Raw genomic sequence first — 57,671 nt, 5'->3', positions numbered from 1 at the left:
GTCCACCGCGCCGGCCTTCATCGCTCGAACGGTCATGGCGATATCGCCATGGCCGGTCATGAACACGATCGGTAGTTGAACGTTGGCGGCAACCAGCTCGCGCTGGCAATCCAGGCCGCTGGTGCCCTGCAGGCGTACGTCCAGTACCAGGCAACTGGGCAGATCGGGCCTGGGATGCTGCATGAACCCTGCGACCGAGCTGAACAGTTGAACCTGCAGGCCAATGGAGCGCAGCAGGCTGCCGAGGGATTCGCGCAGAGGGGCATCGTCGTCGACGATGTAGACGAGGGGGGCGGTGCAGGTGGCTGGATGCTTGTGGGAATAAGGGCTCATTGGGGCTCCCCGGACAACGATGCGCACGTTAACAACGGCAGTGCGAACCTGAATGATGTGCCTTGGCCAACCTCGCTGGTTGCCCAGATCCTGCCCTCATGAAAGTCGATGATGGACCGGCAGATGGACAGGCCCATGCCCAGGCCATTTTCCTTGGTGGTGAAAAAGGCATTGAACAAGGAGGGCAGCATGTCGGCGGCGATGCCGGTTCCTTGGTCGGTCACCTCCAGCACAGCCTCATTGGCTTGCAGCCAGGTGCGGATCTGCAGAATGGGCTCGCGCACTTTGATCCCATCCATGGCGTGGCAGGCATTGATGATCAGGTTGATGATCACTTGCTGCAGTTGCACCCGGTCTGCGCTGACCTGCACGCCGCTCGTCGCCAGATCCACTTGCACCCTGACTTTGTGATGAGCCAGTTGCTGCTGGACCAGGTAGAGCGTCTCGCTGACGATATCGTCCAGCGGCTCGGGGCGACGCAACGGATCACACTTGCGTGACAGCGCCCGGATGCGGCTGATGACCTCACTGGCGCGACACCCGTTGGCGATGATCCGGTCGAGGGAGTCGAGGGCCTCTTTAAGGTCGGGTTCGGGGCGTTGAAGCCATCGGCGGCAGGCTTCGCCGCTGCTGGTAATGGCCGTCAATGGCTGGTTGACTTCGTGGGCAATGGAGGCGGCCATTTCCCCCAGCGAAGTCAGACGGGTGACGTGGGCCAGTTGGGTCTGAGCGCGGAACAACGCTTCTTCGGCCTGCTTGCTGGCGGTGATGTCCATGAGCGCGCCGAGGTACTGGAAATGGCCGTGTTGCAACAGCGTGGGACTGGCGATCATGTGGATATGCTTGATACGCCCGTCAGGCATCAGCAGGCGCAGCTTGACCTCAATCTGCGGTTCGCGGCGGGCGGCCTGTTGGAAAACCCCGCGTGCCAGTTCAAGGTCTTCGGGGTGCGTGCGTTCGAGCATCATCGAAACCGTCGGCGCCTTGCTGGGTGGGTATTCGAAGATCCGTGCAGATTCCTCCGACCAGGATATGTTTTGCCGATCACCGCGAAAGCCCACGCTGCCCGTCTGGCTCAAGCGCTGGGCACCGATCAGGTAGGCCTCGTTATGCCGCAAGCTGTCTGAAGCCTGCTTGCTGCGCAGCGCCAGGAAGGCAATGGCCGACAGCGCTGTCAGGCAGCGGAAAAAACCGGTGGTCGAATCCCAGCGATGGTAGCCGCCGTTGTACAGGAACATCGCGGTGAGCAAGAGCATGCACATTAATGCGACGGTGATTACCAGGTTGATCGAGAACAGATTGGCCGCCATCAACAGCAAGGTGATGTACAGCAGGGTGGGGGCCAGGTCGGAGTGGGTTTCTGAATTGATGATGACAATCCCACAGGCCACTACCAATCCCACCGCCCAACCGAGGGCGTTGACCAGCGGGTGGGTACTGATTCCCATCGACAGTCGTGGCCCCTTCTGGCATGGGGTGTATCGCAGGCTGTCATAGACGTTCTTGAGCATCGCGGAGGGTAGGGGCACGCTGGCAGACCTTTTGTTATTACGTGGTCTCGCTCTGGGATGTCGGGGGACAGAGCATCGGTTCGTATCTTAGAAGCGCCGCTTGGGCTGAGGTAGGACATAAAACCCTGAAATTCCGCCAGGCCGTGCCCACACCGCCCTTGTGGCGAGGGGATTTATCCCCGTTGCGCTGCGAAGCGGGGATAAATCCCCTCGCCACAAGGGCGGTGTTCGCCAGGGGGGGTATATACCGAAGTATCGATGATGTTGCCCAAAGGGTGGGCTGAGTGTCCCCACGTACGACAGACACGGGGCCGGTAGGGGAATAGTCTCGTAACACCCCTTCGCCGCAGTGTCTTGATGGTGGCGCAGGGGATGAACTTCTCTACCCTGACTCAATGGCCTGGCGCCTGAGGCGACGACTATGATGAACAGAAATGACCTGCGTCGTGCTGACATCAATCTGCTGGTTGTCTTCGAAACCATGATGCATGAGCAAAATGTCACGCGCGTCAGCGAAAAGCTGTTCCTCGGACAGCCCACCATAAGCAACGCTTTGGCGCGCTTGCGGGTGATGTTCGATGACCCCTTGTTCATCCGGTCCGGGCGACTGATGGAGCCGACCTTCAGAGCGCGGGAGATTTTTTCTAATCTTTCTCCGGCATTGGACTGTATCGCCGCAGCTTTGAGCCGCTGCCAGACATTCGAACCGGGCACCAGCGAGGCCACTTTCCATATCGGGCTCTGCGACGACGTCGAATATGCGTTATTGCCGGACCTGCTGCGACGGCTGAGAGGCGAGGCGCCGGGTATGACGCTGGTGGTGCGCCGGACTGATCAATGGCAAATGTCGCAGCTCTTGGCCAGCGGAGAGATTTCCTTGGGGATCAGCCCGACCCTGGAGCTGCCGGCCAACGCCCGGCGCAAGATGCTACGTGCGGTCCGGCCGATGCTGTTGCGGGCCGATTCTCACCCCGACAAGCTGACCCTGGACCAATTCTGCTGTCGGCCCCATGCCGTGGTGTCGTCCATGGGCAATGTCACTGACGATTCGGACCGAGCGTTATGCCAGATGGGCCGCCAGCGTCGGGTGGTGCTGACGGTGCCGCAGTTCAGTGCCTTGCCGGTGTTGCTGGCGCAAAGTGACATGATCGCCATCGTGCCGGATTATGTCGCCCGAGCGATGACGTTGGCGCCAGGTTTACGGACCGAACCGGCCCCGATTCGCTTGCCCGAGCATGAACTGTCCATGGTCTGGCGCGCCGCCTCCCACAATGATCCGGCGGAACGTTGGTTACGCTCCCGCTGCAGCGCGCTCTTGGCCGAGCAGGCCGATCCGCAGGCGCCATCCAGAAAAGTCGCCTGACAGCCGCGAGGGTGGCGCCGTCAGCGGGAAAACCGGTTGCGATATTCTCGGGGGGAAATCGACAGGTGGCGCTGAAAGGAGTGGCGCATTCGCTCCTCGTCACCGAAACCGCATGAGCGCGCAATCTGGTCGATGTTGCGCTGGGAGTCTTCCAGCAGCCGTCGCGCGGCTTCCAGGCGGAACATCTCGACCGCTTTGGCCGGGGTTCGTCCAGTCTGGCGTTTGTAGACCCGGGCAAAATTGCGCGGGCTCATCCGCGCCTGCCGGGCGAGCCGCTCGACGGTCAGGTCATCGTCGGCCAGATGGTCGGCAATCCATAGGTGCAATGCCTCGAACCCGGCGCTGTCCTGCATCTGTGATTGCAGCAACTGGCTGAACTGCGCCTGCCCACCGGGCCGCTTGAGGAATACCACCAGCTCCCGGGCCACCTGCAAGGCCACGTCGCGACCGCAATCGGCTTCGACCAAGGCCAGTGCCATATCAATACCGGCGCTGACGCCCGCCGAGGTCCATACGCTGTCCTGCTGGACGAAAATCGCGTCCAGGTCCACTTCGATCAATGGAAAACCCGTCTTGAGCATCTCGCACATGGCCCAGTGCGTGGCGGCCCGTCGTCCGTCCAACAACCCGGCCTGAGCCAGCAGAAACGTTCCGCTGCATACCGACGCGGTGCGCCTGGCCTTGACTGCGGCCTTTTGCAGCCATTGCACCAGGTCGACACAGTCGATCATCGCCTGACGTATGTTGGGTGCTCCAGGCACAATCAGCGTGTCGATGACAGCCGCGTCGAACTGGCGGAGAGCGGCGGTATCCACGGCCAGGCCTTCGGCGGTTTGCATCAGCCCACCGTCCAGGCTGGCGGTGTGCATCCGGTAGCCGGGCCGGTTGCGTTCGAGCATGGCTTTGGTCGCGGCCCAAAAGACCGTCTGCGCGCCGGTCAGGTCCAACAGACCCATTTGCGGATAGGCCAGGAACACAAGCGTGCGCGGTTGGCCAATCGATTCGGCGGCGACGCCGATGTCACTGATGATTTCGTTCATGGTCGTTTTGTGGGGCTGCCATTGGAAGGTCGAGCGGGCACCGGAATGCAAGTGTGAGGTTCCATGGAGCCTTGATCAACTGCTGAAGCGCTATCACAGCTGCTCGCCATTCACCGCGTAGTTCAATGCCACCCGGCAGCCGGCGACGTCCGTGCCGTTGGCCTGGAGCAGCAACAGTCTGCCGATGGGTGGCCGATCTTAATGTCCGAGATCAGGCCCGCTTCCCCCCTCAGCCGTGCCCGTCCCGAAAACGCTGATCAAAATCCTCGGCCAGCTGCGCCAGGGTGATGCTGCCCAAACGCTTGAGCAGCAACGCTTGGGCCTCATCGAATGCGTCCGTCAGCGCCGCATTCACCGCTTGCTCCACCAGGCACTGCGGGTGATCGGTGGACAGGCCGATGGCAAAAATCGACGTACTGCCCAAGGCTTGATGGATGTCGAGCAGGGTCATTTCTGCCAGGGACTTGCTCAACGTCCAGCCGCCGCGGTGGCCTTTTTCCGACGTGACGTAGCCCTGTTCCTTGAGCAGCGCCATGGTCCGGCGCACCACCACAGGGTTGGTGCCGAGCATCTGCGCGAGGGTGTCGGAGGTGGCGGATTGCTGGTGACGATCCATGTGGATGAGCACATGAAGCATGCGGGATAGGCGCGTGTCGTTTCTCATGATAACGGCGTTGTTCGGTGGTTGAGACGGGCTGAGTATCGCCTGTAATTGCAAAAGTTACGAGATCGTTGACAGGCGCTTTTCAAGGAACTTACGATGTGTCGAGACTTTAGCGGTCCTTCGAACACCACCCTTGGAGAAAGATCATGGGTTACGACGTCATCATTACAGGCGGCAGTTACGCGGGTATGTCGGCAGGTTTGCAACTGGCACGGGCCCGGCGAAAGGTGTTGGTGATCGATGGGGGGCTACGCCGTAATCGGTTTGCTGCGACTTCCCATGGTTTTCTTGGACAGGATGGCCGTGCGCCCGCTGACATCGCCGAGGATGCCCGCGCCCAGCTCATGGCTTATCCGACGGTGGAGTGGCTGTCGGACACCGTGGTCCAGGCTCGCAGGGAGGAGGGCGGCTTCACTCTGGAAACCGCTGGTGGGCAACGGCTCAATGCCCAACGCCTGCTGTTGGCCACCGGAGTGGTCGATGAGTTGCCGGCGGTGCAAGGGCTGGCCGAGCGCTGGGGCAAAAGCGTGTTCCACTGCCCTTACTGCCACGGTTATGAGTTGGACCAGGGGCCGATCGGCGTGCTGGCAACGTCGCCCATGTCGCTGCACCACGCCATGATGCTTCCCGACTGGGGGCCGACGACGTTCTTCACCAATGGCGTATTCGAGCCGGACCCGGAGCAACGGGCCAGCCTCGAGCTACGTGGGGTGACGCTGGTGGCCGAACCGGTCGAACGCATTGAAGGCGAGCGGGCGAATGTGGTGCTGGAAGGGGGGCGCGTGGTCGCCATTGAGGGGCTGTTCGTCTTACCGCGTACCCGCGTGGGCAGCTCGTTGGCCGCCTCTCTGGGGTGTGAGTTCGAAGATGGCCCGCTCGGCGCCTTCATCCAGACCGACCTGACCGGTGAAACCAGCGTGCCGGGGGTGTTTGCCTGTGGTGATGCGGCCATGCCCTTCGGCTCGGTGGCACTGTCCGTGGGCGATGGCGTGCGGGCGGGATCGGGCGTGCACCGATCGTTGATCTTCGGCGCACACTGAAAATCCGTTCCCCGCCCGGAAACCTAGACCTGTACCGCCCCGGTCGCCACGGCGAAGGTGAGCATCACCAGGCTGACGCCCCAGGCCCAGAAAAAGGTGTAGGCGATGTGTTTGCGCAACTCCACGCCGGACAACGCCAGGGCCAGGTACACGCTGGGCACCACCGGGCTGATGGAGAAACCGGTGTTTTCACCGATCAGCATGGCCCGGGCCACCGCATCCAGGGGCACGCCCGCGGCGGCGGCCACGTCCCTGATTACCGGCAACAGGGCAAAGTAGTAGGCGTCCGGCGAAAAGATCATCCCCAGGGGGACGCCAAAAAAACCGACGATTACATGCAGGTACTGAGCGGAGCCGGCCGGTAGAAAGTCGATCAGTGCCAAGGCCATGCCATCGGACATTTTTGCCCCGGAGAGCACACCCAACAACACGGCGGCGGCCATCATCACCAGGACCATTTGCAGGGCGTCGGACGCATGGGCCTTGAGGCGTTCGGCCTGGGCGTCCAGGGAGGGGAAGTTCAGCGGCAGGGCAATGCCCAATCCCACCATGAAACAGGCATAGAGCGGAAAGATACCGGTGAACAGGCACGCCAGGATCGCACCGGTCAGCGCCACGTTCAGCCAGTACCGCAGGTCGCGGGGCGAGAGGCCGAACTCGCGACCTTCGCTGGCCAGGCTGTCCAGATCGACGCTGGCGGCCGCTCCCAAGGACATCGGCCGACGACGCTGGGCGCGCGAGCCCAGTACCGTCGCCACCAGCAACATGCAAACCAGGCCCACCAGTTGCACTGGCAGCAAGCCCAGCCAAAGCTCGGTGGCGTCCAGCCCTGAAACCGCGGCGGCCCGGGCCGTGGTGCCGCCCCAAGGCACCATGTTGATCACCCCGGCGGTGGTGCCCACCAGGCACAACAGCATGGCCGGGTTCATGTTCAGGCGCTTGTACAACGGCAACAGTGCCGGAATGGTCAGCAAAAATGTCGCGGCACCTACCCCGTCCAGATGCACCACCGACGTCACCAGCACCGTGACCACTGCCACGGCCAGCGGCTTGCCACCGGTGCTGCGGATCAGCAGATTGACCAGCGGGTCGAACAGCCCACGATCACGCATGATCCCGAAAAACAGAATGGCAAACAGAAACAGCGCGGCGGTGGGCGCCACGGTGATCAATCCGGCCTTGATGAACTCGCCAATTTGTCCGGGGTTGAAACCGGCCAGCAGGCAGGCGGCGACGGGGAGGGTGGTGAAGGCGACGACGGGGCTGATCCTGCGCAGCAAGATCAGCCCGATGATGACCAGCATCATCAAAAAACCCAACGTTGTAATCATGGTGCAGCCTCTCTTTTTATTGTTGTCGACGGGACGGGCGCGTGAGTCCTTCAGCCCTGTGGTCTGGGCAGGCGCAGGGCCAGGAGCAGATAACTCAAACTCTTGCCATGCCGATCAAGGCCGCAACTGAGGTTGACGCCGCCTTCCAGGGCGTCTTCGAGGACGAAATTCAGCGCGTGCAGATTCGGCAGTTCATAGCGATGCACTTTGGACGGCTGGCGCGTGGCAAATTGTTCGGCGACTCGTTCGCAGGTCAATTCGCGCAGCAACCAGGGGTAGTGCGCCGGATCGAGGGGCAATACCGCAATGCTGAGGATGTTGCCTTTGTCTCCGGCACGAGCGTGGGCGAAGTCGGCGAGGGTGACCAGATTCATCAGTACCACTCCAGGGTCGTGTGGATTTCGCTGCGTGGCAGCAGGAAACTGCGGGTGGTGACGGCTTCAGCGAGGTGCCGGCGAACGCCGCCACCGCCGGCCGGACCGTTGGTGTAAAGCGACTCCACTTCGGCCAACAGGGTCTGGACCATTGCCTGGTCGGTGTGGGTGAGGCCGACGCGCACACGCACATCGTCGAGGGCCGGCGCCAGAGCCAGTCTTTGTTCCAGATAGCGGCCTCCGTGGTCATTGAACAGGCTGGCGACACCCGACAAATCGATCCAGGGCTGTACGCCCGGCGCCAGCCGCTCAAAACGTTGCAGCAGAATCTCTCGGGCCAAGGCGGCGCGGGCTACGGCACCGGGGCCGGCATAGGAAATTTCCGCCTCGCCGAACCATAGCCCGCGCACACCGGCCAAGCCCTTGAGCGTATCGGGGCGCGGATGGCCCAGCAGGCCGCTGACCTCAACGCGGTCATCACCCAGGTCGTGGACGCGGGCTTGTCCCAGGTCCAGCACCACATCCGGGGTCAGGTAGCGGCGCGGATCATGCACCTCGTATAGCAATTGCTCCTTGACCGTCTGTTCGCTGACGCGCCCCCCGCTGCCCAGGGTTTTGCCAATGATCAAGCGTCCATCCTCATGGATTTCGGCAATTGGGCAACCGAGGTTCGCCGGGTCCGGGATCTCTTTGACCCCAGGGTGGGCAAAGTACCCGCCGGTGACCTGGGTGCAGCATTCCAGCAAATGCCCGGTCGCGGTGGCGATGGCCATTTTCTGCCAGTCGTCGGCGGCCCAGCCCAGCCCATGGCGAATCGCGCCCACCGCCAGCGAGGGATCGGCCACGCGCCCGCACAGTACGATGCCGGCACCTTCTTGCAGCGCCGTATGAATGCCGTCGGCCCCGGTGTAGACATTGACCGATACCACGTCTGCCAGATCCTGGGGCAGCCATTGCTCGAAGCGCGGCGGGGTTTCTTCCAGCAGGTCATCGCCCAGAACGCAGGCAATTTTCAATGTCGGATAGCGTCCTGCCAGTGTTGCTCGCAGGCGCTGCGCGGCGGCTCTGGGATTGGCTGCGCCACCATTGGTAATGATGGGGATCCCGGCTTCGATACACACATCCAGCATCGGTTCGAGGAAATCGAACAGGCGAGAGGCGTATCCGGCTTGAGGATCGAGCCCCCTGCGCAACTGTGCTTCGGCCAGCGTCCGTTCGGCCAGCAGTTCCAGCATGATGTAGCGCTGGCCGTTTCGTTGCGCCAGATCCTGGGCCAGGCGCAAGGCGGCGTCCGGGCGATCATTGGCAAAACCGGCGCCGCATCCGACGAGAATTGTTTTGGTCATGTCCGTTTCCACTGAGGGGATGGCCCATAGTGGCGGGCATGGATTGTTCTGTGAATTTTAAAGGTAGAATCAATTGATCCATTATCTTTATAAGTGCCGCCATGAACGTTTCTTTCCGACAGCTGCGTGCCTTTATCCTGATCGCGGAAACCTCAAGCTTCACGCGCACCGCTGAACAGCTTCACCTGTCCCAACCGGCGCTGAGCTACAGCATCCGCAAACTGGAAGAGACCATGGGATTGCAGTTGCTGGCGCGTAACACCCGCAGTGTCGAGTTGACGCTGGCCGGCGAGCACTTCCTGCCCCAGGCCCGGCGCATGCTCAGGGACATGGACGATGCCGTACGCGACGCTCGCGACACCCTCAGCCTGAGTCGCGGCTCCCTGCGCCTGGCGGCACTGCCCACGGCTGCGGCTTCGTTCCTGCCTGTCGTCATCGCCGCGTTCCAGCGCCAACACCCCGGTGTGCGGGTGAGCGTACTGGATGGTCGGGCCGGGGAGATCATGGGCTGGGTGCAGCGCGGCGAGGTAGACGCGGGCATTACCTCGTTACCCGACGACCTGTCCGGGCTCAGCTTTGTGCGCCTGCTGGATGACAATCTCGTGTTGCTGACCCACAAGGACCATCAGCGTGACAGTCTGGACGACTGGAAGCGCAGGCCCTATATCGCCTTGACCCCCGACACCAGTATCCGGCCCTTGGCCGACGCAGCGTTGCGCTACCTGAATGTCGAGCCTGAGCCGGCCTGGGAGGTGGCGCACATGAGCACCGCCACTGCGCTGGTACGCGAAGGGTTGGGATTTTCCCTGCTGCCGGCCAGTTGCACGGCAGTGTTCAATATGGGTGAGCAGTGCGCTGTGATCGCCATCGACCAGCCCGGCAAACGTTCGATCGGCTTGTTACAACGCAAACCAGTGGCCCAGTCACCGTCGTTGAGCCAATTCATGCAGCATTTGCGGCAAACGCTGCGCCAGCAATGACAGTGTCATCGTCATCGCGAGCAAGCTCGCTCCCACAAGAATCGGCTATTGGGTGCCAAACATCGCGGTCCAATAAATCCCGGCATCGCTCTTTGGGTCCATGGCATAGCCGGCGCCCAGCTCTTTGAACTGCGGGTTCATCAGATTGGCGCAATGCCCGGGGCTTGCCAGCCAGCCGTCCACCACCTTGAGGGCTGTATCCTGTCCAGCGGCAATGTTCTCGCCAATCAATTGGCCGAGGTAACCGGCCAGCTCGGCGCGGTCGCCGGGCATACGGTTGTCGCGATCCTTGTGGTCAAAGAAGTTGTTGTTGGCCATGGCGCGGCTGTGGCTCACGGCGGCCAGAGCCAGCGTGGCGTTCCAGGTCAGCGGCGTGGTGGCCGTGAAGGCTTCGGTGCCGCAGCGCCGCGGCTGGGCACGAGCCGTGTTGATCAGCTTCAGCAGCTTCTGGCCTTCGGCCTGCCAGTCTCCCAGGCGCGCCGACAACAGTGGGCGCGCCAACACGATTCGCCATTCGCGATCCAGGCGACTGACGCCGATGTCGACGAACTGTGGATCCAGCACCACCTGGCAGAAGCTCTCCCGCACCGCTTTCATCGCAGCTTGCGCGTCTCGCGGCCCGGACAGGCTGATGGCCTGCACGTTGACCATGGGATAGGCCGTGCGGGCCAACGCCTGCTGCAGGTCGCCAATGCCGTTGGCCGACAGGATCAGCCGCGAGTCCATGGCCAGCGGCGGCAACTCCAGAGAAGCTTGATCCGCGCAGCTTTGCGACTGGCTGCGGTAAAGGTTGATGGACTCGACCAGTTGCGTCTCTTCGTTGGCCAGGACACTGGTGGCGAAGGCCAGGCCCAGCGACAGCCCGATAAGACGCATGACGGATGAAATGGCACGCATGTAAATCTCCCCTGAGCGGACGGCGCCTATGATGCGCAATTTTTGCCCGGCTGGGGCAACGGTATTCACGCTCTCTTGAAATCCCTTGCAACGGCACCGCTGGGTACCGTTTGGGACAATCTCAAGTAGTGGGATCAATTTTCAGGCGAATAAGTCCATTTGCGTCGATTCAAGGCCAAAAACCGCCGAATGATCAGCTCATCCAGTTCCCTCCATCGACGTTACAAGTCTGTGCTACCCCATGTTCGCCCGGGCGAGGAAACACGCGCTAGACCCTGAACTGCTTCAGCAACCCGTTCAATTGTTCACTCAGCGACTTGAGGCGGGTGCTCGCCAGGCTCGATTGCTCGGCCGCCAGGGCGGTGCTGTGGGACAGACCCGCAGCCTGGGTGACGTTCTGGTTGATGTCTTCCACCACATGGGCCTGTTGCAGCGTGGCGCTGGCGATGGAGGCGTTCAGGCTGTTGAGGTTGCGCAGGGCCTGACCGATAGCATTGAGACTGGCACCTGCCAGCCCGGCTTGTTCAATGGTCAATTGCGAAGCACGGCTGCTGTCGCTGATGACTTTCACCGCCGCCTCGGAATGGTTCTGCAAGCGTTCGATCATCGCCTGGATCTCGGCGGTGGACTTCTGCGTGCGCTGGGCCAGCAGCCGCACTTCATCGGCCACCACGGCAAAGCCGCGACCTTGTTCACCGGCGCGGGCCGCTTCGATCGCGGCGTTGAGGGCCAGCAGGTTGGTTTGCTCGGCAATGGAGCGGATCACCTCCAGCACGCTGCCGATCTGGGTGCTTTCGCTGGCCAGGGTGCGGATCACTTCCACCGCCTGGTCGATGGTCTGGGAGAGTCGGTCGATCTGCTGCAGGCTGCCGTCGATGTTGACCTGGCCTTGCTGGGCCTGGGATTCGGCATCGCGCATTTCGCTGGCGGCGTGTTCGGCGTTCTTGGCGACATCTTGCACGCCGTAGGTCACTTCGTTGATTGCAGTGGCCACCAGTTCCATCTGTTGCGATTGCTGCTGGCTGCGCTCCTGGGCCTGGGCGGCGTCGTTACCCAGTTCGTTGGACGATTGCCCCAGCGCACGGGCCGAGTCCTGCAACTGGCTGACGACTTCGCGCAATTTGGCGGTAAAGGCATTGAAATGCCGGGCCAGTTGCGTCACTTCATCCTGGCCATGGGTGTCGAGGGTGCGAGTCAGGTCGCTTTCGCCGCTGGCAATGTTGGCCATGGCATTGACCGTTTCCTGCAACGGCCGAACGATGCTGCGCACGATCAGGGTCAGGAGCAAGCCCATGAGCAGGGTGATCGCCAGGCCGATCAGCGAGGCCTTGATCACTTGAGACTGGAATTCTGCCTGCACGTCATCCACGTACACGCCCGAACCGATGATCCAGCCCCAGGGCTCGAACAATTTGACGTAAGAGGTTTTCGCCACTGGCGCCTCAGCGCCCGGTTTCGGCCAGAGGTAATCCACCATGCCCGCGCCCTTGGCCTTGGCAATGGCGACCATCTCGTTGAACAGCGCAAAACCATTCGGGTCGCGAATTGCCGAGAGGTTCTGGCCTTCGAGTTTCGGGTTGGTCGGGTGCATGACCATTACGGGGGTCAGGTCATTGATCCAGAAGTAATCACTCTGGTCATAGCGCAAGCCGCGCACCGCACTAAGCGCCTGCTTCTGCGCGACCTCGCGGGTCAGGGTGCCCGCTGTTTCCAGGCCATGGTAGTAGCTCAGTACACCACTGGCAGTCTGGACCACATGCTGGGTTTTCTGCACCTTGGCCTGATACAGGTCGGTGTGGATCTGCTTAAGCATGAACGCGCCCAAGGTGAACAACATCACGATGGACACGACCAGGATGAGCCACAAGCGTCGGCTGATCGACACATTGCGCAAGCTATTCATACGCTGTCACTCCGGTTTCTTATTCTTGTCATCTGACCGCCTGAATCCGGCGCGGGCAGGTAGGACCTGGTGCCCAAGAGCCATAACGCGGCAGCGTTATCAGGGCTTGTCTGATAGGATTTCGGCCCCGCGGCGCAAAACCTGAGCCTGTTCCAGTTTTTTCATTGGTTTTTTTGAGAAATCGCAGTCACCGTGCGCCTGCTGTTTACACCTGCATAACGCTTAAATTTTGATGAGACGTGCGCAAGCATAGTCTTTTGGGGGATGAATGGATTTGTGGACCGCCTTTCAGGCACTGATTCTTGGCGTGGTAGAAGGCTTGACGGAGTTCCTGCCGATCTCCAGCACGGGGCACCAGATCATTGTCGCGGACTTGCTCGAGTTCGGCGGCGAGCGCGCGATGGCGTTCAACATCATTATCCAGCTGGGGGCGATCCTGGCGGTGGTGTGGGAGTTTCGGCGCAAGATCTTCGACGTGGTACTGGGCTTGCGTACCCAGCCCAGCGCTCGCCGGTTTACGGCCAACCTGCTGATTGCCTTCATGCCCGCCGTGGTCTTGGGCGTGCTGTTTGCAGACCTGATCCACGAATACCTGTTCAACCCGATCACCGTGGCCACGGCGTTGGTGCTGGGTGGTTTCGTGATGCTCTGGGCCGAGAAGCGCCAGCATACAGTGCATGCCGAAACGGTAGACGACATCACCTGGAAGGATGCACTGAAAGTCGGCTTCGCCCAGTGCCTTGCGATGATTCCCGGCACCTCCCGTTCAGGCTCGACCATCATCGGCGGCTTGCTGTTCGGGCTGTCGCGCAAGACCGCGACCGAGTTTTCGTTCTTCCTGGCGATGCCAACCATGGTCGGCGCAGCCGTCTACTCAGGCTATAAATATCGCGAGCTGTTCGTGCCGGCGGATTTTCCGGTGTTCGCCATCGGCTTCGTCACGGCGTTCATTTTCGCCATGATCGCGGTCAGGGGCTTGTTGCTGTTCATCGCCAGCCACAGCTACGCGGTATTCGCCTGGTACCGGATCGCGTTCGGCCTGTTGATTCTGGCCACCTGGCAATTCGGTTGGGTGGACTGGACGGCGGCCCAGCCATGAGCCGCCCGGACCGCGAGCCGGGCCCGGCAGTGCAGCGTTTGCGGCTCAAGCTCGTGGTATTTGCGCTGGTGTGCGCCTTACCGCTATTTGGGGCGCTTTTGCTCGGGTTGCGCGCGGTGTCCTGGGTGCCGCTGACGGCCTACGGCCTCGTCAGCATGGTGACGTTTTTGCTGTACTGGAGCGACAAGCGCAAGGCCCGCGCTGACGCCTGGCGCATCCCGGAAAACGTATTGCATGCCGTGGAACTGGCCGGTGGCTGGCCCGGGGCGCTGCTGGCCCAGCAGGTGTTTCGGCACAAGACCCGCAAGGTGCCGTTTCAGGTGGTGTTCTGGTTCATCGTGTTGCTGCATCAGGTGTTCTGGATCGACCAATTGTTCCTGGGACACCTGCTGATGCTGTTCTGAGTGTCACGGCAGCAGCAAGCTAACCTGCGTGCGCTTGGGCAGTTTGCTCACCACCAATTGATGGGAGCGCTGCAGCAGGCCACGCAGCTCATCGGCGCCCAGCGGGTAGGGCGTCTGCATGATGATCCACTGGGCTCGCGCCAGGTACGGCGCCGGGCCAATCCCGGGGCGGTCGCAATGCCCCAGGAACAGATCCTTGTCGACCTTGAACGCCAGTGATTCGCCCCGCAGGTTCTGCAGGGCAAACATCTTGTTGCCGGCAATGGAAAATACCCGCACGCCGCCCCATTTGTAATCTTCCCTGGCGCCCGGCAAACCCAGGCAGAAGTGCGCGACATCCGCTTCGCTCAAGCTCATATTTTCCTATCCCCACAGCTTTCGAATGCGTCTACCAGATGGTCGATCCAGGCGCGTACCGCCGGCAGCATGCCGCGTCGGTGCGGGTAAACCGCCTGCAGCCAACCGTCCGGCAGCGACCATTCGGGCAACAATTCCACCAGTGTGCCGTCCTGCAGTTCCTCCTCGCAATACATGCTCGGCAACAAGGTGAAACCCAGGCCGGCAAGGGCGCAGGCACGGCGCACAATGAAGTCGTCAATACCCAGCCGGGCTTCCAGGGCCAGTTCGACGGGCTCTGCGTTGGCCTTGAGCAGACGCAGGTGGACCAGGCGATCGGCGTCCAGTGCTCCGAGTATCGGCAGCTTCTTGAGATCCTCCGGGGTATTGATCTGTCGTCCTTCGACGAACGCCGGGCTGGCGACCATGATCAGTCGCGCCTGACGCAGCCGTCGCGTCATCAGCAGCGGGTCTTCGTCCCCCAGATCGCGCACGCGCAATGCCACGTCGATGCCTTCGCTCACCAGGTCTACCCGCCGATTGACCAGCATCATTTCCAGCTGCACTTGAGGGAATTTTTCCAGGAAACTGGCGATCACCCCGCCCAGCATCTGGTGAGCCAAGCCCACCGGACTGGAAACCCGCAGGCGCCCACGCGGCTCAGTGGACATGCTTGCCACGGCTTCATCGGCCATCTCGGCTTCCAGCAGCATGGCTTGGCAATGACGCAGATAAGGCTCGCCCACAGCCGTGAGCTTCAACTGGCGGGTGGTTCGTTGCAGCAGTCGGGCGCCAAGGCGTTCTTCCAGTTCAGCGATACGCCGTGACAGCCGCGACTTGGGAATACCCAACAGGCGCCCGGCGGCGGCGAAACCACCGGCTTCGACCACTTTGGCGAAGTAGTACAGATCGTTAAGGTCTTGCATATCGAGCTCTATTGTCCTGTCAGTGGAACGAACTATCGCATTAATGCTGACTTATCGGCTATTGGCTTCATCGATAGGATTGTCCTCAATTGATCGCCTGGTCGCGATCCTCACTTGGAGAGCACTGACATGAAACTGCTGCACATCGATTCGAGCATCCTGGGCGACAATTCCGCGTCCCGCCAATTGAGCCATGACGTGGTTGAGGCCTGGAAAGCTGCCGAAGCGGACGTCGTCGTGACCTACCGCGACCTGGCCGCCGATGCCATCAGCCACTTTTCCGCGCAGACCCTGATCGCCGCCGGTACCAGCGCTGAACTGCGCGACGCCGCCCAGAAGCACGAGACTGACCTCAGCGCCTCGACCATGGCCGAGTTCCTGGCGGCGGACGCGGTGGTCATCGCAGCACCGATGTATAACTTCACCATTCCGACCCAGCTCAAGGCCTGGATCGACCGTATCGCCGTGGCCGGCCAAACCTTCCGCTACACCGAAGCCGGCCCCGAAGGCCTGTGTGGTGGCAAGAAACTGGTGATCGTTTCCACCTCAGGCGGCTTGCATGCTGGCCAGCCAAGCGGCGTGGCGCATGAGGAGTATCTGAAGCTACTGTTCGGCTTCCTCGGCATTACCGACATCGAGTTCGTTCGCGCCGAGGGCCTCGCTTACGGTGACGAGATGCGCACTAAGGCCATGAGCGAAGCCAAGCTGCAGATCAGCGAGCAATTCGCCGCAGCTTAAAGACCGTGCAAAAAACACCAGGCCTGGGCGTACCGGCCTGGTTGGTTTGCAGAAGGTCGATCAATACGCGGCTTTTTCGGTACGGCGACGCAGCAGTAAAGTCAGCCCCAGTCCGATGATCGACAGCAGTGCCGCACTGAAAAAGATCGAGGAATATCCCAGATTCAACGCCACCGCGCCCATCAAGGGCCCGGCAATCGCCAGCGCCAGGTCGAAGAACACCGCATAGGCGCTCAGTCCTGCGCCACGGCTGGTATTCGGTACTTGCTTGATGGCCTCCACACCCAACGCCGGATACACCAGCGACAGCCCGAACCCGGCCAGCCCCGCGCCGATCAGTGCGAACGCGGTGGAAGGTGCCAGCCACAGCAACACCAGCCCCAGGGTTTCTATACACATGCAGGCAATGGCTGTTCTGAAGCCTCCGAAGCGGGCGATGCTGGAAATGAACAATAGGCGCGCCAGGATGAAACAGATGCCAAACACCGTCAGGCACCAGGCCGCCCCCGTCCAGCCGCGACTGACATAAAACAATGTGATGAACGTGGTGAGCGTACCGTAGCCGATCGAGGCCAGGCACAGGCTCGTTCCGAACGGTGCAATACGCCCGAACACCGCCCAAAAGGGCAGCCGCTCGCCGCGAATGACCGGCACCGACGGCTTGTTGCGGATCAGCAGCAGCGCCGTGCCGGCCAGCAGCGACAATGCGATCCCCAGGCTGACAAAGCCCAGCTCACCCACCATCACCACCCCCAGCGGCGCGCCGATGGCAATGGCGCCATAGGACGCGATGCCGTTCCACGAGATTGAGCGGGCCGTGTGTTCCACACCCACCTGGCCCATGCACCAACTGATAGTGCCCACGCCAATCATTCCCTGGGCCACGCCAAGCAGCAAACGCCCGGCAATCAGAATCAGCAGGCTGAGCATTGGAAAGCTTTGCAGCAGCGTCGAGAGCAACGTCAATAACCCACTGAGCAAAATGCCGTACAGCCCATAAACGATCGCCCGTTTGGTGCCAATGCTGTCCGACAGCCTCCCGGCCATAGGCCGACTGAGCAGCGTCGCCAGATACTGCGAGCCGATGGTCAGCCCGGCCACCACGGCACTGAAGCCCAACTGGTCGTGGACATAGCCCGGTATCACAGCAATCGGTAGGCCGATGCAGAGGAAGGCGATGAAGGTATAGAAAACGATGGAGATGATCTGCAAGGTGATCGACAGGGAACTGGAGGCGGGTGGGTGTGCTGACATGGGGCTCGTTCGCGGGCGGCGGTAAGAGGGCTTCATCATGGCGCGCGCCGGGAATAAAAGAAAGCAGGCTAACGGTTTGCCCGGCCGGTGAGGGGGCGACGCTATCGCGAGCAGGCTTGCCCCCACACTGGATCTTGGGTGTACGCAGCATCTGCTTACACCAATGAATCCTGTGGGAGCGGGCTTGCCCGCGAAGACGCCGGCACATCCAGCATAGAAGTGACTGATCCACCGCTTTCGCGAGCAAGCTCGCTCCCACACTGGATCTCGGGTGTATGCAGCATTTGCTTACACCAATTAATCCTGTGGGAGCGGGTGTACGCAGCATCTGCTTACACCAATGGATCCTGTGGGAGCGAGCTTGCTCGCGATGCTTTTCCAGCCATCACACCAGGTAGTGTTTCAACTCCCGGGCGATAACCATCCGCTGGATCTCGCTCGACCCTTCATAGATCTGGGTAATCCGCGCATCGCGGTAGTAGCGCTCCACCGGATAGTCCTCGAGATAGCCGTACCCACCATGAATCTGTATCGCCGAAGAGCAGACTTTTTCGGCCATTTCCGAGGCGAACAGCTTGGCCTGGGAGGCCTCCGACAGGCATGGTTTGCCGGCGCTACGCAGGCGGGCGGCATGAAGGATCAGCAAGCGGGTGGCGTTCAGGCGGGTGTGCATGTCGGCCAGCAGGTTGGCGATGCTCTGGTGTTCGATGATCGGCTTGTCGAACTGCACCCGGTCCCGCGAGTAAGCCAGGGCCGCTTCGAACGCCGCACGGGCGATGCCCAGGGCCTGCGCCGCGATGCCGATGCGGCCGCCTTCGAGGTTGGACAGGGCGATCGCCAGGCCTTTGCCTCGTGCTCCCAACAGGTTGGCTTCAGGGACGCTGCAGTTGCTCAAGGTGACGGCGCAGGTGTCCGAGGCGCGAATGCCCATCTTGTGTTCGGTGCGATCAACGATGAAGCCCGGCGTGTCGGTGGGCACCAGAAACGCTGAAATGCCTTTCTTGCCCAGCTCAGGGTCGGTCACCGCAAAAACAATCGCCAGTTTCGCGCGCTTGCCGTTGCTGACGAATTGCTTGGCGCCGTTGATGACCCATTGGCCGTCCCGCAGTTCGGCGCGGGTGCGCAGGTTGTGGGCTTCGGACCCGGCCTGGGGTTCGGTGAGGCAGAAGCAGCCGATGGCCTGGCCGCTGGCCAGATCGGCCAGCCAGGTCTGTTTCTGCTCTTCAGAGCCGTAATTGAGTACCGGCCCACACCCCACCGAGTTGTGAATGCTCATCAGCGCCCCGGTGGCGCCATCGCCGGCGGAGATTTCTTCCACCGCGAGGGCATAGGCCACGTAATCGACGTAGGTACCGCCCCATTCCTCGGGCACCACCATGCCCAGCAAACCCAGTTCACCCATTTTCGCCACCAGGGCGTCGTCGATCCAGCCGGCTTTTTCCCAGGCCTGGGCATGAGGGGCGATCTCGCCGCGGGCAAAATCCCGAGCCATGTCGCGGATCATCACTTGCTCTTCGGTCAGCTCAAGGTCGTGCATGGTTCAGTTCCCGTGGTCGTCGAAGCCGTCGAAGAAACTCGCCACGTGGCGCTTGTCCAGCGCCTCCAGGGTCGGCGGGTTCCAGCGCGGGTTCTTGTCTTTGTCGATGAGCAAGGCGCGCACGCCTTCGATCAGGTCGCCGCGCTCGAACCATTGACGGTCCAGGTGCAGTTCCAGGGCAAAACAGTCTTCCAGGCTCAAATGCCGGCCGCGCCGCAGCATTTCCAGGGTCACGGCCATGGCCAAGGGCGAGCGGGTCGCCAGCAGGTCGGCGGTTTTCAGCGCCCACTCATGGCTGTTGGCGACGGTGACCTGACGCAACTGCTCCACCATGCTTGCCACGTCCGCAAGGGCAAAGAAGTGATCGATGGCCGGGCGCAGGTCGGCCAGAGGCGGGGCAGGCAACTGCTGCATGCCGAGTTTCGCCAGCAGGCCTTGCAGGTCTTTGAGGGGGGCGTCGTGCCATTCCAGGCGATCGAGACGCTCATCGAGCGAAGCGAGCTTGTCGCTGTCCAGGTACCAGTCGGCCAACCCGCAATACAGCGCGTCGGCAGCCTGGATCTGTACGCCACTGACCCCCAGGTAGATGCCCAGTTCGCCAGGAATGCGCGGCAGGAAATAGCTGCCCCCGACGTCGGGAAAGTAACCGATGGCGACTTCCGGCATGCCCAGGCGGCTACGTTCGGTCACCACCCGCAGGTCGGCGCCTTGTGCCAGCCCCATGCCGCCGCCCAGGACGAAACCATCCATCAAGGCGAGGATCGGTTTGCGGTAGTGATGAATCGTCAGGTCGAGGGCGTATTCCTCGACGAAAAAATCTTGGTGCAGGTTGTCGCCTTGCTTGTGGCTGTCGTACAGCGAGCGGATATCGCCGCCGGCGCAAAACGCCTTGTCGCCGGCACCGCGCAGTACCACCGCGCGGATCTGTGGGGCCAGAGCCCAGGTATCGAGCTGTCGCTGCAAGCTGCGCACCATGCCCAGCGTCAGGGCGTTGAGGCCGGCGGGGCGGTTCAGGGTCAAGTGGCCGATATGGTTGCGCACTTCGACCAGCACTTCATGAGCCACGGCTTCGATGGGTCCCGAGGCTTGTGATGAAACCTGAGCTGTCATCGCTAACTCCCTGCTTTTATTGTTCTTTATGAATTGTGTCGCGCGTACCCGGTCAGGATCGTACCAGTGCAAATTTGCCTTGCACAACCGGGATACGTGCAGGTCCTGTCTGCATATTTATAGCAGTCACAGGTTCAGCCGCGACCCGAGAGCACTTCCGTGATGCTGCGACGCCTGGCATTGCGTTCGCTGGCGTGGATCAATTGCTCGAGATCTTCGGGGGTTACGTCAAAGAATGCTTCCATTTGCTCAAGAGCGAGCTTCAAGTCCTCAGCGGTAATGGCCTGACGGTCGACGGGCGAATGGTCGACGGGAATGACGGGCGTCGGCTCGCTGGCTCGCTTGGGGTAGCGCACGCGCGTCAGGTTGTTGTAGGCCAACGCACTCAAGAGCAGGGTGGAACCGGCCAGCATGGCGGCACCAACGGCCTGCCAGTCCAGGGCGATGATCGAAGGATCGGCCAACACCATCGTCGCCGCCAGGGCGCCTGCCGGAGGGTGCAGGCAACGCAACCAGCACATCAACACCAGCGCCATGCCGGCCGCCAGACAGGCGCTCCCCAGGGTGCGGCCCAGGACATGGGCCACCAGCAATGCCATCACCGAGGCGCACAGGTAACCACCAAAAATCGACCAGGGCTGGGCGAGGGCGCCTGAAGAGACGGCGAACAACAGCACGGCCGAAGCGCCGAGCGGGCCAATCAGGTGTTGCGCCACTTCAAGGCCGAAGACCTGGCCACACAGCCACACACTGAACATCGTCCCCAGCGCCATGCCGATGGCGGCCCGGCTCCATTCGGTGGGGCGGGTATTGATAGCAGCGGGGAACCAGCGCGAAAGCATTCAGCGAAAATCCAAAAAACGAACAAAAAAAGGGGCTTACGGGAGAATCCCTGAAAGCCCTTTAAGTGTTCCAACAGTTGGGGGAGGAACGATGCACAGTGTGCCGTTCGCGACCCTCGCTTACAAATTCATATTAATGCTGTTTGAGTGCATTTATTTTGAAGTAAAGGAGATCATGCGCTTTTGGACGCTTGAAACCAGGTTTGCTGAGCAATAGGCAGGTCGCACGATTGCCCGCGCCCTATGGGGAAATAGGTAAAGCCCTTGTCTGCCAGGCGGTCCGGGTCATACAGGTTACGGCCATCGAAAATCACCGCAGCCTTGAGTCGTTGCTGGATCAGATCGAAATCCGGCGCCTTGAACGGTTGCCATTCCGTGCAGATCACCAGTGCATCGGCCCCCGGCAACACCGATTCCGGCGTGCCCATCAACATCAGCTTCGATTCGTCGGGATAAAGCTGCTGGGTCTGCTGCATGGCCTCTGGGTCAAAGGCGCGGACACTGGCGCCGGCCTCCCACAACGCCTCCAGAAGGGTACGACTCGGCGCGTCGCGCATGTCGTCGGTGTTGGGCTTGAAGGCCAAGCCCCATAACGCAAAGGTTTTACCGCGCAAGTCGCCTTGGTAGAACGCCTGGATGCGCTCGAACAGCTTGTGTTTCTGCCGCTGGTTGATGGTTTCCACCGCTTGCAGCAGATCGCTGGAGCAGTGGGCTTGCTCGGCCGTGTGGATCAGCGCACGCATGTCCTTGGGAAAACACGAGCCACCGTAGCCGCAGCCTGGGTAAATGAAGTGATAACCGATGCGCGAATCGGCACCGATGCCCAGGCGCACGGATTCGATGTCAGCACCCAGGTGCTCAGCCAGCTCCGCGATCTGGTTGATGAAGCTGATCTTCGTCGCAAGCATGCCGTTGGCTGCGTATTTGGTCAGCTCGGCGCTGCGCAGGTCCATGAACAGAATTCGGTCATGGTTGCGATTGAAGGGGGCATACAAGTCGCGCATGGTGTCGCGCACTTCATCGCGCTCGCAGCCGATCACGATGCGGTCCGGGCGGCGACAATCGGCCACCGCCGAGCCTTCCTTGAGAAACTCGGGGTTGGACACGATATCGAACTGCAACAAACGGCCGGCCTTGAGCAGGCATTTGTCGATGTGTGCCCGCAAGGCATCGCCGGTGCCCACCGGTACGGTGGACTTCTCTACGACAAGGACTGGTTGTTCGCGGTAACGAGCGACTGCCTCACCGACGGCCAGAACCTGACACAAATCGGCCGAGCCATCTTCCCTGGAAGGTGTGCCCACGGCGATGAACAGCACCTGGCCGTGCTGCACGGCAAGTTGCTCATCGTGGGTGAAATGCAGGCGTCCGGCCTCCAGTCCCTCACGCACCAGCGCCGCCAGACCGGGTTCGAAGATACTCACCTGGCCCTGGCGCAGGCTTTCGACTTTTTCTTCGTCTATGTCCATGCACACCACGTCATGGCCCACCTCGGCCAACACGGCCGCTTGCACCAACCCCACGTAACCACTTCCGAATACACTGATTTTCATGGCGGACTCCCTGGATCATTTCCGAACGGGCAGGCAGGTACAACCCGCACATCGCCGCAATGCGCGCCTCTGCAGAATAAGTCGGGGATATTTCAGTTCGCTGACAGCGGCGGCGCTTACCTTGACGCTTACGCCTTGACCCAGCGCTGACGACTCCAGCTACTCAACGTGTCGACCGCCAGAACCAGCAACAGCATGGCCAGAATCACCGTGCTGGCCTGCGCCTCCTGGAACAGGCTGAGGCTGACATAAAGCATTTGCCCCAAGCCACCGGCGCCGACGAAGCCGAGCACGCTGGCCATGCGGATGTTGTTTTCCCAGCGGTAGAGGGTGTAGGCCAGCAGTTGGGGCATCAGGTTGGGCAGGGTGCCATAACAGAACGCCCAGACGGCATTGCCGCCTTGCAGGCGAATGGCTTCGGCCGGTTCTGGTGGGGTGTTTTCCAGCGCTTCGGCAAACAGCCGGCCGAGCACGCCGGTGGTGTGCAGGGCCAATGCCAGGGTGCCGGCATTGGGGCCCAGCCCTGCAGCCAGGACCATCAGCGCCGCCCACACCAGCTCAGGAACCGCGCGCAAGGCGTTGAGTATCAGGCGCGAGGCGCTTTGCATCGGCCAACCGAAGCGCCCGGCGGCGGGCAAGGCCAATGCCAGACCGAACACCGCGGCGAGCAGGGTGCCAAGGGCGGACATGGCGATGGTTTCCAGGGCGCCGTGGCCGATTGCTTTCAGATGGCTGGGGCTCAGGTCCGGGCTGAGAAAACGCTGGGCATAAGCACCCATCCGGTTCAGGTTGCCGCTGTCGCCAAGCTCGCCGAGGTCGATGCCCAGATAGGCGAACGAGACGACGACGGCGGCAACGATGCACAGGAGCAATAGCGCGTTGAACAGGCGGTTCATGCCAGTCTCCAGCGCAGCAGACGACTGAGTTGATCGGCCAGCAGAACCAGGACGAGGAACGTCAACAGCATGCTCGCCACTTCACCACCAGCGAACATGCGCAACGACAGGTCCATTTGTTGGCCCAGGCCCCCGGCACCGACAAAGCCCATCACCACCGAAGCGCGGATGGCGCACTCCCAGCGGTACACCGTGTAGGACAGCAGCTCCGCCGCGACATTGGGCAGGATCCCGTAGCAGAAGGCTGCCAGTCGGCTGCTGCCGGCCTGCAACAGCGCATGGGCTGGACGCTGGTCAACCGACTCGTAGATTTCCGCGTAGACCTTGCCCAACATGCCGCTATAGGTAATGGCGATGGCCAGCACCCCGGCCGTCGGGCCAAGGCCGACGGCGCGGACGAAGAGCAGGGCCCAGACGATTTCCGGCACGCTGCGCAGGAAGATCAGCAGGCCGCGTACGGGCCAGCGCAGCAGTTGCCCCCAATAGCCCGGATGGCCGCCACGGGAGGCCGCCGACAGCGACAGCGCACGGCTGGCCAACAGACTGGCGGGAACGGCGCACAGCAATGCCAGGGCCATGCCGGCCGTGGCGATGGCCAGGGTCTGCAAGGTGGCTTGCAAGAGCAGCTCAATGAACGCTTCGCCATGGGCCGGTGGCCAGAAGGCGGCGACAAACCGGCCCATCTCGCTTTGACTGTCGCTCGCCACCAGCACGCCAAGGTCCAGCTCGCTGAAGTGGATGCCCGGCCACAGCAGGACAAGGGCCAACAGGCAAAGCAGCAGGCGAGGGCCGCTGGCAGGGTCTCGGGTATCGCGTGTCAGCATCGGGGGATCTGCACACTCAAGGGGGAGGGCGGTGCAGGCGAGGGTTGCAACTGCTCATTGGCGTAGAGTTTGTCGAGCCGTTCGCGGTCGACGGCCTCGGTCGGCAGGTCGAACAGGATCTGCCCGTCTCGCAGGCCGATGATCCGCGAAAAGTGCGCCAGGGCCAGGTCCACCGCATGCAGGCTGGCAACCAGGGTGACGTTGTGCTCCCGGGCATGGCGACAGAGCACTGAAAGGGTGTGCTCGGCCAGCACCGGATCCATGGCCGAAACAGGTTCATCGGCCAGCAACACCTCGGGCGCCTGATACAGCACCCGGGCAATACCCACGCGCTGTAGCTGGCCGCCGGAAAGTTGCTGGCATCGCGCGAACAGCTTGTCGCTCAGATCCAGCCTGGCCAATGCCGCCCGTGCGCCGGGAATATCCAGTGGGTGCAGCAGGTTCAGCAGACTCTTGCCCATGCCCCACTGACCCAGTTTACCGGCCAGCACCGCCGTGACCACTCGCTGGCGCAGCGGAAGGGGCGGCGCTTGATGGATCAGGCCGATGCGCGCGCGCAGGCGCTGCCGTTGGCGGGCAGACAACTGCCAGGCTCGTTCACCGAGTACCTGCACTTCACCGCTCTCCGGTGGCAGGGCGGTGCCCAGCAAATTAAGCAGGCTCGATTTACCCGCGCCGGACGGACCGATAATGGCGACCTGTTCGCCGGCACCGATGTGCAGCTCCACGCCACGTAGCGCCTGGACGCCGTTGGCGTGGGTAAGGCTGACCTGGGTCAGACGTAATGTCATTTGAGCAGTTCGGCGGCGCGTGCGGCTTCCTCGATGCCCGTGTAGTTCTCAGGCTTGGTTTCGATGAAGCGACTGGCAGCCTGCAGATCGAGGATTTCCTTGTCCTGCGGATTCGCCGGGTCAAGCGCCAGGAAGGCCGCCTTGATCTTGGCCGCCAGTGCCGGGTCGAGCGTGCCGCGTACCGTCCAGTTGTAGTCGAAGTAGGCCGGGGTGGTGGCAAACACCTTGACCTTGGCGGTGTCGACCTTGCCGGCGGCGACCAGTTTTTCCCAGACGCTGGCGTTCAGAACCCCAGCGTCCACTTTACCGGCCTGGACCCAGGCGACGGTGGCGTCATGGGCGCCCGAGTAACCTACGCGGCTGAAGTAGCTTTCCGGCTTGATACCGTCCTGGAGCATGAAATAGCGCGGCATCAGGCTGCCAGAGGTGGAAGACACCGAACCGAACGCAAAGCTCTTGCCCTTGAGGTCGGCGAGGGATTTGACCGCCGGGTCGGCGCTGATGAATTTACTGGTGAATTGGGCGTCCTGCTCGCGCTGCACCAGCGGGATCGCATTACCGGTTTTCAAGCGCGCCTGCACGAACGTGAAGCCCCCCAGCCAGGCCAGGTCGATGCGATCGGTCGCCAGCGCCTCGACCACAGCCGGGTAGTCGCTTACGGGAATGAACTCGACTTTCATGCCGGTCTGTTGTTCCAGATACGCCCCCAAAGGCTTGAACTTGCGCAGCAGTTCGGTAGGGGCTTCATCGGGAATCGCACTGACTTTCAAGGTGTCGGCGGCCTGGGCCAGCAGGGCGCTGACAGACAAGGTCAAGCCGACGGCCAATGCCAGGGAACGCTTGAGCATGGAAAATCTCCGGTACGTTAACGCAAGAATATTGAAGCGCCAGGCACTCGCGAACAACCGCATGGCGCTTTGTGAGGGTAGACGAATGAGTGTGATAACGGTCGTTTTTGGCCGTGGTGAATCTCGGCCATCCAGTCACAATGCGCGGATCCTACAAGCTCAAACGCGCGATGCAAGCAGTTCTTGGCTGTTACCACCCACAGGGGCTGGATTCTCCCGAGTGTTTACGAATTTTTCCATAGTCTGGATGATGTAGCCTCGCCGAGGCTACATACCAATTCGCCATCAGAGGTTGCTGTGTCCAGGATGATTGAACCCGGAGTACGTTATGGATGCATTCTCCATGTTGTGTGTTGGTCTTATATAAGTGGGGCCCATGCAGATGATCAGCATCCTGGGGTTGAACATGCAGAGTCTGGCCAGCATTCGGCCTTGGTACTCGACGAGGTGAAGGTCACCGCACGCCACCGCGAGGAGCGCGTGCAGGCGGTGCCCATTGCCATGAACGTGCTCAATGGCGAGCAGTTGAACGACGCGGGTCTCTACCGTGCCGAGGACCTGCAGCAGCGTGTACCGAGTCTGTTGGTGGCGGTGCCCAATGCGCGTTATGCCAGCTACGGCATTCGCGGACTTGGATCGAGTTCCTACAACGATGGTCTGGATGGCAGTGTCGGGGTGTTTCTCGATGGGGTTTATCTCGGGCGCCAGGGCATGTCGCTGGTCGATCTGGTCGATATCGAGCGAGTCGAGGTGTTGCGGGGACCACAGGGCACCTTGTATGGCAAGAACACCACGGCGGGCGCGATCAACATCAGCAGCCGCGCGCCCACCTTCGAGCCGCAGGGCAATGGCGAGGTGTCAGTCGGCAGTGATGGCCTGCGTCAGTATCGCGGTACGGTTTCAGGCGCGCTGATCGACGGTGTGTTGGCAGGGCGCCTGACCGGCTACGACGTAGAGCGCGATGGCCTCATCGAGAACACTTACGACGGCAGCCACCTGGGTGACCAGAACCGCCAGGGCCTGCGGGGTCAGTTGCTGTGGACGCCGAGCGAAACGTTCAGCGCGCGGCTGATCGGTGAGTATGGTTGGCAGGACGAGCAGGGCAATGCCTTTGCGGCCAGCAATTACAGCCAGACGAGCATCGATCGAGCCGCCTTCGTTGGCTACCGCCAACTGCCTGTAGACCCTTATGCACGTCGCGTGCAGCAAGACGAACCGAACACGGTGAAGACGCTGCAGACCGGCACTACGCTGGAATTGAACTGGCTGCTTGACAGCGGCGCCACGCTGACCAGCATCAGCGGCTACCGGGACTGGACCTATGATGCTGACCAGGACGGCGATGGCATGCCGCTGTCGGTGGCCGAAAACGCCGCCGTGAAGCTTAATCAGCATCAATTCAGCCAGGAGTTACGCCTGGCCGATTCACCCAACGAACACGTCGACTACGTGGTGGGCCTTTATTATTTGCGCCAGAAGTTGAACCGCGAGGTGGGCGTGCGTTTCGGCGAGGACGCGGCCGCTTATTTTCTGGGGGATCGACCGGAAATCGACTGGCTGGGCATTACGCCCGGAATGATTGCCCCGTCGTTGCTCGATGGCGCGCAGCAGGACTTCGACGGTCAGCAGCGCACCGACAGCCGCGCGGTGTTCGGTCAACTCACCTGGCATGCCACGGACCGTCTGGCGATCACGCCAGGGCTGCGTTACACCCGCGAGCGCAAGCAGGGCTGGTTGTCCCGCAGCGTTTCGGGGTTGGCGCCACTGGGTCCAGACCTGATCTCGCAGTTGGCGGGGCCGTTGCTGCGCAGCGTCGCACTCGGCGGCGAGTACTACCGACGTGATGCGATCGAGGAGAGCAACCTTTCCGGGCAATTGACGTTCAGCTATCAGTTTGCCGATGACCTGCTCGGCTATGCCAGTTGGTCGCGCGGTTACAAGGCCGGTGGAATCAATCTCGACGTAATCGGCCCCAATGTCTCATCGACATTCGACGCGGAGCGGGTCACTTCGGTCGAAGTGGGTCTCAAGCGCAGCTTCTGGAACGAACGGGGCGTGCTGGATTTGGCTGTGTACCAGGCCGATGTCGACGATTATCAGGCATTGACCAACCGTGCGCCGGCGAACCAGTTCTCGCCGCCGATCCGCGACAACCTGATCAATGTCGGCAAGGTGCGCCTGCGCGGTATCGAACTGGACGCGCAGCTACGTGCCAGCGAACGGGTTGACTTGAGGCTGGGGATCGCCTGGAGTGACGCACGCTACCGTGATTTCCCCAACGCGCCGTGTTCGCCAACCAGCGCGCAGTGGTCCTGCGACTTGGGAGGTCACCGCGTGTTCAACGCCCCCGAGTGGAACGCCAATACCGGGATCGACTATCGCTACCCACTGGAGCATGGCCTGGAACTGTTCAGCGCCCTGGATTACACATTCCGCAGCGGTTACTACGGCACGCTCGAAGGTGGCCCAGGCAGCTATCAGCCATCCTACGGGCTGACCAACCTGCGTCTTGGACTGCGCCGCAGCAACAGGCGTTGGGAAGCTGAACTGTGGGCGCGCAATCTGTTCGACAAGAACTACATCACCGCGGTTTACGCCCGGCTTGGCGCAGGTGATTACGGAGTGCTTACCGGCGACCCGCGCAGTGTCGGCATGACTTTGCGAACGCGCTGGTAGTGCTCGACCTCGGAGCGAGCCTGTGTCCTGATTACGCAGTCGACAAGGTTAGGTTCATGAACAGGGGTTCAAGAATGGGCGAGGGCAGACGTGCGACGTGCGCTGATGCGCTCGACCGTCTGCATATGTTCCGTGCCCCATGTGCACAGCCCGCCCAGCGCAATCGCCAGGGATTGCCCGAAAGGCGTGAGGGAATACTCGACCTTGGGTGGTATTTCCTGGAAGTCGATGCGTGCAATTATTTCATCGCGTTCCAGCTCCTTGAGCTGTTGGATCAGCACCTTATCGGTCACGCCGCCGATCGCACGTCTCAGTTCGCCGTACCGGTGAACATTTTTCGCCAGGTTGTACAAGACCAAGGGTTTCCATTTGCCGCCAATGACGGACAGAGCGGCTTCGAGTCCGCAATTAAAGCTGTTGTTGGCCATGGTCTGAAGCTCCAAGGGGGTACTTACTAAAAGGTGCATACTATTCAAAAGAATAGCCTGGATCTAGAGTTGGGCCTCAACATTCTTGGGAGTTCACCATGAGCAGGCTTAGCGGAAAAATTGCAGTGATTACCGGCGGCAACAGCGGCATCGGCCTGGCCAGTGCCATTCGTTTTGCAGCGGAAGGCGCGCAGGTGGTTATCGTGGGACGCCGGCAGGAAGAACTGGACAAGGCGCTACACCAGATCGGCCCTGAGGCCATTGCCATCCAGGGTGACATTTCGAATCTGGACGATCTGGATCGTATCTTCACCCAGGTCAAAGCCGCCAAAGGCCGCATAGATGTGCTGTTTGCCAATGCCGGCCTTGGCGATTTCCAACCCATCGGATCAATCACCGAAGAGTCGTTTGATCGCACATTCGGCATCAACGTCAAAGGCACACTGTTCACCGTGCAAAAAGCGCTGCCACTGATGCACGCAGGCAGCTCGATAATCGTCACCGGCTCGACCACAGGCAGCATGGGCACGCCGGCATTCAGTGTGTACAGCGCCACAAAGGCCGCGCTGCGTAACTTCGCCAGGAGCTGGGCGCTGGATCTGAAAGGCACCGGTATTCGCGTCAACGTACTTTCACCCGGGCCGATCTCGACACCGGGGCTGGACATGGCGCTTGCCGGCACCGGCCAGAAAGACGCGATCATTGAAGACATGACCGCGCAGTTGCCGCTGAGTCGAATTGGTCAGCCCGAAGAAGTCGCAGCAGCGGCGTTGTTCCTGGCGTCAGATGAAAGCAGCTTCATGACCGGCAGCGAAATGTTCGTGGATGGAGGTTTTGCCCAAGTTTGATATTGAGAGGGTTTTGCCCATTGAAATCTGATGCACTGCCTCTGATTACGCACTGCGATGATACGCATAATGTATATTATGTTAAACAAGATGCCGTGTTCGAGATGTTCATGAGGCTCATAAGGTTCTGATTCGACAAACCCGCTTCTGAGGTCCAGTCTCTCAACGGGCCATGTACTTCGTGTTCATGGCGAGTCCTTGATGGAGGTGGCTGCCGATGAAGCTGATTCAGTGCCGTTTCTCTTCCGGTCAGCGTGTACCGCTGCTCGTGCAGACCGGAGATGCGGCGCCATTGGCCACGCTTGTCCCGTTCATCTACGTTCAACTCAAGCTAAAGTACCGCGCTTACAACACGGCGGCGCATCTACGAGCGATCCAGGCTTTCTACACCTATGCGGAAAGCCGGGAGCTGGATATCGATGAGGCCATCTTGGCGGGTCATTTTGAGGCGATTCTGGCGTTACTGGACGGTTACGCCATCTGGCTCCAAAGCGGCCGTCAAGCCGACAACCTAGTCGCCCGAATTGGCACCGCTGCGAAGGCACCTTTTCTGCGAGTCGTTTCTACACATCTATCGGCTTGGCAAGCCGCCATAGTGCGATCACAAGGAAGAGGCTATGCAAATCCAGTACCTGGAGATCGCGAACTTTCGTAAGCTCCTGTCAGTTCGAATCGACCTGGCCAACACCACTACCCTTCTGGTCGGAGCAAACAACAGCGGTAAGTCCTCCGCGATGTTGGCGCTACGCAAGTTCCTGCTTTCTAAAGCGACCGCGTTCCGGCTCCAAGATATGACGCTCTCGCATCTCAGAACTATTGATGCCATTGGCGTCGATTGGGAAGCTGCTGATGAAAGTCTCGAAGCCCCTGCGGCGAACGAGTGGGCGCACTGGTTACCTAGCCTGGATCTGTGGGTGGAAGCCTCACAAGGCGAACTGCACCACATCAGAGACCTGATTCCCAACTTTGCCTGGAAAGGCGGCCACGTTGGCATGCGCTTCCGACTCGAGCCAAAGGACATGAGCAAGCTCTTTACTGATTACAGGAAAGAGCGGAAGCGCGTGAAGCTGCTGCTAGAGGAAATTGAGAAACAGACCGAGGTGGGAAAGACTCCGCTCACCCTGCCACTGTGGCCGCAAAGTTTGCACGATTACCTCAACCGGCGGCTGGGAACGATGTTCGCGATTCGCTGGTACCGTCTCGACCCTGCGCAACTCAGCGCACCAGATCCCAAGACTCGTCACGCCAAACTTCAAGGACTGTCCGCGACCGCTATTCCGCTGGAAAGCAACCCCCTGACCGATCTCATCCGCGTTCACGAAATCAACGCCCAACGCGGCTTTGGAGACAGCGCGGAAGAATCCGTCACCGAAGGCAGAGGTGGTTCGGGGAAAAAGTTGACGGAACAATTGCGCGCTTACTACAACCGGCATTTGGATCCGGGTGACAGTCCAGACATCTCGGACCTGGAGGCGCTGACAGCCATCCAGGCTGCCCAATCTGCATTCGATTCCCGACTCACCTCCAGCTTCGCCCCTGCCCTCGAAGAAGTCGCAGGCCTTGGATACCCCAACAATTCTGACCCTGCTATCAGGGTAGAAACTCGGCTGTCTCCTACAGACGGGATGAACCACGAAGCAGCAGTATTATTCGAGCTGGACTCAGCCGCAGGCGCGCCCGGCGCCCCTCCCATGCGCTTGCCCGAGACGTCCAACGGTTTGGGTTACCAAAACCTGATCTCTATGATTTTCCAGTTGATGGCGTTTCGAGATGAATGGCTGAGAAAGTACAAGAACACGGAGGAGCAGTCTGACACTGGTGTCGAGCCAATCCACCTAGTGCTGATCGAGGAGCCTGAGGCTCACCTGCACGTCCAGGTGCAGCAGGCCTTCATCAAGCATGCATATCACGTCCTGTGTAATGACCCGCTGCTTAAGAAATATCCGAAGCTCAAAACCCAACTGATCGTCAGCTCTCATTCGAGCCACGTCGCGCATGAGACGGAGTACGCCAATCTTCGGTATTTCCGTAGGTTGCCCGCGGGTATGGCCGACGTACCTGTTCCAGTGTCCACCGTCTCCAACCTAAGCACTGTTTTCGGGCAGAAAAACCCTCACAAGCAAACGAAGGAGTTCGTGACCCGTTACCTCAGGGCGCAACATGCCGATCTCTTCTTCGCCGACGCGGTCATTCTGGTAGAAGGTGCTGCAGAGCGAATGATGCTGCCTCACTTCCTGCGCAACCACTTCCCCTTCCTGGATCGATGCTACATCACCATCTTGGATATCGGGGGCAGTCACGCTCACCGACTCCGGCCGCTGGTAGACGCATTGGGCATCGTGACCTTGGTGATAACTGATCTGGACGCTGGCCACAAAAAATCAGCGGTACCGGTTCGGCGACAGGCAGAGCAGTCAACCAATAACCCTACCCTCCGGCACTGGGTGGCAGCCCGACAACTGGGTCATGACGTGGACACTCTGCTGGATCTGGATAGTGAGCAAAAAGTTGTTCAGATCGATGATTTGTTTGCTATCAGAGTGGCGTATCAGACGCCCATCACCATCCGTCTTCCTAAGACTGAAGTTGATGTAGAGGCCCTGCCCAATACCTTCGAGGACAGCCTGGTACTGAGCAACGTGAAGCATTTTGCGACTAAGCAAGGCCGGGGTTTGACCAAGGCAGTTTCCAAAGCGCTGCGTGAGTCGGAAACCGCGGACGATCTGGGTCAGGCGTTGTTCGACGCTCTCAGGAATGGAGACAAGGCGGAGTTCGCTTTACAGATACTGGGAGATCCCAACTTTGCCAAGGTAGCGATTCCCGAGTACATCCGCGAAGGGCTCACTTGGTTAGAGACCAAGCTCAAGAAAAAGAGTAAGGAACTTCTGATAATTCCAACGGCCAGCATCGAGGTGACTGGACAATGAGCGCCATTACCGAGGTTGTTGATGAAGTGAAGCCGACTGCTGATGAAGTTATCAAGGAATGTCTAAACCTAGAGCAGCCACGCAGCTTCTTCCTTTACGCAGGGGCCGGCTCTGGCAAGACCCACTCGCTCGTAGAAGCAGTGAAGTCGCTCAAGGGGCGGGAGCAACAGCGTCTTACATTTGAAGGCCGGCAGATCGCGATCATTACCTATACCAATGCGGCCTGCGAGGAGATCGAACGCCGGCTCGAGCACGATCCTCTGGTTGAAGTCTCAACGATCCACGCTTTCTCCTGGAGGATGATCAAGGGCTTCAACGATGACATTCGTGAGTGGTTGCGCGTTAAGCTCGCCGCCGACATCGACGAACTGGATGACAAACTCCGTAGGGCGCAAGGAGAGAATAAGACGTCTCGTGCTAATCGGGCGAGCCGGGATAGCAAAGCCCGTCGCCTCGCGAGCCTAGATGAAATCACCGACTTCACCTATAGCCCGACGGGAGACAACCGAAGCAGGCAATCTTTGAACCATAGCGAGGTCATCCAGATGGCCGCGGCGTTCATCCCGAAGCCACCCTTGCTTGATGTGATGGCCGACCGGCACCCGGTGCTCTTGATCGATGAAAGTCAGGATACGTACGGCCCGCTCATGGATACCTTTCTGCAAGCTCAAGCTGCAATCCCTGAAAGGTTCTGCCTAGGGCTTCTCGGCGACACGATGCAACGCATCTACAACGACGGGAAAGTTGGGTTGGATGATGCCATTCCTGCGGATTGGGCCAAGCCAGAAAAGCGCATGAACCGTCGCTGCCCAACTCGAGTTGTCGACTTAATCAATGTGATCCGTGCGAGCTTTGACGGTCATCAGCAAATACCTAAGCCGGGGGCTGCCAGAGGCACAGTACGAATGTTCTGCACACGGCAAGTACCGGGTCAGGATTTCAGCCTGGAAGAGCAGATTGCTAGGCAAATGGCTGACGTCACCGGCGATGTTCAGTGGGCAACCGGCATGCAAGGCCGCAAGACGCTTATCCTGGAACACAAGATGGCTGCGCGGCGTATGGGGTTTGAAGGTGTATTCACGCCGTTGTATGCCGTTGAACACCTAAACACGGGCCTACTGGACGGAACGCTACCCATACTCAAGCTTTTCTTTGAGGGGGTCGCCCCAATAGTAGAAGCGGCTCGAGCGGATGATTTCACGCTCATGGAAGCGGTGCGGCTGCGCTCTCCCTTGCTTGATCCCAAATACTTGGAGTTGGCTGGCACCAACCAACTGGAGGTGCTGGAGTCTGTTGGAAAAGCGACCCAGTCGCTCTGTGAGATGCTTACGGACAATGATCCGTTGATTGGGGAAGTGGCTCAAGTTCTTCAAAGGACTGGCCTGCTTGAGCTGCCTGCCCGCTTCGTCGAAGCGATGGCTCTGGGCGCTACGGCTGACGATGCCCCGGAAACATCGGATCGCGAAGCGCTGGAGATTCATGCTTATCGGATCGTCCTGGGCCGCTCTTACTCGGAGATGGAGGCGTTCGCTGGCTACGCAAATGGGCTTTCACCGTTCGGCACCCACCAGGGGGTGAAAGGCCTAGAGTTTCCGCGTGTGATGGTCATCCTGAACGATGAAGAAGCAGGCGGTTTTCTGTTTAGCTATGAGAAGCTGCTAGGCGTTACGCCTGCTTCGCCAACCGACGTGAAGAATCAGCGGGCGGGCAAGGATGATTCCTTGTCACGCACGCGCAGGCTTCTTTATGTGACCTGCAGTCGTGCTGAGGAAAGCTTGGCGATCGTGATTTACAGCGCCCAGCCAGAAATTGCCAAAGCGAGCGTCATTGAAGCCGGCTGGCTGAATGCAGACGAGATTGTCGTGCTTTGAAAATGGCACTGGCTTACAGCCACTGAAGCTGACGATTGCACGATGAAGTCGGCCGGATTCAGCGGGATACTAGGATGCTAACTGTTGCAGCCTACGCCACCCCAGATCACCGGATCTGGGGTCCGTCATGACCGGTCTGCGCTACGCGCAGCAGCCTGCACATCGGCTCTAAGGAATAGCGACCGCTTAACGCCTCTATGGCGAGGAACTTTACTTCGTGGGTTGCGAGAAGATGACGAGCGACTTCTAAACATCGCTCTCCATGGTGACCTGAGCCGTTTGCTGGCGTAGCCGACGAGCTCCGCACTTTCACCTTGCTGCTCGCACCGGGGGCCCATTTGCCCAGCAGGCTTTCAGCGATGCCTAGCGTTTCGGCCAAGGCCCTCGTCAAACGACCCTCCATCACCCCTCTTCCATGGGTTTCTCAGCGGCGACTATTGAATGACCGACCGACTCACACAATGGATCGAGTGAGTGCATCACTGGGGCTACCCAGAAAAGCTGTAATGGGTAGATAATATACTCTTCCGATCGGTAGTATTGAACTCACTAATGCTCGGATCAATCAGAGCAATTTTTCTTTCGAAAGCTTTCAAACTTTTCTGTAGTTGTCGAAGACATTGAAATTACGTAGCTGTTAGTTTCAGCACTAAAAACTCGCCCATCTCTTCTGCAAGCACGACCATACCAAATAATGGATTCATGAGGTGCGCCACCAATATCAACCGATGATATTTTCATCCCGTAATATTGCTCATCTACGCCTTCGGCGCCTTTAACAACACTTGCTCCGCGCCTTTTCATCTCCACCAACTTCATCTTCCCCTTGTCAAGGACAAAGGGCAAAGTCCCCGCCACCGGAACACCATCATCCGGTATAAAATAGCCTTCCCCAGTATCATCCTGACCTACAAGCAATTGTATTTCGGTTACTAAATAAGGAGCATTTCCACCGTTAAAGAAAGCCAATTTCGTATTTGCCAACTGCTCTTCACTTTGAAAGTTGACATCAAAGCTTAAAATCCTGATATTGGCATCGTATACCACCCTTAAATTTAAATATATACCAAAAATGGAAGCCGCCAAGGCAAGAATAGAAACTACTATAGCCTCCCGATCTTTCAACGTCAAAAACCATCTATACACGACTTCAACACACTTATCCATTCAATATAAGTCCGCGCTTCAATATAATCTTCGTCTTACTGCCAACGTCAGGCGCCCTAAACTGCCAGGTAAAAAATTGAGGGTTGGCAGGCCAGCATGTCGGTTCACCAACCTGCATTCCCCTCTTTTTCAGGGACGCTATGCGGACATCGCATCGATCATTCCTCAACAGGCGTTAGAACAACTGCTGGATCCAGCACACGACCCGCAGGTACTGCAAATCGGGCGTTAATATTAACCACTGGGTCAAGGGTCAAATCTAACGCCCAAAGCGGTGTTGTGAGATTAATCGAGATGTCCTCCAAGAGGTCTTTGAGTCGATTAGCCGATCTATAGCGGCTATACCAGTCATGATTCTCAGCTTCTACGCCCACCAAGATCTCACGCCCGTGCAGGGTGACCGAGGTCAAAACCCGCTTCTCATCGAGCTCCTCCTCCCCTGTCCCCTCCTCTGGCTCCGATTGGACGACAATCATGCGCCGTTGGTAATCACCAAGATAACCATCTTGACCCAGCTTGCCACGGGGAGTTGGGTTAAGCTCGGGTTCCATCAAAATCTCAAAGCGTTTTGCTGGGCGTCAGTATCAGAGCGCTCCGCATCGCGATCCCAAGATAGGGCAATCTGCTCAAGCATCGCCCTCGTCCGAACAAATCCCGCAGATGCCTCAGCCCACTCCCGTGTTTGCTTAGCCAATGCGCGCTCCTGGTCGCCCCCTTCGCCTATCGCCTTGCAAAATACTCCCCTCATATTGAAGCGCTCGATGCTAACCCCGCGCTCGACCTGGGTGGACGCCAAGGTTTCAATCACATTCCGAACAGCTTGATGAGGCCAAGCACCATCTTGTGTGCTCAGTGGGGAGTGTGCCAGAACCTGCCCGATCAGTTGATCCGTAATCTCTGTACGATCCTGCTCCCTAGACAACCTCTGAACCTCGAGACACCACTCGAGCAATGCCGTCTCGTCAACCTCCTCCTCCGACTGGCCTGGGAGCGTCTTTAAGCTCTTGAGCAAGCGGTAGGCATTCGAGGCGTAATTTTTCTCTTGCTCGGAAATCTCTCTCGGCTCTTCACTCTTACCCCTAAACACCTTGCAAAGCATTTCTACAAAGAAGCTTGGTTGCTCGATAAGAAGCCGGTGTAAGACCTTTGGGTCATTTCGAAGAACAGGGAAGTAGGCAAACTCCAGAGCAGCCACCTCAGCTAAGGAGATGTCCATGCGGGCAGACAAATTCAAGATGGCTTTTTCGACCTCATAAGAACTCAATCCAGCCTGAGCAGGCCCCTTAGAATTCTGCTCAGTGATGCTGTTCTTTAGCAGCGAAACAAGATCAGCAGTAGGGACGTCAGAGAGACGCCGCGAGGCCGCACTCAGAGCTGCGGCCGGCCTGCGTGCACATCTATATTTTTCTATAGCAAACGATAGATCCCGAACGTTACCTTCTACCTGATGAGCGGTTTTCTGCGCCCAGTAGGAGTTCTCAACCTCTTCTCCGAACGATGCAACATACGACCAGGCTCGTGCGCTTTCTGGCAGCGACTCGAGTACCAACGCTAAACGAGACGAGCTCAAGGCAGAGCTTTGAGCAGAGGATCGGCCAGCTGCTTCCCAAGGCTGGCCCAGACGGCTAAAGCCATCAGCCAACACTGCTCCGGCAATAAGCTCAAGCTCTGCTACAGAGCTTGTGACGATCTTTTCGAATAGCTCCACGAGGTCGTCGTAAGGTAACTCTAGCCCTCGGCAGGCATAGCCAACAAGTCGCGGAATTTTGACGCGAGCCATCAGGTCAAGGAGCCCTTGCACGCCGTGCGCCTCTCGAATAGCTCGCAAAGCATTCAGGCGAGCATCCTCAACTAGTTTGATTGAGTCGACATCCTCATCGGCCTGCCCCTCCACGGGTGGCATCCAATCATCGAAAAGCCAGCTGTAGTGTTCAAACAACGTTGTGGGCTCATACCTGTCCACCAAGCTTGCAAGTTGCCCCAGTCGCTCCTCAGGGATAGCCCAGTCGAATCTAGAGAATTTCTGGTGACGCTTCACCTCCCGATTCAGAGTTTTCCAGATCTGTGTATGGGGCTCCTTTGGTGCGGAGTTCAGAGCGCTATCAAGGCCGTTCACTACTGCTTCAAAAGCGGAATCTTGAAGCATCTCAAGCGAGTCGATGATAGATTTCCACCGTTCATCACGATGGCCCGCTTCTATGATCGCGAGCTCGACAATCTTGCCTTCGCTTTCCCATACCAAACCGTAAGTCAGGGTTTCGCCGCCGCCGTCCTCATACTCCCGAAATTTTGGCTTTTCAGTGGCGGAACTGTTGTCGCCAGATCGTGGAAGAAGTGTCTCGAGCAAGGGCCAGGCGATCGTGGGTACGTCTTTCACGACTGCCTGCAAAGCAGCTAGCCGCCGCGTTGTGTTGACTCCAGCGCTGGGTATCCATGAGAGAAAAATGGCTCGCAGGCTGTTAATCGGCCGGTTGCTCATCTTCCCGCCAGGATCAATGGCAGCAAGCTCCGCTAGGCAACGCACGGCTCGATCAAATGTTTCAGGAATCCAAGCCAACACCTCCAGAGCCCAGAGTAGGCCGCAGTGGTAGGTAACAGGGGTTAACATCCCTGGATATTCATCGAAGATCGGGCGGATGGAAGGCGATGCGCCCTCAAGCTGACGCTCAAGGGCCTCGAGAAAAAAATTAGGGGATGCTTCCGCGAGCAACGCTAAATCCTGACCCAAACTCGCCATAAGCCGATGGTCAGATGACAGCTCCGGCAATGAACGGACGAGGTCATCAACGAAGGTCTTGGGACTTCCGCCGAGGACTGTGAATTTAGCCGGAGCGTGCAGCACCGCCATGTGCAGCAACGTAGTCATCAGACCATTTCGCAGGTGCTCGCTGTGGGCCGTATCACGCTGAGCATGACGGACGAACGGCTCATCTGGACTTGGCGGTTTATGCGATCGCACAGCGGCGGCAAAAACGGTGGTAATCGCATCCTTGAAAAGCTGAAGGTGCCTGCGGCCGACATACGGAGCGAGGTAGAGGAATGCATCCACCGGAGCTCTAGTCGCCCATAAATTGCCAACGTTTTCGATAGGTGAATCTGGCATGACTAGGTATTTGCGAAGCTCATCTTCCGCATCCTCATAGTTTTGCTGACTGAGCGACGAAATAATGGACTGATCTTCCTCTGCATCAGATGCCCACGCGCCGGCAAGCATGACAGGGATGAGTGGTTTCGTGTCATCGAGCCATTTAGGCTTCACTGCAGTGCCACTGGGGTACTGCCTAGCTAACACTGCCAGACTCCGTCCACATGTCCGTGCCGCTTCGTACCCTTGATCCTCGGTCATCCCCATCTTCGCGATTGCTATTCCGAGTTCTCTGCTGGACGGACGGCGCAGCTCGATGTGCCCATGGGTCTTGTCATCGGCGCCGGCGCTCACCACGGTTGGCCCTCGCAACAGCATTTGCCCCACACACTCACAGGCAGTGTTTCTAGGTAAGTAAATGAGACCTGATTTGCTCAAGAGAGCATTTGCGGCATCTGCCGTATCAACAATCAGCGTGCGAGACTCTAGGTACTGCCGCACTGGCTCCGGCGCACTGCGTATGGCAGCCACTGTGAAAGCGATCACCTCATCGGTGGTATCGGCAGAATATGCCAGCCGCCCACCCTCTTGTCTTAGCTTCTGCAGAAGCTCTTCCGCCTGCTTTTCACGACCAGCCAATAAGACGTCTTCAACAAGCGCTGGCTCAAAACGGGTCGAGAAAGACTGCCAAAACTCCTCTGTGCTGAGTATTCCGGCCGGAGGAGCGATTTCAAGCTCAAACTTGGCCCAGCGGGAAGCAACGGCTGGGCATTTCGAGAGCCAATCTTCCAGCAGGGTGCTCTCCAAATAGACGATGCCCTTCCAGTCTCCGCTCGCATTTTTTCCTGCTAGCCAATCCTCAACTTTTTCGCTCGTATCGTTCCATGTCCGTGGCGTAACCAAAACCAAGGTAGTGTCTGCCCTTTCATCAGCACTCACCTCAGCGGTACGCTTGTCATAGTCGGTGTTCGCCTTGCTCTTCCCGACCCCACTGGTGCCAAACTCCCAGATCGAACGTCCGTCAGGAACAAAAGGTGAGGTAGAGTCCGCGTCCAGGTATCCGTCGTATCCACGCACCTGGCCCTTGTCTCCTTGAGGAAATCTGATTCTTCTAATTTTTGGCGAGGTCGCCCAGATCAAGTCTGCTACTAGACCAGGTATCTGGACGCGAGATTGAAGTGTGTCAGCCCATTGCTCCAACTGAAGAGCGGTAATCCATTTCAACGCCAGTCTCCTTTCAGTGCTGTAGCAGGTGGCCGAATTGCCCACGGTCCTGCGGCAAAAGGCCACTATACTCCACCGGCCAATGCCATTACCACCTATCGACGCCTCACCTCCACGGCTGGAGAACATGGGCAAGTGGATCTGCAGTCGACGAGGCGACCCCTAGCAGCTCCAAGCTTGTTTGAACCGCCCCTAGTTTCGTAGACACTCCAAGCCTCATAGACCGGCCGAGTTCCGGACTTATGTGAAGGTGGACGGAATAGCCACCCAATGGCTACTCAATTACGCTTGCTCCAGACCACGATGCGCTTGGCCTCAGATTTCACAGCACCCACGAAACTTCTTGCAGCGAGGGCATCAATCAGCCGGCGATCTATATCATGAGCCGGCAAGTTCACGCGCCGTTTGTTGAGTAACGCCTGATACTCCTCGCCCACGAGCGGCAATACTCCAGCCGTTTCTGGCCAACTGCAGCCCATCGAGAGAGCATGGATCAGCATGTTGATCCTTTGCTCTCTAGAGAGCGCCCCGTCCGGGAGCAACTTCAGCAGCGTCGGGAGGTAGGCCTCCGGGAACCGCAATCCATCTCGGGCCGCGTGATCACACGCTCTAGCCAATGCTTCAACGGCACCGTCGCACGTGTCATAGGCGTCGTAAGGAATGCCCGACCATATCTTGATGCTCTCAGCAGTCGAGCACACCTGTGCGTTGGTCAGTTCAAGGGCCAACGACACCGGCAACGCCGACATGTCCATCTGTTCACGGGCGACGCCCCACCGGCGGATGAGGTAAGCCCCTAGATAAGAGAAAGCGTGATCGGTAATGAAGGCCCGAATTTCCTCCCTGTACTCGACCATGTCACCATTGGCGAACATCGCCCACCTATTGCGAGGCGCCGCGGTGTCCATGACAACGCTTGGGCTCAACACCACCTTCGAGAAAAGCGTTCGTAGGGTTGCATTCTCGACTTGCGGCGTGCGAACGAGGAAAGTCTGCAAGCCAGCGTTGCGACTGGCGTCCTGCCACAACTCTTCAGCCAACTCTTGAGCGTTGTGCTTGAGAAACTCCGCGAAATTATCCAACGCCGACTCGCCCAAATCGACGAAATCTGCGGATTCTTTGTCAGCTATCAGAGCCCGATTGAAGTACGTCCAAGCTGCATTACCCACAGGCCGAACACGTCCCGCCATCATGATTTTCGCCCATAACAAGGTCGGTACCGCGTCAAGGTCAGTCACACTGCAGGTCGTCTGTTCGAGCAATACCTGTAGTGTGTAGGCTTCACTCTGGCAAAGACCGAACAAGGCCACGAGCGATTCCGGTGTCTCTTCGAGCGATCCATCCTGGCTCACGAGCTGAGCCACGAAACCGTCCGGGTTTTCCTCGATCAGGGTGTCCATGCCAGTGACTTCCAGCTTGCTAAGCCGATGGTACGTTACCCTAACGCTCTGATTTCCCGGATCCAGTGTCTGGCAGAGCAATTGCAGCATTTTGAGGTTAAGGGCCAAACAACCCCACTCCACCATTTGCCGCAAATCTCCAGACGAGGCACTCGAATCGAGGTTGGAGAATTGCGCTGGCAGCTCCCTGACCCACCTCCATCCGTTTTGACTACTCGCAAGCTTAGCTGCAAGAACCGAAGCATCACGCAGCTCATTGATAGTCTTCCTCAACCGGCCAGACTTATCGTCGAGGGTCTGCATCTCCTTGGGCGTCAGCGCATCCAGAAGAGCAATGAGGAACTGCTGCCGCAAGGTGGATGTTTTGAATCGATCATGGCTGAGCAGTAACGGAATGAGATCGCGATCTGCGCCATACATTGCTCTCATAAGCGCAGAACCGTACTTCCCAGGAACAATCGGTGCTACCGCCTCAGCGAAACGCTCCTTGTAATCATGACCGCTTCGGAGGATCAAGCGAAGTTTGTCCCTTCTGGCAACCATCTCATCCTTGCGCGACTGCAAAAGCTCATGAATAAGATCGACCATAATACCGCGCCCGCCATCTACCGAATCCAGATCCAGCTTCCTGATCACAAGCTCCGGATTATGTATTGGAGTGGTCACGTCGTACTCCTCCCCCCTGACAAGCCCCATGATGAGGTTCTTATCCGATTGGGTGAGTGATCCCTCGTAGAAATATCCGAGGTAATCGACGTAATCCGTGTCGAAGAAACCGCGGTGAACGAGGAACGTTATGAGCTCTAGCCCTTTTAGGCGTTTGGCAAGCTCTGCGCCGTACCCCAGGGAAACGATCTGCCGAAAACCTGCCGTTTTGAGGCGTAGCACTTTGCTTCGATTCGTTTCAAGTTGCTCATCCAACTCATCGAGCGAGGTCTGAAAGCGTTGCAGGCGCTCATCGTAACGTGCCTCTTGCAAAGCCTTTTTAGGCTGGACAGCTTGGCCGTTATCTTGCCAGTGTGAAATCACAATTGGTTGCACGCTTCGACATGCTACTACCTGGGCGAATACAGGATCCGATACAAAGTCCAGTAGCGTGACCGTAGACCCGCCATCCAGCCGCACGTGGTTTGCAGTGGGTTTGTTCCCAAGTTTCAAAATCTCAAACCAGACGGACAAACGTAGATGCTCCACGCCATCGGCCACCTCGTCTTCACGTGCCGCACGCTGATCCTCTAGCGCTTGAGCTGCCGTTTCGAGTAAGTCGGTTTCGGCTTTTACCCACTTCGCGTAGCCATCAATGACGCCATAGATCGTGCCCCGCCGCTTGACCAAGTCCGCATAGGCATTGGGGTGCAGATTTCGGATCGCAACCATCGCAAACAGCTTGTTGGGATCCAGCTCCAGACCGTCCTTAGCCAGTACGTTCGCGTAGACGTCATACTCGTTGACGATGTTTTTGATCAGCCTCATTTCGTCGATGTAGTAGCACACCGTCTCGATGAGTTTGAGATTCAAGCCATCATCGAGCGGTTTGCCGGCCACCTGGCGGGCCTTCATGAGCTCGACCAGCTTTTCCCTGGAGTTCTCGGAGTTGATCACAGGGATGATGGGGATAATGAGGTCGAAGAATTTTGTCTTGTCCGTGACCGTGAACAGCTCATCACGGATGGCATAGACGAAATGGACAGGACGCTTGACCTGGGGTGATCGCTGGATAATGAAGTTGATCTCTCGCAGCCTGAAGAAGATGTCCTGGATGTCGAAGCGATCCAGGTCTTCAATGACCACCACGTTGATATCACTGCGCTCGAAGCAGTAGATGATTTCATCGACGTTCTTATGAAGCACCGAGCCATGGTGAGTCGCTTCAAGCTTGCCTCCCTTGAGGGTCAGCCCATCGATGGTAAACAGGGACATGAACCTCAACCCGGCGTACAACAGATAGATTGCACCAATCGCCACTCCAGCCAGCGCTGCAGACTCGGGAAGAACCATTAAGCCCTTGATCAGCCATTCAAGCGACACGGTTTTTATCATCGCAAGCTTGGGTACATAGAGCCTCAAGGCGCAGACGGCAAGCAAAGTGAACCCCAGCGTGCGCATGCTAATACTGAAGTTTGAGGCCTGGGCTATCCGTTTCAGTCGAGTCTTGGGCACTTTCGCTGCGGGCACCGCGTAGAGCAGTTGCTGGACGATGGTCTCTTCAATGCGATTGACCAGATCGACATCCCCAGGTGAGTGCTCGCCCCCGGTAACAGCCGGGCCCTCAGGTGCGGAGTCAGGGTCGGGAGGTTGGCCACTAGGCTGAGGAGTCAAACCCAAGGTGGGTTTGCTGAAGGTCGCGAGGGACACATAGGTGTGGTTGAACTGTGGATGGTTGCTGAAGAATGTCTTCAGCACGCTGCTCTTACCCGCGCCATAGCTACCTGTGAGCGCGATGTTCAGAACATCGGAGTTTTCCAGGGCATGTAGCAACTCGCGCTCATACCGGGCCGATCGGCCGTCCGTGACAATGACGGGGGTCAACGGCTCAAAGAAAGGATCAACGTTGCCTCTCTGATGCCGTGTGGACAGCACCCTCCACGCAGTTCTCCCTCCAACCACAAGCGCTTCCCACGCCAGGCCTAGACGATTTTTGATAGCTCCCAGCATCTACCCAGATCTCATGCAATGGCCTTCCGTGTCCCGCCGAGCAGGCGAATGACCGCTAATAATATGCAGCGGTGGCGCTGCAACAAAATCCAATAGCGGCTATATGACATATTCGGTCACGAAACACCACGCAAGTGCACCCCGTACCGCCGTCGAACATACCTCCACCATCATTGGATGGACGGATAAAGGTCGGGGCGACGAGACTAATGACCGGGGGAAAGCTAGGTCTATGAACACTAATCGATGAACAGTCGCGCTGATTTAGAGACCATTGAGTCAGCAATCTCGGGCCCTTGATCGACTTATGAACATATGACATCGCCCACTTGTTCAACGGCGTGTGTAGAGCTGTTTACTCATAGCGTCACCTGCACCCTAAAACCGGACTTTGCCACGAATTACCCTTTGCGCATTCGCATCGATCCCGATCAGCGTGCTGCAGCCGCAAACCGAGGCGCTCTTCCAATGGGTTCATTGTCACGATTTGGTTGACAGTCAAACGCTTTAGAGCTGCTTTTTCCTTTTTAGGCCGCCTATTAATCTGTATTCACGGTGCTGCCAAACCTTGATTCAAGGGAGCGCGCGCTACCCACCTTTTTTTACCCGGAGATCACATGCCCATTGTCTACGGTCATCCCTTATCGTGGAGTGCCCTGCTGCTGGTGATCGATGCGCTGATCTGGCATCTCGCGCCGTTCAAGCACCGCGTCACCCGGATCGGGTTGCGTCTGGGCCTGTTCCTGATCTTCAGTGCAATCATCATCAATGCCGACGTCAGCCCGCTGCAGGCGCCCGTGTTTGCCGGTGATCGCGCTGTGCAACTGGGGGCAACGGCCCTTGGGATTCTCTGGTGGCTATATGCTGCGCGGGTGCTCACGGAAATCATCGGTCTGGTGCTGATACGACGCATTGGTCACAGTGGGCGGTTGCTGCAGGATGTCATAGGTGCGCTGGTATTTTTGATCGCGATCGTCGCCGCGGCTGGTTATGTGCTGGAGCTGCCCGTCAAAGGCTTGCTGGCGACCTCTGGAGTCGTGGCGATCGTCGTCGGGCTGGCGTTGCAAAGCACGTTGAGCGACGTGTTTTCCGGCATTGTGCTCAACACCACCAAACCCTATCAGGTGGATGACTGGATCATGATCGACGGCACCGAAGGCAAGGTGCTGGACATCGACTGGCGTGCCACCCACCTGCTCACCAGCGCCGGCAGTACTGCGGTGGTACCGAACTCGGTGGCGGCCAAGGCGAAGATCGTCAACCTGAGCCGACCGAGCAACATGCATGGCGTATCCATTAGTATTCAGGTGCCCAACCACATCCGTCCGCGTCGGGTGTTAGACGCACTGGATCGCACCCTGCAAGGTAGCAGCAGCCTGCTCCTCTCCCCTGCACCTAAAGCTGTGCTCAAGGAGGCCGGTGAAAACATGTCCGAATACGTGGCCAGTGGTTTTATCGCCGAGCTGGGCAGAAAAAGTGAAGTGCGCAATCAGTTGTTCGACCTGGCCCATCGGCACTTGGAAGCGGCTGGTATTTCCCGGCAACTCGATGGTGCGGTTGAACCCACTACCCGAGCGCGAGCGTTGCTGGACGAGGTAAAAATCTTCCGCTCCCTGGGCGAGGACGAACGCGATCGGTTGGCTCAGGCCATGACCCCGCAGCAATACGCGGCGGGACAAGTGGTGCTGGAATTGGGTGAAGTGCCTGACAATCTGTTCGTGATTGCCACCGGAGTGGTCAGCGCCACAGTGCCCGACGACACCCAGCAAACTGAAGTAGGTCGCATGGGGCCGAGCGAAGTCATGGGCGAACAGAGCATCCTCGCCGACACACCGTCCCAGGCCACTTTCACCACACTGACCTCCTGCATCATTTACCGCATCGACAAGTCTCTGACACGCAGTTGCATGGAACAACGCAGCGAAGTAGGCCTGGCATTGAACAAGCTGCAAGCGGTGCGGCAACAGAACAGCCAACTGACGTTGATGGCCAAACCAGCGCCGATCAAAAAAGGAGGTTTGCTTGGGTGGTTGCAGAAGCGTTGAACAATGCTACGTAAAAATGCCCGCACGAGCGGGCATTCATGCCATTCGTGGCGCCAGCCTCCCTGTTCGAGAACCTGTTCACCTGTTGCGCACCGGCGGACTCGCCCGCTGGACACTGCTGACTGCTCCCGAGATGGTGTCTATCGCCTCGGGTGAGTGGAATTAACAACATTTAACTCGCAAGCCACGGCCCTGCAACCAAGAATGAAACCCTCTGCGCATACCTGTTTATCCAAAGGAGGTGGTGCTGACCCTTCGTGTAATGCATTGGCGCATTCCCATCGTTTCAAGGACATTATTATGGCCCACGTTCAGCACAACGTCGCCCGCGCGTCAGCCACACAAACGCGAAAGACCACTACAAGTGGCCTCACGCCTGGGCGGGAAAACCTGGTCAAGCAACTGATCCTCGACCGTCTAAGCGAGCCCCTGGAAGTTACCTCTATTCGGAGGTACACCATGAAGAACCTGGTGCTTTGCTGCTGCCTGTTGTGTGTTGGAAAGGTTATGGCAGCAGACTCGACAGAGCCCGGAACCTCGGGCTTTCTAAAGGACGCAACGCTCAACGTTATCAGCCGAAATTTCTTCTTAAACAATGATAACCGCTCCGAAAACGCCGCGAAAAATTACCAGCGAGAATGGGCACAGGGCTTCATCACGACGTTTGAGTCAGGCTTCACGCCCGGAACATTTGGTTTTGGTGTGGATGTGCATGCTTTTGTCGGGCAAAAACTCGATGGTGGTAAGGGACACTCAGGAACCGGGCTTTTACCCGTCGACAGTGATGGAGAGTCCGCACAAAACTTCAGCGACGGCGGCGGCGTGATCAAGACTCGCCTCTCGCAGACCTTTATCAAGTTCGGCGAGATGGAAGTAGAAACCCCAGTCTTCGACACTTCCGACAAACGTCTGCAACCCGAATACGCAACGGGATGGCTCTTAGAAAGTGACGAGCTTACGGGCATACACTTGGTTGGTGGCAAATTCACGGCATTCAAAAACCAGGATTCCTCCTCTTCTAAAGGGGATTTTGCCGGGTATGGCGTTAACACCGATGTGGGCTCAATCAGCTTCGTTGGGGCTGACTTCACGTCCAACAAGAACCTAGGCGCCAGGCTGTATTCATCCCAGCTAACAGACACTTGGAGACAGTATTACGCGAACGTGTATGCCCGTCGCTGGGATACGTTTGTAGATTTCAACATCTACCGTACGATTGACTACGGGCGCTCAGTGGCGGGAGGCATCAACACAACAGCTTATAGCCTTTCTGCCAAACACAATATTGGCAACCAAGCCTTTACCCTGGCGGTCCAAAAAAATCATGGTGACACGCCTTTCGATTTCGTAGGGGGCGACTCCATATACCTAGCCAACGCCATCAAGTTTGCCGATTTCAATGGCCCCCATGAGCGTTCATACCAAGCCCGCTACGACCTGGATTTCGCATCCATGGGATTTCCTGGGCTCAAGTTCATGTCACGGTATGTGACTGGACGTGATATCGACGGTACTCATGCACCGCAAGGAGGGGCTTACTTCCCTTTTGATCCTAGCGAACAGGAGTATGGCCCTCAGCAAGGCAAAGGCGGGAAGCACTGGGAGCGCGACATTGATCTAAGCTACACCGTCCAGTCCGGGCCGGCGAAAGATCTTTTAGTGCATTTCACCCACGTTTCTCATCGCGCGAACGAAGCACAAGGCGGGCCGGACATCGACCGCATTTACTTTGTCCTTGAGTACAACTTCAAACTGCTGTGATTCCTCACCCGTTGAAGAAATGACGGATCTCAGCGGAGTTTGTCCGATTCCTACCACTTCCTCGTGTTCTATACCTGTCATAAATCCGCTGTCCCCTGACAAAAAAGAGCCTTTTGCCCACGTTTCAACGATCCCTGCAAATCCTGGACGCGCGCTTGGCTTCGATCGGGCGCGTCACTGCGCAGCGAACTACCCTTCCCTCTGTAATTTATGATTTAACTAGATAGTTAGCTATCGATATACTGCTCACATCATTTCAACCGGACATCTAACGTGAAGCAGAGTCAACGCCTCTCGGGCATATCAAAATTCATTCTGGTCGGGCTGGGCGTGATCATCGCCCTCCTCGGCTTGGCACTCGCTGCTGGCGGCATGAAGCTGGTCAGCCTGGGAGGGTCCTGGTACTTCCTGGTGGGTGGCCTGGTGATGGCCGTCTCCGGTGTGCTGATCGCTCGCTTCAAAACGGCCGGTGCCTGGTTGTTCGCCGCGTTTCTGGTGGGCACGGCGATCTGGGCTGTGAGTGATGCCGGGCTGGTTTTCTGGCCGGTATTCTCGCGCTTGTTCATGTTCAGCGCCGTTGGCCTGGCGGTGACGCTGGCCTACCCGCTGCTCAAGCGTGCCAATGGTAGCGTCCCAGGTCGCGGCGCCTATGGCATCGCTGCTGTGTTGGCGATTGCGCTGGCGGTCGCCGCTGGCAACATGTTCGTTGCACACCCGACTGTCGCCGCCACGGGCACTGGCCCGGGACTGACGCCCGTCGAGCCAGCCAACGCGCAAAAGGACTGGGCTCACTACGGTAATACCGAGGGCGGCAGCCGCTTTGTTGCACTGGATCAGATCAACCGCGACAACGTCGGCAAGTTGAAGGTAGCCTGGACGTACCACACGGGTGACGTCGCCGAGAGCGATGGCAATGGCGCCGAAGACCAGCTCACCCCGCTGCAGATCGGCAACAAGGTGTTCATCTGCACCCCGCACAACAACCTGATCGCACTGGATGCCGACACCGGTAAGGAACTCTGGAAAAACGCGATCAACGCGAAGTCGAAAGTCTGGCAGCGTTGCCGTGGCATGGCTTATTTCGATGCCACGAAGACCATCGCTCAGCCAAGCAACTCGTCCATCATCGAGGCCAAACCTGCCACCGCAGCCAAATGCCAGCGCCGTTTGCTGACCAACACCATTGATGCCCGCCTCATCGCGGTCGATGCCGACACCGGTGAGTTCTGTCAGGAGTTCGGCAACAACGGTCAGGTTGATCTGAAGGCTGGCCTGGGTGATGTTCCGGACAGCTATTATCAATTGTCGTCCGCCCCGCTGATGGCGGGCACCACCGTGGTGGTTGGCGGTCGCGTGGCCGACAACGTGCAATCCGACATGCCGGGCGGCGTAATCCGTGGGTTCGATGTGATCACTGGTGCGATGCGCTGGGCATTCGACCCGGGCAACCCGCAGGACCGCCAAGCGCCGGCAGACGGCAGTACTTATGTGCGCAGCACGCCGAACAGCTGGGCGCCGATGTCCTATGACCCGGCGACCAACATGGTGTTCCTGCCGATGGGCAGTTCTTCCACCGACATCTATGGTGTCGAACGCAGCAAGCTCGATCACACCTACGGCGCTTCGATCCTGTCGCTGGACGCCACCAGCGGTGAAGAGCGTTGGGTCTTCCAGACCGTTCACAACGACCTCTGGGACTTTGACCTGCCGATGCAGCCGAGCCTGATCGACTTCACCAAGGACGGCAAAACGGTACCGGCGCTGGTCATTGGCACCAAGGCTGGGCAGATATTTGTGCTGGATCGTGCCACCGGCAAGCCGCTGACCAAGGTTGAGGAAGTACCCGTCAAGGCCGCAAACATACCCAACGAACCGTACTCGCCAACCCAGCCGAAATCGGTGGGCATGCCGCAGATCGGTGCTCAGCACCTGACCGAATCCGACATGTGGGGTGCAACGCCGTACGACCAGCTGTTGTGCCGTATCGATTTCAAATCGATGCGTTATGACGGCCTGTACACTGCGCCGGGTACCGACAAATCGTTGAGTTTTCCAGGTTCGCTGGGTGGCATGAATTGGGGCAGCATCTCCACCGACCCGGTGCACGGCTTCATCTTCGTCAATGACATGCGTCTGGGTCTGTGGATTCAGATGATTCCATCGCAAAACAAAGCTCAAGCCGCTTCCGGTGGCGAAGCGTTGAACACCGGCATGGGCGCCGTGCCGCTGAAGGGCACGCCGTATGCGGTGAACAAAAACCGATTCCTGTCGGTCGCCGGCATTCCTTGTCAGGCACCGCCGTTCGGCACGTTGACCGCCATCGACATGAAGACGCAGAAAATCGCCTGGCAGGTTCCGGTTGGCACCGTTGAAGACACCGGTCCACTGGGTATCCGCATGCACCTGCCGATCAAGATTGGTCTGCCGACCCTTGGCGGCACCCTGTCGACTCAAGGTGGCTTGATCTTCATCGCCGGGACTCAGGACTTCTACCTGCGCGCCTTCAACAGCGGCAACGGTGAAGAGGTGTGGAAAGCTCGCCTGCCAGTCGGCAGTCAGGGCGGCCCGATGACCTACGTCTCACCAAAGACCGGCAAGCAGTACATCGTTGTTACCGCCGGTGGTGCGCGCCAGTCGACCGATCGCGGCGACTATGTGATGGCCTACGCCTTGCCGTAAGCCGCTGTGCCCGCCTCACTGGCGGGCAATCTCTTTGCGTGCGGCCTGTGCTGGGGCCGCGCCGCTTTACACAGGGTTGCGGGGCGATTGTCCTTGATACAGGCGTCGCATAGCACTGCGCAGATGTGCTCTTGCACTTTCGGCATCCCCCTGACGCATTTGCTCGTAAGCACGTTGTGCAATTTCGTGGGGTACTGGCTTGAGATCGCGCTGGGTCGACATCGCCAGCAGTTGCACTTGAGCGGCGCGCTCCAGGTAATACAGATCGTCCCAGGCTTCGGCAATGGTCGGGCCTGCGACGATCACACCGTGGTTCTTCAAAAAAAGCACGTCGGCATTGCCCATGACGCTGGCGATCCGATCACCTTCTGATTCATCAAGGGCCAGGCCGTTGTAGTCCTCGTCCACCGCTGTACGCCCGTAAAATTTCAATGCGGTCTGCCCAAGCCACAACAGCGGCGAGCCTTGCAGCAAGCACAATGCCGTGGCGTGGGGCATGTGCGTATGAAACGCCACTTTCACCCTCGGCAGTAGTTTGTGAAGACGTGCGTGGATATAGAACGCAGTCGCTTCAGGCTGGCCTTCGCCCGCTACGACATGGCCATGGAAATCGCAGACCAGCAGATTGTCGGCGGTAACTTCCTCGAACGCATACCCGTACGGGTTCACGAAAAACACATCATCGCGTCCTGGCACCATGGCAGAGAAGTGATTGCAGATCCCCTCCTCCAGCCTGTGCTGCGCTGCGAGTTGAAAGCACGCGGCCAACTCCAGACGCGCAGTCACGACGGCGGGCGAGTCGAGATCCAGGTCGGTGTAGCGTGCGGGATGGGAACCGCCTACAAGGGTATGTGCCATGGCAATGACTCCGAGGGTTACCAGCCAAGGGATTCGAACAGGGGCACGACTTGATCCAGCGTGCTCAAAACCGCATCGGGTTGGTAGTCGGGGAGCAATTGCCGACCGGTGCCCCGGTCGATCCAGACACAGCGAAACTGCATGTCCCGCGCGGCGGTGTGGTCAAGCGTGGGGCTCGCACAAATATGCACCACTTCATCACGGCTGACGCCCAACTGCTGGTGGGCGTAGTCGAACAGGCGCGGATTTGGCTTGTAAGCACCGGCCTGCTGGGCGGTGATGACCCGGTCAATGTGCCCACCGAGCTGCGCTACGTTGCCGGCAATGATGTCGTCATCGGTGTTGGACACGATGCATAGCTTGAACCCCATTGCCTTCAGGCGGGCGAGCGTTTCGATCACTTCGGGAAACGGCTGCATCTTCGCAATTGCCCCGGCCAATTGCAGGCTGTCCCCGGCCGAACTGGGCAATCCCAGTTCCTCCAGCGCGAGCTGCAACCCGAGCGTGCTCAACTCACGGAACGAGCGATACGGCGGGATTTGCTCCAGCCGATGTTCATGGCGGTCGTACACTTGGATCAATCGATCGACATCGACACTGTGATCACCTTTGACCTCCAGAATTTGTGCGGCTATGTCCTTCAAGCCTTCATCCCATTGAATCAGCGTGCCGTAGCAATCGAAGGTCAGCCATTTGGGACGCGAGGTATTGTTGAGTGGCATGTTGTTTTCCTCAGAGGGTGATCTTTAGCTTACGAGCGAACGGTGTTAGTTTGAAATTAAATTAATATTGCTCTGTCAGTTGAAAATCGAATATCAAGGATTCGCTATGCTCGATCTCGAACTCCTCAAAACGTTTGTTTGCGTGGTCGACGAAGGCAGCTTCACACGAGCCGCCGAACGAGTGCACCGCACCCAATCGACTGTGAGTCAACAGGTGCGAAAACTGGAAAAAATGGTCGGCCATACGTTGCTGCTTCGAGACCGGACGGGGCAGAACATCAGCGTCAATGAACACGGCGAGATACTGATTCAGTATGCCCGGCGCCTGCTGGCCATGTCCTCGGAAGCGCTGGAAACCCTGGCCAGTGATCTTGATCTGGAAATTCTGCGCGTCGGTGTACCGGAAGATTTCGACTCACGGCGCATGGCGAGTATCCTCGCCGGCTTCAACCGGGCCCGACCCGAAGCACGACTGGAAACCATCAGCGGCATGAGTACAGATCTCAAGCAGAAGCTTGCGACGGGTGCCATTGACATTGCATTGGTCAAGCGTGAACCAGACAGCGGGCCTAGTTGGGCGACATGGCCGGAGCGGCTGGTGTGGGTCAGAGGTGTAGAGAGCAACTTCGCCGACGGTGTATTGCCCTTGGCGCTGTTTCCGCAGGGCTGCATTTATCGGCAACGGGCGATCCGCTTGTTAGATGTGGCACAGCGGCCATGGCGGGTTGCATTTGGCAGTCATAGTCTGACGAGCATACAAGCAGCGGTGGCATCCGGGCTTGGCGTCTCAGTGCTGCCCGTTTCGGCGGTGTTACCAGAACATACCGTGTGCACAGATCTTCCTGAATTAGCGCCAACCGAGTTGGCGCTGATCAGCCGCGAGGGCGCTCTGACCGGATTGCAGCGAGGGCTGGTGGAGTTTCTACGACAAGAGTTGGCCGAGCCATCAAAACAATCAAATCCAGCTTCGGCAAACGCCTGGGCCATTGGTGCACCTTAGCCACCTAGCCCGACAAAGCCCGCTTTCGTATCGGGTATTGCGCCTGCTCAATAACGGGCAAATCCGTTTAGTGGTCGTTCTGACCAGCCTCTAGCGACTGACCTTCACATTGGGAGAAATCCGCGTTTGACATGTTCCTGTCAGGCACTCGTCACCCTGACGTCAGCTCCGCCCGCCTAAAGTAACGCCATGATTGGTCTTGCGATGTCAGCTGGAAGGAGAAACGCAAATGAGCCACCCTGACGCCCACCACAGCGCTCTTAATCAATTCACCTGGCCATCGACGCTTGACAGCAATCTGGATAGAAAAGACCTGCTGCTCTGCGTGTTCGCCGAACAGCGATTCATGGCCGCGCAGGTCCGAGCCTGCAAGCTGGATCAAAAGGACTACTTGCTGTCCCTGATTGATTCGGCATCCACGGTGAGCGACGGCAGCGGGCCGCCATCAGGTTTCGACGCCAATCGAATGCGCAACGTCATCGCCGAAGCGACCACCAAGGGGCATTGGGGCAAACCCTCAGGACATGGCCGAGCGCAGGGCATCGCCGCACACTATGACTCGCAGACCTGCGTGGCAGTCGTGCTCGACGTCGAGGTGAGTGACGAGGGGCACGTGAGCGTTCATGACGTGGTGGTTGTCGCGGACTTGGGGCTTGCAGAAAACCCTGGTCGCCTGCGCTCGCAGCTTAAAGGCGCCTGCCTGATGGGGGTGGCGTTCGTGACGTCCGGTGATAATGGCCCCACCACGGATAATCCGAGCCCGGTAGATGACAATTGCACCAACTGGCCCCTCCTCTCGCTGCTGCCGAGGCAAATCGCGGTGTACCTGATCAACCCCACTCAGACCCTTGAGGCCCGCCAGCCCAGCCAGCTGATTTACGTGCCTGTCGTCCGGGCTTTGTGCAATGCGATTTGCAACGCCACGGGCGCCCGTCCCGGCCACTTGCCGTTCAGAAGCCAATTGCTCGAAAGAACGGTATATCGATGACACCGCCTGCGGGGTACATCTGTCGTTTTTGATGGAATATCAACACGGACACACAGGAAAACCGATGAAAGCATTCTACGCGCTCTTGATGATCGGCCTTGTCGGTTGCGCGCGCCCTCCGGTCGAGGTCGCCCAGCCGGCGCCGGTCAGCTTCGGTGACTATCGCCTGCAAACCCTGGCACAGATTGAGCGCAATCGGCAGTTCCAGAATCCCGACCACACCTTGGAACTGGCCTGGAACGCTCCCCGTGAGTGGGTGCCCGCGCAGCCCAATGGTAGAGGCGTTCTTCTGGTTCACGGCCTTGGCGATTCGCCCGGCTCGTTCGTAGATATCGCGACACAACTGGCCAGCCAAGGGTATCGGGTACGCACCGTGTTGCTGCCCGGACACGGCACGCGGCCGGCCGATATGCTCGACGTTGACATCAATGATTGGCGTCGCACAGTGGAACAACAGGTGACGCTGCTGCGCAAGGATGTCGGCCAAGTCTATCTGGGCGGCTTCTCCACCGGTGCCAACCTGGTTGTGGCTTACGCCATGGACGATCAGTCGATCGCCGGGCTGTTGCTGTTTTCCCCGGCGTTCAAGTCCAATGTTGCGTTTGATTGGGTGTTGCCGTGGCTGGCGAAGGTCGAGCCGTGGCTACGGCAGCCGTCCAGCACGGCCCCGCAGCAGACGTCACTGCGCTACCAGAACGTGCCGACCAATGGCTTCGCTCAGTTTTACCTGAGCAGTACCGCCGTGCGCAGCAAGCTGGCAGCGCAGGCGTTCGACCGCCCGGTCCTGGTGGTCAGTGCGGCCCATGACTCGGTGGTGGATGTGGAGTTTGTCCGGGACGCCTTCAATCGGCGCTTCCCCAACCCGGCGTCGCGGATGATCTGGTACGGCAACCTAGCCAACGAACTGCAACGTCCACGCCTGCTGGTGCGCAGCGACCAGATGCCGGCCGAACACATCAGTCAGTTTTCCCATATGGGCGTGCTGTTCTCCCCCGACAATCCGCAATATGGTCGCCAAGGTAACCAGCGCCTGTGCTGGAACGGCCAGAGCGACATGGCGTACCAGCAATGCCAGGCCGGTGGCCCAGTCTGGTATTCGGACTGGGGTTATCGTGAGCCCGGCAAAGTTCACGCACGGTTGACCTACAACCCGTATTTCACCTGGCAATCCGAGGTGATGGCGCAGGTGTTGGAGGCCGGGGCTCAAGTGAATCCCGGCGACCCGGGCATTGGCGCTGGCGATGGCGCTGCAAATGCCAGCGATCGCCCAAATGCTCGGTCCGAACTGGCCATGGATTGATTGCGATATCGAATACCCGGTTTCGCTGGACCGTTTCGTTGGTTGTGAACTTTAAATTCCGCAGGGAAGTTGTCGTCATGTTGCAATCGAAGATCCCCAGTACCTTTTTCAGTGTGTCGCTGACACTTGGCAGCTTGTTGATCATAGGGGGCGCAACTTGGTGGTTGTGGTCGCGAGAGTCGGTGGCTGCTGTGACAACCGCCCCGCCTTCGGTTCCGGTCAGTACAATCGAAATGCGCCACCGCGACGTGCCTGTACTCATCCACGCGATAGGTCACGTGCGTTCTCTGCACAGCGTTGAAATCCGCTCCCAGCTTGACGGCTTTCTGCTGGAATTGCCGGTCAAAGAAGGTCAGGTCGTCAAGCGCGGAGATCTCCTGGCACGTATCGATGATCGCGCCATCATTGCCGCTCTGGAGCACGCCAAGGCACAAACGGCTGTGGCTCAAGCGCAGTTGGCTTCGGCGAGCCTTGATCTCAAGCGTTACCGGGCACTGGCCAAGACCCAGGCGATATCGGCGCAAACCCTCGACCAGCAAGAAGCGATGGTTGCTCAATTGCGCGCAACGGTGCAGAGCCAGCAAGCGACCGTCACCGCCAATCAGGTGCAGTTGTCCCACACCCGCATCCTGTCCCCTACTGATGGTCGGATCGGCATCCGTAACGTTCATGAAGGCAGTTATGTCCGGGCCAGTGATACGCAAGCCTTGTTTTCAGTGGTTCAGCTGGACCCGATCAGCATCGAGGCCGCGCTTCCCCAGGCGCTCCTGCCGCAGTTGCGTACGCTGGTTGCCGGCTCAGGACAAGCACCAGTGATCCTTCGCGCGTACTCGGGCGACGGCGGTGAACTTTTGAGCGAGGGAAGCCTGAGCCTGATCGATAACCGGGTTTCCGACGCCACTGGGACGGTGCGAATCAAAGGCGACTTTGCGAACGTCCAGGGACGCCTATGGCCGGATCAATCGGTGGTGATCACTGTGCAGGCCGCGATACTGCGCGAGGCCATGGTGGTGCCGCAGCGTGCTCTGCGACAGGGCGCGCAAAATGCATTCGTCTGGCGCGTCAGAGACGGCAAGGCCGCTCCTCAGCCAGTGACGGTCACCTACGCCGACGCTGACATTGCGGTGGTCGAAGGCGTTGAAGCCGGCGACCGGATCGTTGACGACGGCCACTCCCGGCTGCGTCCGGGCACGCAGGTGCATATTCTTGAGGGACGCGATACAGCACCCTCCTCGATCGCCCGCGGAAGTGTTTTCTAATGGCCGCTCGCAATGTCTACGCCTGGTGTATGGATCACCCCATCGGCACTATTTTGTTGAGTTTTGCTCTGGTATTGCTTGGGGTGATCGCCTACCCCCGTTTGTCCATCGCACCGTTGCCAGAAGCCGATTTTCCGACGATCCAGATCACCGCGACACTGCCGGGAGCCAGTGCCCAGACCATGGCCTCCTCGGTAGCGACGCCGCTGGAAGTCGAACTGAGCTCGATACCCGGCATTACCGAGATGACCTCGGCCAGTTCGTTGAGCATGCTGACGCTGACGCTGCAGTTCACGCTGGACAAAAATATCGACGCCGCCGCGCAGGAAGTCCAGGCGGCAATCAATAATGCGTCGGCGCGTTTGCCCAGCGACATGCCTAGCCTGCCGGTATGGCGCAAGGTCAATCCTGCCGACAGTCCGATCCTGATTCTCAGCGCTTACTCCGCTAACTTGTCGCCGATGGAAGTCAGTGACCTGGCCAATACCGTGCTCTCTCGCCAACTCAGTCAACTGGCGGGGGTTGGCCTGATCAACATTGTGGGCGAGCGCCGTCCGGCGATCCGTATCCAGGCCCGTCCAGACGTTCTCGCCGCTGCCGGCGTGACATTGGCAGACATCCGCACCGCAGTGCAGAGGGCCAGCGTCAATCTGCCCAAGGGGGCTTTGTTCGGTAAACACCGAATCTCCAATCTGGAAGTCAACGATCAGCTCTTCGAACCCCATGAATATGACGATGTGATTGTCACCTACCGCAACGGCTCGGCCGTGCGGGTACGGGATCTGGCACGCGTCACGTTGGGCTCGGAGGATGACTACACGCAAAGCTGGCCCAATGG

General features: G+C 58.9%; 46 protein-coding genes (2 of these 46 only partly in view). 19 read left to right on the top strand and 27 right to left on the bottom strand.

All coding sequences use genetic code 11. The annotated features are described in order from the left end of the window. Together AAIS01_RS06245 and AAIS01_RS06240 are read right to left on the bottom strand one after the other, a co-directional pair. Positions 1-333, bottom strand: partial view of a response regulator transcription factor gene (locus AAIS01_RS06245; protein WP_343468279.1) — the 5' portion only. 318 nt of this gene lie to the left of the window's left edge; only the first 333 of its 651 coding nucleotides appear in the window; the start codon lies at positions 331-333; its stop codon lies off the left edge, out of view. After that, positions 330-1,781 (bottom strand): PAS domain-containing sensor histidine kinase, encoded by a 1,452-nt coding sequence (locus AAIS01_RS06240; protein ID WP_431191910.1) that lies wholly within the window; start codon positions 1,779-1,781, stop codon positions 330-332. Before AAIS01_RS06240 ends, AAIS01_RS06245 begins: the two co-directional genes overlap by 4 nt. A 484-nt stretch (positions 1,782-2,265) precedes the next feature. On the opposite strand from AAIS01_RS06240, the gene AAIS01_RS06235 reads away from it, so the two are divergent. Continuing rightward, complete coding sequence (locus AAIS01_RS06235) at positions 2,266-3,207, top strand: LysR family transcriptional regulator (protein ID WP_343468277.1); 942 nt, start codon at positions 2,266-2,268, stop codon at positions 3,205-3,207. A gap of 20 nt (positions 3,208-3,227) precedes the next feature. On the opposite strand, the gene AAIS01_RS06230 is transcribed toward AAIS01_RS06235, so the two are convergent. Both AAIS01_RS06230 and AAIS01_RS06225 read right to left on the bottom strand, forming a co-directional pair. Then, on the bottom strand, positions 3,228-4,247 hold the full coding sequence (locus tag AAIS01_RS06230) for a GlxA family transcriptional regulator (RefSeq protein WP_343468276.1): 1,020 nt from the start codon (positions 4,245-4,247) through the stop codon (positions 3,228-3,230). A gap of 229 nt (positions 4,248-4,476) precedes the next feature. After that, positions 4,477-4,911 carry an Rrf2 family transcriptional regulator gene (locus AAIS01_RS06225; RefSeq protein WP_092398055.1) on the bottom strand — a complete coding sequence of 145 codons (435 nt, stop codon included), beginning with the start codon at positions 4,909-4,911 and terminating at the stop codon, positions 4,477-4,479. 146 nt (positions 4,912-5,057) lie between these two features. Here AAIS01_RS06225 and AAIS01_RS06220 point away from each other — a divergent pair, with 146 nt between their 5' ends. Then, complete coding sequence (locus AAIS01_RS06220) at positions 5,058-5,951, top strand: NAD(P)/FAD-dependent oxidoreductase (protein WP_343468275.1); 894 nt, start codon at positions 5,058-5,060, stop codon at positions 5,949-5,951. A 23-nt stretch (positions 5,952-5,974) separates the two neighbouring features. On the opposite strand, the gene AAIS01_RS06215 is transcribed toward AAIS01_RS06220, so the two are convergent. From AAIS01_RS06215 to AAIS01_RS06205, 3 genes are read right to left on the bottom strand one after another with little or no spacing between them, the layout of a single operon-like run. Continuing rightward, positions 5,975-7,282: a CitMHS family transporter gene (locus AAIS01_RS06215; protein ID WP_343468274.1), complete on the bottom strand. Its 1,308-nt coding sequence runs from the start codon at positions 7,280-7,282 to the stop codon at positions 5,975-5,977. 50 nt (positions 7,283-7,332) lie between these two features. Beyond that, the gene (locus AAIS01_RS06210) at positions 7,333-7,656 is read right to left on the bottom strand and encodes an AtuA-related protein (protein WP_214912366.1); all 324 of its coding nucleotides are present in this window, start codon (positions 7,654-7,656) and stop codon (positions 7,333-7,335) included. Then, positions 7,656-9,002, bottom strand: coding sequence for an acyclic terpene utilization AtuA family protein (locus AAIS01_RS06205; RefSeq protein ID WP_343468273.1), 1,347 nt, complete (start codon positions 9,000-9,002; stop codon positions 7,656-7,658). The genes AAIS01_RS06210 and AAIS01_RS06205 overlap by 1 nt, the downstream gene beginning before the upstream one ends. 101 nt (positions 9,003-9,103) lie before the next feature. Between AAIS01_RS06205 and AAIS01_RS06200 the strand changes: the two genes are divergently transcribed. After that, the gene (locus tag AAIS01_RS06200; protein WP_343468272.1) at positions 9,104-9,982 is read left to right on the top strand and encodes a LysR family transcriptional regulator; all 879 of its coding nucleotides are present in this window, start codon (positions 9,104-9,106) and stop codon (positions 9,980-9,982) included. A gap of 45 nt (positions 9,983-10,027) precedes the next feature. Here the strand turns inward: AAIS01_RS06200 and AAIS01_RS06195 are convergent, their stop codons facing one another. Together AAIS01_RS06195 and AAIS01_RS06190 are read right to left on the bottom strand one after the other, a co-directional pair. Then, complete coding sequence (locus AAIS01_RS06195) at positions 10,028-10,879, bottom strand: CAP domain-containing protein (RefSeq protein WP_343468271.1); 852 nt, start codon at positions 10,877-10,879, stop codon at positions 10,028-10,030. Between the two features lie 268 nt (positions 10,880-11,147). Then, positions 11,148-12,782, bottom strand: a complete 1,635-nt coding sequence (locus tag AAIS01_RS06190) for a methyl-accepting chemotaxis protein (RefSeq protein ID WP_343468270.1) — start codon at positions 12,780-12,782, stop codon at positions 11,148-11,150. A 268-nt stretch (positions 12,783-13,050) separates the two neighbouring features. On the opposite strand from AAIS01_RS06190, the gene AAIS01_RS06185 reads away from it, so the two are divergent. After that, the gene (locus AAIS01_RS06185) at positions 13,051-13,881 is read left to right on the top strand and encodes an undecaprenyl-diphosphate phosphatase (protein ID WP_092398075.1); all 831 of its coding nucleotides are present in this window, start codon (positions 13,051-13,053) and stop codon (positions 13,879-13,881) included. After that, positions 13,878-14,285 carry a DUF1294 domain-containing protein gene (locus AAIS01_RS06180; protein ID WP_343468269.1) on the top strand — a complete coding sequence of 136 codons (408 nt, stop codon included), beginning with the start codon at positions 13,878-13,880 and terminating at the stop codon, positions 14,283-14,285. The genes AAIS01_RS06185 and AAIS01_RS06180 overlap by 4 nt, the downstream gene beginning before the upstream one ends. Positions 14,286-14,288: 3 nt before the next feature. Here the strand turns inward: AAIS01_RS06180 and AAIS01_RS06175 are convergent, their stop codons facing one another. Together AAIS01_RS06175 and AAIS01_RS06170 are read right to left on the bottom strand one after the other, a co-directional pair. Continuing rightward, positions 14,289-14,642, bottom strand: coding sequence for an MmcQ/YjbR family DNA-binding protein (locus AAIS01_RS06175; RefSeq protein ID WP_343468268.1), 354 nt, complete (start codon positions 14,640-14,642; stop codon positions 14,289-14,291). Further along, entirely contained in the window at positions 14,639-15,547 is a 909-nt protein-coding gene (locus AAIS01_RS06170) for a LysR substrate-binding domain-containing protein (protein ID WP_343468267.1), read from the bottom strand. The genes AAIS01_RS06175 and AAIS01_RS06170 overlap by 4 nt, the downstream gene beginning before the upstream one ends. Before the next feature lie 129 nt (positions 15,548-15,676). Between AAIS01_RS06170 and AAIS01_RS06165 the strand changes: the two genes are divergently transcribed. Beyond that, positions 15,677-16,285: an FMN-dependent NADH-azoreductase gene (locus tag AAIS01_RS06165; protein ID WP_343468266.1), complete on the top strand. Its 609-nt coding sequence runs from the start codon at positions 15,677-15,679 to the stop codon at positions 16,283-16,285. 60 nt (positions 16,286-16,345) lie between these two features. On the opposite strand, the gene AAIS01_RS06160 is transcribed toward AAIS01_RS06165, so the two are convergent. From AAIS01_RS06160 to AAIS01_RS06120, 9 genes are all read right to left on the bottom strand, one after another. Beyond that, complete coding sequence (locus tag AAIS01_RS06160) at positions 16,346-17,539, bottom strand: MFS transporter (protein WP_343468265.1); 1,194 nt, start codon at positions 17,537-17,539, stop codon at positions 16,346-16,348. 385 nt (positions 17,540-17,924) lie between these two features. Continuing rightward, positions 17,925-19,076 (bottom strand): acyl-CoA dehydrogenase family protein, encoded by a 1,152-nt coding sequence (locus AAIS01_RS06155; protein WP_343468264.1) that lies wholly within the window; start codon positions 19,074-19,076, stop codon positions 17,925-17,927. A gap of 3 nt (positions 19,077-19,079) precedes the next feature. After that, a complete protein-coding gene (locus tag AAIS01_RS06150) occupies positions 19,080-20,186 on the bottom strand; it encodes an enoyl-CoA hydratase/isomerase family protein (RefSeq protein WP_343468263.1) in 1,107 nt (368 codons plus the stop codon). Positions 20,187-20,320: 134 nt separating this feature from the next. Then, positions 20,321-21,028: an HPP family protein gene (locus AAIS01_RS06145; RefSeq protein ID WP_343468262.1), complete on the bottom strand. Its 708-nt coding sequence runs from the start codon at positions 21,026-21,028 to the stop codon at positions 20,321-20,323. A gap of 173 nt (positions 21,029-21,201) precedes the next feature. Further along, positions 21,202-22,581 (bottom strand): UDP-glucose dehydrogenase family protein, encoded by a 1,380-nt coding sequence (locus tag AAIS01_RS06140; protein WP_343468261.1) that lies wholly within the window; start codon positions 22,579-22,581, stop codon positions 21,202-21,204. Between the two features lie 128 nt (positions 22,582-22,709). Next, positions 22,710-23,477, bottom strand: coding sequence for a phosphonate ABC transporter, permease protein PhnE (gene phnE, locus AAIS01_RS06135; protein WP_343468260.1), 768 nt, complete (start codon positions 23,475-23,477; stop codon positions 22,710-22,712). Continuing rightward, complete coding sequence (locus tag AAIS01_RS06130; RefSeq protein WP_343468259.1) at positions 23,474-24,301, bottom strand: PhnE/PtxC family ABC transporter permease; 828 nt, start codon at positions 24,299-24,301, stop codon at positions 23,474-23,476. The genes phnE and AAIS01_RS06130 overlap by 4 nt, the downstream gene beginning before the upstream one ends. Continuing rightward, positions 24,295-25,092 carry a phosphonate ABC transporter ATP-binding protein gene (locus AAIS01_RS06125; RefSeq protein ID WP_343468258.1) on the bottom strand — a complete coding sequence of 266 codons (798 nt, stop codon included), beginning with the start codon at positions 25,090-25,092 and terminating at the stop codon, positions 24,295-24,297. The genes AAIS01_RS06130 and AAIS01_RS06125 overlap by 7 nt, the downstream gene beginning before the upstream one ends. After that, entirely contained in the window at positions 25,089-25,940 is an 852-nt protein-coding gene (locus AAIS01_RS06120) for a putative selenate ABC transporter substrate-binding protein (RefSeq protein ID WP_343468257.1), read from the bottom strand. Before AAIS01_RS06120 ends, AAIS01_RS06125 begins: the two co-directional genes overlap by 4 nt. A gap of 432 nt (positions 25,941-26,372) precedes the next feature. On the opposite strand from AAIS01_RS06120, the gene AAIS01_RS06115 reads away from it, so the two are divergent. Beyond that, positions 26,373-28,616 carry a TonB-dependent receptor gene (locus AAIS01_RS06115; protein WP_343468256.1) on the top strand — a complete coding sequence of 748 codons (2,244 nt, stop codon included), beginning with the start codon at positions 26,373-26,375 and terminating at the stop codon, positions 28,614-28,616. A gap of 68 nt (positions 28,617-28,684) precedes the next feature. Here the strand turns inward: AAIS01_RS06115 and AAIS01_RS06110 are convergent, their stop codons facing one another. Further along, on the bottom strand, positions 28,685-29,044 hold the full coding sequence (locus tag AAIS01_RS06110) for a winged helix-turn-helix transcriptional regulator (RefSeq protein ID WP_343468255.1): 360 nt from the start codon (positions 29,042-29,044) through the stop codon (positions 28,685-28,687). Positions 29,045-29,142: 98 nt separating this feature from the next. Here AAIS01_RS06110 and AAIS01_RS06105 point away from each other — a divergent pair, with 98 nt between their 5' ends. From AAIS01_RS06105 to AAIS01_RS06090, 4 genes are all read left to right on the top strand, one after another. After that, entirely contained in the window at positions 29,143-29,892 is a 750-nt protein-coding gene (locus AAIS01_RS06105; RefSeq protein ID WP_343468254.1) for an SDR family NAD(P)-dependent oxidoreductase, read from the top strand. 217 nt (positions 29,893-30,109) lie between these two features. Then, entirely contained in the window at positions 30,110-30,547 is a 438-nt protein-coding gene (locus AAIS01_RS06100) for a hypothetical protein (protein ID WP_343468253.1), read from the top strand. Further along, positions 30,510-32,819, top strand: coding sequence for an AAA family ATPase (locus tag AAIS01_RS06095; protein WP_343468252.1), 2,310 nt, complete (start codon positions 30,510-30,512; stop codon positions 32,817-32,819). The genes AAIS01_RS06100 and AAIS01_RS06095 overlap by 38 nt, the downstream gene beginning before the upstream one ends. Further along, positions 32,816-34,690: a UvrD-helicase domain-containing protein gene (locus AAIS01_RS06090; protein WP_343468251.1), complete on the top strand. Its 1,875-nt coding sequence runs from the start codon at positions 32,816-32,818 to the stop codon at positions 34,688-34,690. Before AAIS01_RS06095 ends, AAIS01_RS06090 begins: the two co-directional genes overlap by 4 nt. Positions 34,691-35,251: 561 nt before the next feature. Here AAIS01_RS06090 and AAIS01_RS06085 read toward each other — a convergent pair. The 4 genes from AAIS01_RS06085 to AAIS01_RS06070 form a co-directional block, all read right to left on the bottom strand. After that, the gene (locus tag AAIS01_RS06085; RefSeq protein ID WP_343468250.1) at positions 35,252-35,857 is read right to left on the bottom strand and encodes a hypothetical protein; all 606 of its coding nucleotides are present in this window, start codon (positions 35,855-35,857) and stop codon (positions 35,252-35,254) included. A gap of 158 nt (positions 35,858-36,015) precedes the next feature. Further along, on the bottom strand, positions 36,016-36,408 hold the full coding sequence (locus tag AAIS01_RS06080; RefSeq protein WP_153388231.1) for a hypothetical protein: 393 nt from the start codon (positions 36,406-36,408) through the stop codon (positions 36,016-36,018). Then, the gene (locus tag AAIS01_RS06075; RefSeq protein ID WP_193034293.1) at positions 36,408-40,166 is read right to left on the bottom strand and encodes a hypothetical protein; all 3,759 of its coding nucleotides are present in this window, start codon (positions 40,164-40,166) and stop codon (positions 36,408-36,410) included. Before AAIS01_RS06075 ends, AAIS01_RS06080 begins: the two co-directional genes overlap by 1 nt. Before the next feature lie 278 nt (positions 40,167-40,444). Continuing rightward, a complete protein-coding gene (locus tag AAIS01_RS06070) occupies positions 40,445-44,044 on the bottom strand; it encodes a YobI family P-loop NTPase (protein ID WP_343468249.1) in 3,600 nt (1,199 codons plus the stop codon). A gap of 794 nt (positions 44,045-44,838) precedes the next feature. Here AAIS01_RS06070 and AAIS01_RS06065 point away from each other — a divergent pair. The 3 genes from AAIS01_RS06065 (at position 44,839) to AAIS01_RS06055 (ending at position 50,706) form a co-directional block, all read left to right on the top strand. Further along, complete coding sequence (locus tag AAIS01_RS06065) at positions 44,839-46,266, top strand: mechanosensitive ion channel domain-containing protein (protein ID WP_343468248.1); 1,428 nt, start codon at positions 44,839-44,841, stop codon at positions 46,264-46,266. Positions 46,267-46,725: 459 nt separating this feature from the next. Then, complete coding sequence (locus AAIS01_RS06060) at positions 46,726-48,027, top strand: OprD family porin (RefSeq protein ID WP_431191909.1); 1,302 nt, start codon at positions 46,726-46,728, stop codon at positions 48,025-48,027. A gap of 273 nt (positions 48,028-48,300) precedes the next feature. Continuing rightward, positions 48,301-50,706 carry a glucose/quinate/shikimate family membrane-bound PQQ-dependent dehydrogenase gene (locus AAIS01_RS06055; protein WP_343468247.1) on the top strand — a complete coding sequence of 802 codons (2,406 nt, stop codon included), beginning with the start codon at positions 48,301-48,303 and terminating at the stop codon, positions 50,704-50,706. Between the two features lie 66 nt (positions 50,707-50,772). Here AAIS01_RS06055 and AAIS01_RS06050 read toward each other — a convergent pair whose 3' ends face one another. Continuing rightward, positions 50,773-51,564 carry an aldolase gene (locus AAIS01_RS06050; protein ID WP_343468246.1) on the bottom strand — a complete coding sequence of 264 codons (792 nt, stop codon included), beginning with the start codon at positions 51,562-51,564 and terminating at the stop codon, positions 50,773-50,775. A gap of 17 nt (positions 51,565-51,581) precedes the next feature. Then, positions 51,582-52,286, bottom strand: coding sequence for a haloacid dehalogenase type II (locus tag AAIS01_RS06045; RefSeq protein ID WP_343468245.1), 705 nt, complete (start codon positions 52,284-52,286; stop codon positions 51,582-51,584). 106 nt (positions 52,287-52,392) lie between these two features. On the opposite strand from AAIS01_RS06045, the gene AAIS01_RS06040 reads away from it, so the two are divergent. The 5 genes from AAIS01_RS06040 to AAIS01_RS06020 form a co-directional block, all read left to right on the top strand. Beyond that, positions 52,393-53,286: a LysR family transcriptional regulator gene (locus AAIS01_RS06040; protein WP_343468244.1), complete on the top strand. Its 894-nt coding sequence runs from the start codon at positions 52,393-52,395 to the stop codon at positions 53,284-53,286. A gap of 229 nt (positions 53,287-53,515) precedes the next feature. After that, positions 53,516-54,274, top strand: coding sequence for a molybdopterin cofactor-binding domain-containing protein (locus AAIS01_RS06035; RefSeq protein ID WP_343468243.1), 759 nt, complete (start codon positions 53,516-53,518; stop codon positions 54,272-54,274). An 88-nt stretch (positions 54,275-54,362) separates the two neighbouring features. Further along, positions 54,363-55,574 carry an alpha/beta fold hydrolase gene (locus AAIS01_RS06030; protein ID WP_343468362.1) on the top strand — a complete coding sequence of 404 codons (1,212 nt, stop codon included), beginning with the start codon at positions 54,363-54,365 and terminating at the stop codon, positions 55,572-55,574. A 77-nt stretch (positions 55,575-55,651) separates the two neighbouring features. Beyond that, positions 55,652-56,833 carry an efflux RND transporter periplasmic adaptor subunit gene (locus tag AAIS01_RS06025; protein WP_343468242.1) on the top strand — a complete coding sequence of 394 codons (1,182 nt, stop codon included), beginning with the start codon at positions 55,652-55,654 and terminating at the stop codon, positions 56,831-56,833. Beyond that, positions 56,833-57,671, top strand: partial view of an efflux RND transporter permease subunit gene (locus tag AAIS01_RS06020; RefSeq protein ID WP_343468241.1) — the 5' portion only. It continues 2,257 nt past the right edge of the window; only the first 839 of its 3,096 coding nucleotides appear in the window; it begins with the start codon at positions 56,833-56,835; the stop codon falls past the right edge of the window. Before AAIS01_RS06025 ends, AAIS01_RS06020 begins: the two co-directional genes overlap by 1 nt.

The sequence above is a fragment of the Pseudomonas halotolerans genome (assembly GCF_039581215.1).
Lineage (GTDB): Bacteria > Pseudomonadota > Gammaproteobacteria > Pseudomonadales > Pseudomonadaceae > Aquipseudomonas > Aquipseudomonas tehranensis.
Note: the sequence above shows the minus strand (reverse complement) of the source record. Positions and strands in the feature narration are given on the sequence as shown.

What these genes read in the sequence shown, in the direction of transcription:
- AAIS01_RS06195 (WP_343468271.1), bottom strand. Translation starts at nt 10,879, where the DNA reads ATGCGTGCCATTTCATCCGTCATGCGTCTTATCGGGCTGTCGCTGGGC.
- AAIS01_RS06215 (WP_343468274.1), bottom strand. Translation starts at nt 7,282, where the DNA reads ATGATTACAACGTTGGGTTTTTTGATGATGCTGGTCATCATCGGGCTG.
- AAIS01_RS06060 (WP_431191909.1), top strand. Translation starts at nt 46,726, where the DNA reads ATGAAGAACCTGGTGCTTTGCTGCTGCCTGTTGTGTGTTGGAAAGGTT.
- AAIS01_RS06080 (WP_153388231.1), bottom strand. Translation starts at nt 36,408, where the DNA reads ATGGAACCCGAGCTTAACCCAACTCCCCGTGGCAAGCTGGGTCAAGAT.
- AAIS01_RS06145 (WP_343468262.1), bottom strand. Translation starts at nt 21,028, where the DNA reads ATGCTTTCGCGCTGGTTCCCCGCTGCTATCAATACCCGCCCCACCGAA.
- AAIS01_RS06130 (WP_343468259.1), bottom strand. Translation starts at nt 24,301, where the DNA reads ATGCTGACACGCGATACCCGAGACCCTGCCAGCGGCCCTCGCCTGCTG.
- AAIS01_RS06155 (WP_343468264.1), bottom strand. Translation starts at nt 19,076, where the DNA reads ATGCACGACCTTGAGCTGACCGAAGAGCAAGTGATGATCCGCGACATG.
- AAIS01_RS06205 (WP_343468273.1), bottom strand. Translation starts at nt 9,002, where the DNA reads ATGACCAAAACAATTCTCGTCGGATGCGGCGCCGGTTTTGCCAATGAT.
- AAIS01_RS06220 (WP_343468275.1), top strand. Translation starts at nt 5,058, where the DNA reads ATGGGTTACGACGTCATCATTACAGGCGGCAGTTACGCGGGTATGTCG.
- AAIS01_RS06050 (WP_343468246.1), bottom strand. Translation starts at nt 51,564, where the DNA reads ATGGCACATACCCTTGTAGGCGGTTCCCATCCCGCACGCTACACCGAC.
- AAIS01_RS06025 (WP_343468242.1), top strand. Translation starts at nt 55,652, where the DNA reads ATGTTGCAATCGAAGATCCCCAGTACCTTTTTCAGTGTGTCGCTGACA.
- AAIS01_RS06230 (WP_343468276.1), bottom strand. Translation starts at nt 4,247, where the DNA reads ATGAACGAAATCATCAGTGACATCGGCGTCGCCGCCGAATCGATTGGC.
- AAIS01_RS06065 (WP_343468248.1), top strand. Translation starts at nt 44,839, where the DNA reads ATGCCCATTGTCTACGGTCATCCCTTATCGTGGAGTGCCCTGCTGCTG.
- AAIS01_RS06175 (WP_343468268.1), bottom strand. Translation starts at nt 14,642, where the DNA reads ATGAGCTTGAGCGAAGCGGATGTCGCGCACTTCTGCCTGGGTTTGCCG.
- AAIS01_RS06165 (WP_343468266.1), top strand. Translation starts at nt 15,677, where the DNA reads ATGAAACTGCTGCACATCGATTCGAGCATCCTGGGCGACAATTCCGCG.
- AAIS01_RS06100 (WP_343468253.1), top strand. Translation starts at nt 30,110, where the DNA reads ATGAAGCTGATTCAGTGCCGTTTCTCTTCCGGTCAGCGTGTACCGCTG.
- AAIS01_RS06085 (WP_343468250.1), bottom strand. Translation starts at nt 35,857, where the DNA reads ATGGATAAGTGTGTTGAAGTCGTGTATAGATGGTTTTTGACGTTGAAA.
- AAIS01_RS06045 (WP_343468245.1), bottom strand. Translation starts at nt 52,286, where the DNA reads ATGCCACTCAACAATACCTCGCGTCCCAAATGGCTGACCTTCGATTGC.
- AAIS01_RS06200 (WP_343468272.1), top strand. Translation starts at nt 9,104, where the DNA reads ATGAACGTTTCTTTCCGACAGCTGCGTGCCTTTATCCTGATCGCGGAA.
- AAIS01_RS06185 (WP_092398075.1), top strand. Translation starts at nt 13,051, where the DNA reads ATGGATTTGTGGACCGCCTTTCAGGCACTGATTCTTGGCGTGGTAGAA.
- AAIS01_RS06150 (WP_343468263.1), bottom strand. Translation starts at nt 20,186, where the DNA reads ATGACAGCTCAGGTTTCATCACAAGCCTCGGGACCCATCGAAGCCGTG.
- AAIS01_RS06090 (WP_343468251.1), top strand. Translation starts at nt 32,816, where the DNA reads ATGAGCGCCATTACCGAGGTTGTTGATGAAGTGAAGCCGACTGCTGAT.
- AAIS01_RS06240 (WP_431191910.1), bottom strand. Translation starts at nt 1,781, where the DNA reads ATGGGAATCAGTACCCACCCGCTGGTCAACGCCCTCGGTTGGGCGGTG.
- AAIS01_RS06160 (WP_343468265.1), bottom strand. Translation starts at nt 17,539, where the DNA reads ATGTCAGCACACCCACCCGCCTCCAGTTCCCTGTCGATCACCTTGCAG.
- AAIS01_RS06225 (WP_092398055.1), bottom strand. Translation starts at nt 4,911, where the DNA reads ATGAGAAACGACACGCGCCTATCCCGCATGCTTCATGTGCTCATCCAC.
- AAIS01_RS06170 (WP_343468267.1), bottom strand. Translation starts at nt 15,547, where the DNA reads ATGCAAGACCTTAACGATCTGTACTACTTCGCCAAAGTGGTCGAAGCC.
- AAIS01_RS06035 (WP_343468243.1), top strand. Translation starts at nt 53,516, where the DNA reads ATGAGCCACCCTGACGCCCACCACAGCGCTCTTAATCAATTCACCTGG.
- AAIS01_RS06120 (WP_343468257.1), bottom strand. Translation starts at nt 25,940, where the DNA reads ATGCTCAAGCGTTCCCTGGCATTGGCCGTCGGCTTGACCTTGTCTGTC.
- AAIS01_RS06235 (WP_343468277.1), top strand. Translation starts at nt 2,266, where the DNA reads ATGATGAACAGAAATGACCTGCGTCGTGCTGACATCAATCTGCTGGTT.
- AAIS01_RS06125 (WP_343468258.1), bottom strand. Translation starts at nt 25,092, where the DNA reads ATGACATTACGTCTGACCCAGGTCAGCCTTACCCACGCCAACGGCGTC.
- AAIS01_RS06140 (WP_343468261.1), bottom strand. Translation starts at nt 22,581, where the DNA reads ATGAAAATCAGTGTATTCGGAAGTGGTTACGTGGGGTTGGTGCAAGCG.
- AAIS01_RS06040 (WP_343468244.1), top strand. Translation starts at nt 52,393, where the DNA reads ATGCTCGATCTCGAACTCCTCAAAACGTTTGTTTGCGTGGTCGACGAA.
- AAIS01_RS06210 (WP_214912366.1), bottom strand. Translation starts at nt 7,656, where the DNA reads ATGAATCTGGTCACCCTCGCCGACTTCGCCCACGCTCGTGCCGGAGAC.
- AAIS01_RS06190 (WP_343468270.1), bottom strand. Translation starts at nt 12,782, where the DNA reads ATGAATAGCTTGCGCAATGTGTCGATCAGCCGACGCTTGTGGCTCATC.
- AAIS01_RS06110 (WP_343468255.1), bottom strand. Translation starts at nt 29,044, where the DNA reads ATGGCCAACAACAGCTTTAATTGCGGACTCGAAGCCGCTCTGTCCGTC.
- phnE (WP_343468260.1), bottom strand. Translation starts at nt 23,477, where the DNA reads ATGAACCGCCTGTTCAACGCGCTATTGCTCCTGTGCATCGTTGCCGCC.
- AAIS01_RS06180 (WP_343468269.1), top strand. Translation starts at nt 13,878, where the DNA reads ATGAGCCGCCCGGACCGCGAGCCGGGCCCGGCAGTGCAGCGTTTGCGG.
- AAIS01_RS06105 (WP_343468254.1), top strand. Translation starts at nt 29,143, where the DNA reads ATGAGCAGGCTTAGCGGAAAAATTGCAGTGATTACCGGCGGCAACAGC.
- AAIS01_RS06030 (WP_343468362.1), top strand. Translation starts at nt 54,363, where the DNA reads ATGATCGGCCTTGTCGGTTGCGCGCGCCCTCCGGTCGAGGTCGCCCAG.
- AAIS01_RS06095 (WP_343468252.1), top strand. Translation starts at nt 30,510, where the DNA reads ATGCAAATCCAGTACCTGGAGATCGCGAACTTTCGTAAGCTCCTGTCA.